Origin of the sequence: Streptomyces sp. CC208A, from assembly GCF_030010625.1 — a bacterium.
GTDB lineage: Bacteria > Actinomycetota > Actinomycetes > Streptomycetales > Streptomycetaceae > Streptomyces.
This window is the reverse complement of sequence record NZ_JASCXN010000040.1, coordinates 1-57,671: the sequence shown is the minus strand read 5'-3', so window position 1 is coordinate 57,671 and position 57,671 is coordinate 1. Positions and strand designations below refer to the sequence as shown.

Annotated in this window: 43 protein-coding genes, 1 other RNA gene and 2 pseudogenes (1 of these 46 running past the window's edge); 13 read left to right on the top strand and 33 right to left on the bottom strand. The window is 73.0% G+C overall.

Annotated features, from left to right (window positions below; translation table 11 throughout):
- The 6 genes from QK442_RS31400 to QK442_RS31375 form a co-directional block, all read right to left on the bottom strand.
- Nucleotides 1-681, bottom strand: partial view of a xanthine dehydrogenase family protein molybdopterin-binding subunit gene (locus QK442_RS31400; RefSeq protein ID WP_282697494.1) — the start only. 1,653 nt of this gene lie to the left of the window's left edge; only the first 681 of its 2,334 coding nucleotides appear in the window; the start codon lies at nt 679-681; its stop codon lies beyond the left edge, outside the window.
- A complete protein-coding gene (locus QK442_RS31395) occupies nt 678-2,093 on the bottom strand; it encodes a 2Fe-2S iron-sulfur cluster-binding protein (protein WP_282697493.1) in 1,416 nt (471 codons plus the stop codon). The genes QK442_RS31400 and QK442_RS31395 overlap by 4 nt, the downstream gene beginning before the upstream one ends.
- Complete coding sequence (locus QK442_RS31390; RefSeq protein ID WP_282697492.1) at nt 2,090-2,965, bottom strand: FAD binding domain-containing protein; 876 nt, start codon at nt 2,963-2,965, stop codon at nt 2,090-2,092. The genes QK442_RS31395 and QK442_RS31390 overlap by 4 nt, the downstream gene beginning before the upstream one ends.
- Before the next feature lie 332 nt (nt 2,966-3,297).
- Nucleotides 3,298-4,926, bottom strand: a complete 1,629-nt coding sequence (locus QK442_RS31385) for a beta-N-acetylhexosaminidase (RefSeq protein ID WP_282697491.1) — start codon at nt 4,924-4,926, stop codon at nt 3,298-3,300.
- A 209-nt stretch (nt 4,927-5,135) separates the two neighbouring features.
- On the bottom strand, nt 5,136-5,426 hold the full coding sequence (locus QK442_RS31380; RefSeq protein WP_037879418.1) for a DUF3039 domain-containing protein: 291 nt from the start codon (nt 5,424-5,426) through the stop codon (nt 5,136-5,138).
- 30 nt (nt 5,427-5,456) lie between these two features.
- A complete protein-coding gene (locus QK442_RS31375; protein WP_282697490.1) occupies nt 5,457-6,056 on the bottom strand; it encodes a YqgE/AlgH family protein in 600 nt (199 codons plus the stop codon).
- A 287-nt stretch (nt 6,057-6,343) separates the two neighbouring features.
- Here QK442_RS31375 and murA point away from each other — a divergent pair, with 287 nt between their 5' ends.
- A complete protein-coding gene (gene murA / locus QK442_RS31370; RefSeq protein WP_282697489.1) occupies nt 6,344-7,684 on the top strand; it encodes a UDP-N-acetylglucosamine 1-carboxyvinyltransferase in 1,341 nt (446 codons plus the stop codon).
- A gap of 210 nt (nt 7,685-7,894) precedes the next feature.
- On the opposite strand, the gene QK442_RS31365 is transcribed toward murA, so the two are convergent.
- The 7 genes from QK442_RS31365 to QK442_RS31335 all read right to left on the bottom strand — a co-directional run bounded on the left by QK442_RS31365 (nt 7,895) and on the right by QK442_RS31335 (nt 17,032).
- Nucleotides 7,895-8,176, bottom strand: coding sequence for an HU family DNA-binding protein (locus QK442_RS31365; RefSeq protein ID WP_017237029.1), 282 nt, complete (start codon nt 8,174-8,176; stop codon nt 7,895-7,897).
- 383 nt (nt 8,177-8,559) lie between these two features.
- Nucleotides 8,560-9,975 carry an NAD-dependent malic enzyme gene (locus QK442_RS31360; RefSeq protein WP_282697488.1) on the bottom strand — a complete coding sequence of 472 codons (1,416 nt, stop codon included), beginning with the start codon at nt 9,973-9,975 and terminating at the stop codon, nt 8,560-8,562.
- A gap of 364 nt (nt 9,976-10,339) precedes the next feature.
- Nucleotides 10,340-12,619 carry a UvrD-helicase domain-containing protein gene (locus tag QK442_RS31355; RefSeq protein WP_282697487.1) on the bottom strand — a complete coding sequence of 760 codons (2,280 nt, stop codon included), beginning with the start codon at nt 12,617-12,619 and terminating at the stop codon, nt 10,340-10,342.
- 62 nt (nt 12,620-12,681) lie between these two features.
- Nucleotides 12,682-13,200 (bottom strand): GNAT family protein, encoded by a 519-nt coding sequence (locus QK442_RS31350; RefSeq protein WP_282697486.1) that lies wholly within the window; start codon nt 13,198-13,200, stop codon nt 12,682-12,684.
- Between the two features lie 26 nt (nt 13,201-13,226).
- The gene (locus QK442_RS31345) at nt 13,227-14,363 is read right to left on the bottom strand and encodes a uroporphyrinogen-III synthase (RefSeq protein WP_282697485.1); all 1,137 of its coding nucleotides are present in this window, start codon (nt 14,361-14,363) and stop codon (nt 13,227-13,229) included.
- An 84-nt stretch (nt 14,364-14,447) separates the two neighbouring features.
- Entirely contained in the window at nt 14,448-15,803 is a 1,356-nt protein-coding gene (locus tag QK442_RS31340) for a nitrate/nitrite transporter (protein WP_282697484.1), read from the bottom strand.
- Nucleotides 15,804-16,060: 257 nt separating this feature from the next.
- Complete coding sequence (locus QK442_RS31335; protein WP_282697483.1) at nt 16,061-17,032, bottom strand: LysR family transcriptional regulator; 972 nt, start codon at nt 17,030-17,032, stop codon at nt 16,061-16,063.
- An 83-nt stretch (nt 17,033-17,115) separates the two neighbouring features.
- Here QK442_RS31335 and QK442_RS31330 point away from each other — a divergent pair, with 83 nt between their 5' ends.
- The 3 genes from QK442_RS31330 to QK442_RS31320 all read left to right on the top strand — a co-directional run bounded on the left by QK442_RS31330 (nt 17,116) and on the right by QK442_RS31320 (nt 19,087).
- The gene (locus QK442_RS31330; protein WP_282697482.1) at nt 17,116-18,459 is read left to right on the top strand and encodes an MFS transporter; all 1,344 of its coding nucleotides are present in this window, start codon (nt 17,116-17,118) and stop codon (nt 18,457-18,459) included.
- A gap of 95 nt (nt 18,460-18,554) precedes the next feature.
- On the top strand, nt 18,555-18,833 hold the full coding sequence (locus QK442_RS31325) for a type II toxin-antitoxin system Phd/YefM family antitoxin (protein WP_282697481.1): 279 nt from the start codon (nt 18,555-18,557) through the stop codon (nt 18,831-18,833).
- Nucleotides 18,830-19,087, top strand: coding sequence for a Txe/YoeB family addiction module toxin (locus QK442_RS31320; RefSeq protein WP_282697480.1), 258 nt, complete (start codon nt 18,830-18,832; stop codon nt 19,085-19,087). The genes QK442_RS31325 and QK442_RS31320 overlap by 4 nt, the downstream gene beginning before the upstream one ends.
- Nucleotides 19,088-19,151: 64 nt before the next feature.
- On the opposite strand, the gene ssrA is transcribed toward QK442_RS31320, so the two are convergent.
- The 5 genes from ssrA to ftsE all read right to left on the bottom strand — a co-directional run bounded on the left by ssrA (nt 19,152) and on the right by ftsE (nt 23,040).
- Nucleotides 19,152-19,520, bottom strand: a transfer-messenger RNA (tmRNA) gene (ssrA, locus tag QK442_RS31315).
- Nucleotides 19,521-19,600: 80 nt separating this feature from the next.
- Nucleotides 19,601-20,140, bottom strand: coding sequence for an SsrA-binding protein SmpB (gene smpB / locus QK442_RS31310; RefSeq protein WP_282697479.1), 540 nt, complete (start codon nt 20,138-20,140; stop codon nt 19,601-19,603).
- An 18-nt stretch (nt 20,141-20,158) separates the two neighbouring features.
- Nucleotides 20,159-21,334, bottom strand: coding sequence for a S41 family peptidase (locus tag QK442_RS31305; RefSeq protein ID WP_282697478.1), 1,176 nt, complete (start codon nt 21,332-21,334; stop codon nt 20,159-20,161).
- Between the two features lie 77 nt (nt 21,335-21,411).
- Entirely contained in the window at nt 21,412-22,329 is a 918-nt protein-coding gene (gene ftsX, locus QK442_RS31300; RefSeq protein WP_282697477.1) for a permease-like cell division protein FtsX, read from the bottom strand.
- 21 nt (nt 22,330-22,350) lie between these two features.
- Nucleotides 22,351-23,040, bottom strand: coding sequence for a cell division ATP-binding protein FtsE (gene ftsE / locus QK442_RS31295; RefSeq protein ID WP_282697476.1), 690 nt, complete (start codon nt 23,038-23,040; stop codon nt 22,351-22,353).
- A gap of 235 nt (nt 23,041-23,275) precedes the next feature.
- Here ftsE and QK442_RS31290 point away from each other — a divergent pair, with 235 nt between their 5' ends.
- Nucleotides 23,276-23,458 carry a hypothetical protein gene (locus tag QK442_RS31290; protein WP_282697475.1) on the top strand — a complete coding sequence of 61 codons (183 nt, stop codon included), beginning with the start codon at nt 23,276-23,278 and terminating at the stop codon, nt 23,456-23,458.
- A gap of 145 nt (nt 23,459-23,603) precedes the next feature.
- Here QK442_RS31290 and QK442_RS31285 read toward each other — a convergent pair whose 3' ends face one another.
- The 4 genes from QK442_RS31285 to QK442_RS31270 all read right to left on the bottom strand — a co-directional run bounded on the left by QK442_RS31285 (nt 23,604) and on the right by QK442_RS31270 (nt 29,321).
- Entirely contained in the window at nt 23,604-24,677 is a 1,074-nt protein-coding gene (locus QK442_RS31285; protein WP_282697474.1) for an LPXTG cell wall anchor domain-containing protein, read from the bottom strand.
- A 366-nt stretch (nt 24,678-25,043) separates the two neighbouring features.
- Nucleotides 25,044-26,156 carry a peptide chain release factor 2 gene (gene prfB, locus QK442_RS31280; protein ID WP_282697473.1) on the bottom strand — a complete coding sequence of 371 codons (1,113 nt, stop codon included), beginning with the start codon at nt 26,154-26,156 and terminating at the stop codon, nt 25,044-25,046.
- A gap of 80 nt (nt 26,157-26,236) precedes the next feature.
- Complete coding sequence (locus tag QK442_RS31275) at nt 26,237-27,493, bottom strand: serine/threonine-protein kinase (protein ID WP_282697472.1); 1,257 nt, start codon at nt 27,491-27,493, stop codon at nt 26,237-26,239.
- Between the two features lie 163 nt (nt 27,494-27,656).
- Nucleotides 27,657-29,321 carry a serine/threonine-protein kinase gene (locus QK442_RS31270; protein WP_282697471.1) on the bottom strand — a complete coding sequence of 555 codons (1,665 nt, stop codon included), beginning with the start codon at nt 29,319-29,321 and terminating at the stop codon, nt 27,657-27,659.
- Between the two features lie 569 nt (nt 29,322-29,890).
- On the opposite strand from QK442_RS31270, the gene QK442_RS31265 reads away from it, so the two are divergent.
- Both QK442_RS31265 and QK442_RS31260 read left to right on the top strand, forming a co-directional pair.
- A complete protein-coding gene (locus QK442_RS31265; protein ID WP_282697470.1) occupies nt 29,891-33,751 on the top strand; it encodes an FtsK/SpoIIIE domain-containing protein in 3,861 nt (1,286 codons plus the stop codon).
- A 267-nt stretch (nt 33,752-34,018) separates the two neighbouring features.
- Entirely contained in the window at nt 34,019-35,155 is a 1,137-nt protein-coding gene (locus tag QK442_RS31260; protein WP_282697496.1) for a glycosyltransferase 87 family protein, read from the top strand.
- A gap of 55 nt (nt 35,156-35,210) precedes the next feature.
- On the opposite strand, the gene QK442_RS31255 is transcribed toward QK442_RS31260, so the two are convergent.
- Entirely contained in the window at nt 35,211-40,169 is a 4,959-nt protein-coding gene (locus tag QK442_RS31255) for an NAD-glutamate dehydrogenase (protein ID WP_282697469.1), read from the bottom strand.
- A gap of 424 nt (nt 40,170-40,593) precedes the next feature.
- On the opposite strand from QK442_RS31255, the gene QK442_RS31250 reads away from it, so the two are divergent.
- Nucleotides 40,594-41,148, top strand: a complete 555-nt coding sequence (locus tag QK442_RS31250; RefSeq protein WP_282697468.1) for a DJ-1/PfpI family protein — start codon at nt 40,594-40,596, stop codon at nt 41,146-41,148.
- Between the two features lie 43 nt (nt 41,149-41,191).
- Here QK442_RS31250 and QK442_RS31245 read toward each other — a convergent pair whose 3' ends face one another.
- Both QK442_RS31245 and QK442_RS31240 read right to left on the bottom strand, forming a co-directional pair.
- On the bottom strand, nt 41,192-41,851 hold the full coding sequence (locus QK442_RS31245; protein WP_282697467.1) for an HAD family hydrolase: 660 nt from the start codon (nt 41,849-41,851) through the stop codon (nt 41,192-41,194).
- 21 nt (nt 41,852-41,872) lie between these two features.
- On the bottom strand, nt 41,873-42,379 hold the full coding sequence (locus QK442_RS31240; protein ID WP_282697466.1) for a hypothetical protein: 507 nt from the start codon (nt 42,377-42,379) through the stop codon (nt 41,873-41,875).
- Between the two features lie 218 nt (nt 42,380-42,597).
- On the opposite strand from QK442_RS31240, the gene QK442_RS31235 reads away from it, so the two are divergent.
- Together QK442_RS31235 and QK442_RS31230 are read left to right on the top strand one after the other, a co-directional pair.
- Nucleotides 42,598-43,056: an Rv3235 family protein gene (locus tag QK442_RS31235; protein ID WP_282697465.1), complete on the top strand. Its 459-nt coding sequence runs from the start codon at nt 42,598-42,600 to the stop codon at nt 43,054-43,056.
- A gap of 27 nt (nt 43,057-43,083) precedes the next feature.
- A complete protein-coding gene (locus QK442_RS31230; protein WP_282697464.1) occupies nt 43,084-43,446 on the top strand; it encodes a hypothetical protein in 363 nt (120 codons plus the stop codon).
- Nucleotides 43,447-43,526: 80 nt separating this feature from the next.
- On the opposite strand, the gene secA is transcribed toward QK442_RS31230, so the two are convergent.
- The gene (gene secA, locus QK442_RS31225) at nt 43,527-46,328 is read right to left on the bottom strand and encodes a preprotein translocase subunit SecA (protein ID WP_282697463.1); all 2,802 of its coding nucleotides are present in this window, start codon (nt 46,326-46,328) and stop codon (nt 43,527-43,529) included.
- Between the two features lie 239 nt (nt 46,329-46,567).
- Between secA and QK442_RS31220 the strand changes: the two genes are divergently transcribed.
- Both QK442_RS31220 and QK442_RS31215 read left to right on the top strand, forming a co-directional pair.
- Nucleotides 46,568-47,206, top strand: a complete 639-nt coding sequence (locus tag QK442_RS31220) for a GNAT family N-acetyltransferase (RefSeq protein ID WP_282697462.1) — start codon at nt 46,568-46,570, stop codon at nt 47,204-47,206.
- Between the two features lie 9 nt (nt 47,207-47,215).
- A complete protein-coding gene (locus QK442_RS31215; RefSeq protein WP_282697461.1) occupies nt 47,216-48,406 on the top strand; it encodes a crosslink repair DNA glycosylase YcaQ family protein in 1,191 nt (396 codons plus the stop codon).
- A 55-nt stretch (nt 48,407-48,461) separates the two neighbouring features.
- On the opposite strand, the pseudogene QK442_RS31210 reads toward QK442_RS31215, so the two are convergent.
- The 7 genes and pseudogenes from QK442_RS31210 to mtrA form a co-directional block, all read right to left on the bottom strand.
- Nucleotides 48,462-48,578: pseudogene (locus QK442_RS31210) on the bottom strand (LuxR C-terminal-related transcriptional regulator); the annotation flags it as partial.
- 59 nt (nt 48,579-48,637) lie between these two features.
- Nucleotides 48,638-49,315: pseudogene (locus tag QK442_RS31205) on the bottom strand (response regulator transcription factor); the annotation flags it as partial.
- A gap of 291 nt (nt 49,316-49,606) precedes the next feature.
- The gene (gene raiA / locus QK442_RS31200; protein ID WP_282697459.1) at nt 49,607-50,293 is read right to left on the bottom strand and encodes a ribosome-associated translation inhibitor RaiA; all 687 of its coding nucleotides are present in this window, start codon (nt 50,291-50,293) and stop codon (nt 49,607-49,609) included.
- 322 nt (nt 50,294-50,615) lie between these two features.
- The gene (locus QK442_RS31195) at nt 50,616-51,407 is read right to left on the bottom strand and encodes a ComF family protein (RefSeq protein ID WP_282697458.1); all 792 of its coding nucleotides are present in this window, start codon (nt 51,405-51,407) and stop codon (nt 50,616-50,618) included.
- Nucleotides 51,408-51,521: 114 nt separating this feature from the next.
- Complete coding sequence (locus QK442_RS31190; protein WP_282697495.1) at nt 51,522-53,297, bottom strand: LpqB family beta-propeller domain-containing protein; 1,776 nt, start codon at nt 53,295-53,297, stop codon at nt 51,522-51,524.
- A gap of 91 nt (nt 53,298-53,388) precedes the next feature.
- Nucleotides 53,389-55,404: an MtrAB system histidine kinase MtrB gene (gene mtrB, locus QK442_RS31185; protein ID WP_282697457.1), complete on the bottom strand. Its 2,016-nt coding sequence runs from the start codon at nt 55,402-55,404 to the stop codon at nt 53,389-53,391.
- 1 nt (nt 55,405) lies between these two features.
- Nucleotides 55,406-56,083 carry a two-component system response regulator MtrA gene (gene mtrA, locus QK442_RS31180; protein ID WP_030498730.1) on the bottom strand — a complete coding sequence of 226 codons (678 nt, stop codon included), beginning with the start codon at nt 56,081-56,083 and terminating at the stop codon, nt 55,406-55,408.
- Nucleotides 56,084-56,458: 375 nt separating this feature from the next.
- On the opposite strand from mtrA, the gene QK442_RS31175 reads away from it, so the two are divergent.
- A complete protein-coding gene (locus QK442_RS31175) occupies nt 56,459-57,610 on the top strand; it encodes a hypothetical protein (RefSeq protein WP_282697456.1) in 1,152 nt (383 codons plus the stop codon).
- Nucleotides 57,611-57,671: the final 61 nt, after the last annotated feature.

Sequence of the window (57,671 nt, the reverse complement as noted above, 5' to 3'; positions counted from 1 at the left end):
CGTGGAGGCCGTGTACAGCTCGACGCCGCCGTCCGGGCGCGGCACGGCGAGTCCGGCCTCTGCGCCGATCGGGGCCGGGTCCTGGCGGCCGACCCGGTACAGGCCCTCCACCACGACCTCGCCGGTCGCCTCCGGGTCGCCGAAGCGGAGCGGGATGTGCCGGATCAGGTTGCCGTCGGGGTGGAGCGGTTCGGCCTCGAAGGCCTTCTCCGGGTCGGTGACGGGCTCCAGGAGTTCGTACTCGACGAGGATGGCGGCCGTGGCGAGCCGGGCGGTGTCGGGGTGGTCGGCGGCGACGGCGGCGATGGCCTCGCCGTGGTGCCGGACGAGGCCGTCGGCGAAGACGGGCCGGTCGGCGACCCGCCGGCCGTAGGTGGCCGCGCCGGGCACGTCGGCGGCCGTCACCACGGCCCGTACGCCGGGCATGGCCTCGGCCGCCGAGGTGTCCACGGAGACGATCCGGGCGTGGGCGTGCGGGGAGCGCAGGATCGCGGCCCACAGCAGGCCCTCGGCCCACAGGTCGGAGGCGTACGGGAAGGTCCCCTCGGCCTTCGCCCGCGCGTCGGCCTGCGGGAGGGAGGCGCCGAGCCCGCGGGTGGGGGTCTCGGGCTGCTCCGGCGCGGCGCCGGCCGCCTCGGCGAAGGGGAGCGTGGGAATGGCGGTCGTCGCGTCGCTGCTCACGCCATGCCTCCGTCGTGCTCGTGCTGGTGCTGGTGGGGGATGCGGGCGGCGGCGGTGTCCTCGCCGGCGGCCGCGTGGTCGGCCGGGTGCTCGGCCGCGGTGGCCTCGCGCTCGGCGACGACGTCCTTGACGGCCTGGAGCACGCCCTTGTAGCCGGAGCAGCGGCAGAGGTTGCCGGCGAGGGCCTGGCGGGTCTCAAGCTCGGTGGGGGCGTGGTTGCCTTCGAGCAGGTCGTGCACGGTCATGCACATGCCCGGGATGCAGAAGCCGCACTGGACGGTGCCGCACCGCGACAACGCCCGCTGCACGTCGGACGGTTCGCCGTCCACCGCGAGCCCCTCGACGGTCCGCACCTCGCACCCGGCGGCGGTCGCGGCCGGCACCAGGCAGGAGGCCACGAGCCGCCCGTCCACCTGCACGTTGCACGCCCCGCACTCGCCCTGCGAGCAGCCGTCCTTGGCCCCCGCGAGCCCGAGGCGCTCGCGGAGCACGTACAGCAGCGACTCGCCGATCCAGGAGTCCGTGACGGGCCGGTCGGTGCCGTTGACCCGCAGGAGGTAGGAGGTGTGCGGGTGCTCGTCGCTGTCGACGGAGGTGTACGAGGGGACCGGGGCGGCCGGCGCGGCGGGCACGGCCTCGGGGGCCTCCTCGACGGCCGGTTCCGGCTCCGGCCCGGGTCCCTGGACGGGCTCGGACACGGCCTCGGGCTCCGGCTCGGACACGGCCTCCGGCTCCGGCTCCGGCTCCGGCTCCGGCTCCGGCTCGGCCACAGCCTCCGGATCCGGCTCGGGTTCCGGCGCCGGCTCCTCGGCCTGCTCCGGTACCGCCCACGGCGCCGCCGCGCCGCCCGGCAGCGTCGGCGGGGCCTGCTCGTACGAGACGGGCGCGGGCACGTCGACCGGCGCCTCGACCTGCGCCTCGGCCGGGAAGCCCGGAAACCCCGGAAACCCCGGAGACTCCGACAAGACCTCCGGCGCCTCCGGCACCGCCGGGAGCTCCCACTCCCCCGTCGCCTCGAAGCGCCACTCCGCCGTCGCGTGCGGGTCGTGCTCCACGTACGGCCGCGCCACCGGCGCACCCGCGCCCTCTTCCCCGTATCCGTGCGGCAGCGACTCGGGCCCGGCGTCCAACGCCCCCTGCCCCGGCTCCGCCGGCGGGTACGGCTGCCAGGCGCCGACCGTCTCCGGCTCCCCCGCCGCGGGCTGCGTCAGCGGCTGGAGCGGCACGATCATCGGCGGCGTGTAGCCGTGGCCGGGGGCCTCCAGGGGGACCCCGTCCAGCATGAACTCCGGCGGCAGGTGCACGAAGGCGGTCGCGCCCTCGTCGTACCCCTCGCTCTGCGGGATCGGCTGCCAGCCGCCCGGCGCGGCGGGCGCCGCGGTCTCGTTCGGCTCGTGGTTGCTGGTGCTCACGACAGGGCCCTCCCCAGTGCCCGGCGGGCGAGAGTGGCGATGGTACGCCGCAGGTGCAGAACGGCGGGCGGCAGCTGTTCGTCGCCCGGCGGATCGGGTACGCAGGCGGCGGCGACGTACTCGCCGAAGGCCGTCAGCGCCTCCGGCGCGAGCCCCCGGTCGTTGTCCCAGTCCACCAGGGAGGCGATCCAGCGCTCGGCCTCCAGCGGGCGCAGCGGCATCGGGGCGACCGCGCCGACGGCGCAGCGGACCCCGCGCCGGGCCGGGTCGAGGACGACGGCGACGGAGGCGGTGGCGCGTGCCGGGCCGGTGCGGCCTGTGGCCTTGAGGAAGACCTGGGGGGCGTGCAGCAGCGGCACGCGCACGAAGGCGACGAGCTCGCCGGGGGCGAGCAGGTCGCGGCCCGCGAGGAGGTGCGAGACGGGGATCTCGCGGTTGCCGAGCGGGCCGACGACGACGAGGTCGGCCTCCAGGGCGGCGAGCACGGGCAGCGAGTCGCCGGTGGGGGCGGCGGTGACGACGTTGCCGCCGAGGGTGCCGGCGTTGCGGATCTGGGGCGGTCCGGCCGCGCGGGAGGCGGCGGCGAGGGCCGGGATGAGGGCGGCGAAGTCGGGGCGGCCCATGCGGGCGTGGGTGAGTCCGGCGCCGAGGAGGGCGTGGCCGTCCTGGTACTGCCAGCCGCGGATCTCGTTGATGCGGCTGAGGCCGACGAGTCCGGCGGGGCGGAGCTGACCGCGGTTGACGGCGGCCATGAGGTCGGTGCCGCCGGCGACGGGCACGGCCGCCGGCATGGCGGTGAGCGCGGCCACGGCCTCGTCGAGCGAGGCGGGCAGCGTCACGGACTGCGCCGTCTGTGGTGCGTGCGTGGTCAACCCGCTGCCCCTTCCCGGTTGTCCCGGTCCGTCCCCGACTGTGCCCGGCCGCCGCGCGCCTGCGAGCGGGCGCACGGCGCGCCTGTGTGTGGGCGTACCGTACGTGCTCACAGGCCGGTCGTGGCAACTGTGGCACATCTTCCATGCCGTCCGGAGCGAGGGGCCGCGAAGGGCCCTCCGCCGGTCCCCTTCACCACTCCCTCGGCCCGGTACTCCACGGGCGCACCCGGGCGAGGGATGTCCGGAGACGGCCCGGGACGCCCGGAGACGTCCCGACAGAGAAGGTAACTCCCCTTTCGCCGCTCCCGGGTGACCCCGGGACGCGAGGTGGCTCACACGATCGGGGGCGGTCCGTCGAGCGGGCGGCCGAGGAGACCGGGGCGGCGCTGCCAGGGGGCGGGGCCGGTGGGCGGGCGGTAGGCGACGCCGAGGGCGTCGAGGCGCCGGTAGTGGGTCTCCATGCGGCGCAGGAAGCAGGCGGTGTCGCGGTCGGCGGGGGCGGGCAGGGCGGACCAGGCGACCTCGGCGAAGGCGGCGAGGCGGGGGAAGAGCTGGTAGTCGACGCGGTCCCGGTTCTCCATCACCTCGGTCCACACGTTGGCCTGGGTGCCCAGGACGTGGCGGGCCGCTGCCCCGGAGAGGCCGGGCGGGACGGGTTCGAAGCGGTACACGTCCTCCAGGGTGCGGACGAAGCCGATCGGCACGGGTTCGTCGGGGTGGCCGCTCTGCCGGTGGTCGAGGTACACGTGCTGCTCGGGGCACATGACGACGTCGTGGCCGGCCTCGGCGGCGGCGATCCCGCCCCCGTACCCCCGCCAGGAGGAGACGGCGGCGCCCTCGGCGAGGCCGCCCTCCAGGATCTCGTCCCAGCCGATGAGGCGGCGGCCGCGGGCGGCGAGCCAGCGGTCGAAGTGGCGGACGAACCAGGCCTGGAGCCCGTCCTCGTCCCCCACTCCCAGTTCGGCGATGCGGGCCTGGGCTGCCGGGGACGCCTTCCACTGGTCCTTGGGGCACTCGTCGCCGCCGATGTGCACGAAGGTCGAGGGGAAGAGCTCCAGGACCTCCTCCAGGACGCCTTCGTAGAAGCGCAGCACCTCCTCGGTCGGGGCGAGGACGTTCGGGTTGACGCCCCAGGTGTCCCAGACGGTGAGGGCGGCGGTGTCGACGGTGTCGGTGTTGCCGAGCCAGGGGTACGCGGCGATGGCGGCCTGCGAGTGGCCGGGGAGGTCGATCTCCGGGACGACGGTGATGTGCCGCTCGGCGGCGTACGCGACGATCTCCCGGATGTCGTCCTGGCGGTAGAAGCCGCCGTGCGGGGTCTCGTCCCACAGCGGCGAGGCCCGGTGGCCCCGCTTGGAGCGGGCCCGCCAGGCGCCGACCTCGGTGAGGCGGGGGTACCGCTCGATCTCGATCCGCCAGCCCTGGTCGTCGGTGAGGTGGAGGTGGAGGACGTTCAGCTTGTGCGCGGCCATCAGGTCGAGCAGCCGCAGCACGTCCTCCTTGGCGGTGAAGTGCCGGGAGACGTCGAGGAGGAGACCGCGCCAGCCGAAGCGGGGACGGTCGGCGACGGTCACGTACGGCAGGTCCCGGTCCGCGCCGGGCCGGACGGGCGCCCTCCGGTACGCGTCGGGCCCGAGGAGCTGGCGCAGGGTCTGCGCGCCCCAGAAGAGCCCGGCGGGCCCGCCGCCGTCGAGCCGGACGCCGTCCCCGCCCACCGAGAGCCGGTAGCCCTCGGAGCCGTACTCCTCCTCCACCGCCGGGGAGAGCCGCAGCCGGATGGTGCCAGGACCGGTGCCGTCAGGGAGGGGCAGACCGGTGGCGGCGCCGAGGACGGACCGCAGCCAGCGGGCGGTGAAGCCGGTGCCGGGCCCGGCGTCGAGGGCGGTACGGCCGTCGAGCGGGAGGCTGCCGCCGGGGTGGCGGGCCGTCAGGGGGGCCGGGATCAGGGCAGTACCGGTCATCGCACCCTCCACGCACGCGTTGCATCCTGCGCAACGCCCGTTTCGTTTCGCACAACAGCACAGCAGGGGTGAGGTTAGGCGCGCCCGACGGCCGCGACAAGAGGTCTCGACCACTTCCCGCCCGCGCCGGGAAACGCGGAACGGCCCCCGCCGCGCGCACCGCTGGCACGCGCGACGGGGGCCGTCCCCGACAGGACCGGCAGAGAGGGCTACTTCCCCTTGCCGCCCTTGTCCTTGTCCTTGTCTCCGCCCGAGCCCATGGACTCGTAGATCTCCTTGCACATGGGGCAGACCGGGTACTTCTTGGGGTCGCGCCCCGGCACCCAGACCTTCCCGCAGAGTGCGACGACGGGAGTGCCGTCGAGGGCACTCGCCATGATCTTGTCCTTCTGGACGTAGTGGGCGTAGCGCTCGTGGTCACCGTCACCGTGGGACACCTGCGGCGTCGGCTCCACGAGGGTTCCCGTACCTGCCCCGCGCTCGGGCTCGAGAGTGCTCATGGGACCCAAGGGTACTGGGCGTGGCGCGGCTCAGTTGAGCGAAGGGTCGTCCGGGTAGGTGGCGACCATGGCGAGGTCGCCGCGCTGGCGGCGGAGGACCTGGCGCCAGAGGGTCTCGGGGGTGGGGGACGAGATGTCGCCGGGCTCGGACTCGACGACGTACCAGGCGCCTTCGTTCAGTTCGGTCTCCAGCTGGCCGGGGCCCCAGCCCGCGTAGCCGGCGAAGATGCGGAGGGCGCCGAGGGCGGGGCCGAGGAGTTCGGGCGGGGTCTCCAGGTCGACGAGGCCGATCGCGCCGAAGACGCGGCGCCAGCCAATGGGGTCTCCCCTGCTCGAGCGGAGCCGAGAGCGTGGGGAAGGGCCCTCGTCGCCGGGGATGACGGCGAGGCCGAGGGCGGCGTCGAGGGAGACGGGGCCGCCCTGGAAGACGACGCCGGGCTCGCCGGCCAGGTCCGCCCAGGGGGCGAGGACGTCACCGACGGTGACCGGGGTCGGCCGGTTGAGGACCACGCCGAGCGAGCCCTCGTCGTCGTGGTCGAGCAGCAGCACCACCGCGCGGTCGAAGTTCGGGTCCGCGAGGGCGGGGGTGGCCACGAGCAGCCGTCCTGTGAGCGAGGACACCTCGGTCATGCGACACATGATTCCGCATCTTCGGCGAGTACGGGGGTTCTCGGGCCCGATGCCGGGAAACCCGGGGAAAGGCGCGCGAGCGCCGCAGGTCGGGAGGGGCGGGACGGAACGGTCCCGGCCGCCCGCCGACGGGAAGCGGACGGTGACCGTCCGCAAGATCGCGGGAGCGGAGGGTGTTGTGCCGAATTCATTACATCTGACAGGCCCCCCGAGGGGCCCGATCGGGGTCTCATGGGCCCTTACTCTTTTCTCTGGCCCCCGACCGACGACTCCGGAACGCGAGATTCATGACCGGCACAGACGATGTCCTGCTTGTCCACGGCGGAACCCCGCTGGAGGGCGAGATCCGCGTCCGCGGCGCGAAGAACCTCGTGCCCAAGGCGATGGTCGCCGCCCTGCTCGGCAGCGGTCCGAGCCGACTGCGCAACGTGCCCGACATCCGTGACGTCCGGGTGGTCCGCGGGCTGCTCCAGTTGCACGGCGTGACGGTCCGCCCCGGGGACGAGCCCGGCGAGCTGGTGCTCGACCCGACGCACGTCGAGTCCGCCAACGTCGCCGACATCGACGCCCACGCCGGTTCGTCGCGCATCCCGATCCTCTTCTGCGGCCCGCTGCTTCACCGCCTCGGCCACGCCTTCATCCCGGGCCTCGGCGGCTGCGACATCGGCGGCCGGCCGATCGACTTCCACTTCGACGTGCTCCGCCAGTTCGGCGCGACCATCGAGAAGCGGGCCGACGGCCAGTACCTGGAGGCCCCGCAGCGGCTTCGCGGTTGCAAGATCCGCCTTCCGTACCCCTCGGTCGGCTCGACCGAGCAGGTGCTGCTCACGGCGGTCCTCGCGGAGGGTGTCACCGAGCTGTCGAACGCGGCGGTGGAGCCGGAGATCGAGGACCTGATCTGCGTCCTGCAGAAGATGGGCGCGATCATCTCCATGGACACCGACCGGACCATCCGGATCACCGGTGTCGACAAGCTCGGCGGCTACACCCACCGCGCCCTCCCGGACCGCCTGGAGGCGGCCTCCTGGGCGTCCGCGGCGCTGGCCACCGAGGGCAACATCTACGTGCGCGGCGCCCAGCAGCGCTCGATGATGACCTTCCTCAACACCTACCGGAAGGTCGGCGGCGCCTTCGAGATCGACGACGAGGGCATCCGCTTCTGGCACCCGGGCGGCTCGCTCAACGCGATCGCGCTGGAGACCGACGTCCACCCCGGCTTCCAGACCGACTGGCAGCAGCCGCTGGTCGTCGCCCTGACGCAGGCGTCCGGCCTCTCCATCGTCCACGAGACGGTGTACGAGTCCCGGCTCGGCTTCACCTCGGCGCTCAACCAGATGGGTGCTCACATCCAGCTGTACCGCGAGTGCCTGGGCGGCTCCGACTGCCGCTTCGGCCAGCGGAACTTCCTCCACTCGGCGGTCGTCAGCGGCCCCACCCGCCTCCAGGGCGCCGACCTGGTCATCCCGGACCTGCGCGGCGGCTTCTCGTACCTGATCGCGGCCCTCGCCGCCCAGGGCACGAGCCGGGTCCACGGCATCGACCTGATCAACCGCGGCTACGAGAACTTCATGGAGAAGCTCGTGGAGCTGGGCGCGAAGGTGGAGCTGCCGGGCAGCGCGCTGGTCTGACACGTCCGCCGCCGTCGGCCCCCTGCTGGGGGGTCCGGGGGTCATCCCCCGGGCAAGCACAGCATGGAGAAGCTGGTCGAGCTCGGCGCGAAGGTGGAGCTGCCGGGCGGCGCGCTGGTGTAGGGCGTTCTGCCGGGCTCGTACGGGCACGACAAGAAGGGCGGCCACCCCGGAGGGGGTGGCCGCCCTTTTCACGCGCCTACAGGCCGCTTACTTGCCCTTGGCGGCTTCCTTGAGCTTCGAGCCCGCGGAGACCTTCACGCTGTAGCCGGCCGGGATGTTGATCGGGTCGCCGGTCTGCGGGTTACGAGCGGTGCGAGCGGCACGGTGGGTGCGCTCGAAGGTCAGGAAGCCGGGGATGGTGACCTTCTCGTCGCCCTTGGCGACGACCTCGCCGACGGTCTCGGCGAGGGCGGCCAGCACGGCGTCGGCGTCCTTGCGGGTCACCTCGGCGCGATCGGCCAGCGCGGCCACCAGCTCACTGCGGTTCATGTTGTTACTCCCGTGTTCTTCTTGCCTGTGAGGCGTGAGATCGAAGCCGATGCTGCCAGGGGCCTCGGACAGTCCCCGGACCCGGGTCTGCCTCTCGTGATCCCTCGCGCCCTGGGGGTCCCCCTGGACGAAGTCCTCGGGGGAGCATCCTGCCCCCACCAGCGGCGGGAACGCCAATCCGGCACCCCTTGGGGTCACACGAAAAGCGCCGGATCCCCCTCCTGGTGACGTAGCGTCGACTCCCCGCAAACGGTGCGGAGCCGAAAAGCCACCCTAAAGGCGGGTTTACGGCTCCGCGAATCGCGACACGCTCACGTAGGACCGCCCGGGGGCCGCGTAGGCCACCCGGGGGCCACGTAGGGCCGCGCAGGGCCGTCCGGGGCTCAGGCGCCCGCGCCCGCCGCCTTCGCCGCGTTGCGGACCGCGCCGGCGACGGCGCCCGCGACCTTGTCGTTGAAGACGGACGGGATGATGTAGTTCGGGTTCAGCTCGTCCTCGGTGACGACGTCCGCGAGGGCGGTGGCGGCGGCGAGCATCATCTCGGTGTTCACCGTGCGGGACTGCGCGTCGAGCAGGCCGCGGAAGACGCCGGGGAAGACCAGGACGTTGTTGATCTGGTTCGGGAAGTCCGAGCGGCCGGTGGCGACGACGGCGGCCGTCTGGCGGGCGGCGGCCGGGTCGACCTCCGGGTCCGGGTTCGCGAGCGCGAACACGATGGAACCCTCGGCCATCGCGGCCACGTCCTCGGCGCCCAGCAGGTTCGGGGCGGAGACGCCGATGAAGACGTCGGCGCCGACGACGGCCTCCTTGAGGGTGCCGGTGACGCCCTCGGGGTTGGTGTTGTCGGCGATCCAGCGCAGCGGCGAGTCGGCCGGGGCGGCCACCAGGTCCTCGCGGCCGGCGTGCACGACGCCGTGGATGTCGGCGACGACGGCGTGCTTGACGCCCGCGGCGAGCAGCAGCTTCAGGATGGCCGTACCGGCCGCGCCCGCACCGGACATGACGACCCGTACGTCCCCGATGCCCTTGCCGACGACCCGGAGGGCGTTGGTGAGGGCGGCGAGGACGACGATGGCGGTGCCGTGCTGGTCGTCGTGGAAGACGGGGATGTCCAGGGCCTCGCGGAGCCGGGCCTCGATCTCGAAGCAGCGGGGCGCGGAGATGTCCTCCAGGTTGATGCCCGCGAAGCCGGGGGCGATCGCCTTGACGATCTCGACGATGGCATCGGTGTCCTGGGTGTCCAGGCAGATCGGCCAGGCGTCGATGCCGGCGAAGCGCTTGAAGAGGGCGGCCTTGCCCTCCATGACGGGCAGGGCGGCCTTGGGGCCGATGTTGCCGAGGCCGAGGACGGCGGAGCCGTCGGTGACGACCGCGACCGAGTTGCGCTTGATGGTGAGGCGGCGGGCGTCCTCGGGGTTCTCGGCGATCGCCATGCACACGCGGGCCACGCCCGGGGTGTAGATCATCGAGAGGTCGTCACGGTTGCGGATGGGATGCTTGGACGCCATCTCGATCTTGCCGCCGAGGTGCATCAGGAACGTACGGTCGGAGACCTTGCCGAGGACGACGCCCTCGATGTCCCGCAGCCGCTCGACGATCTCGTCGGCGTGCGCGGTGGAGGTCGCGGCGACGGTGACGTCGATCCGGAGCTTCTCGTGGCCGGACGCGGTGACGTCGAGGCCGATGACGGAGCCTCCGTGCGACTCGACCGCCGCGGTGAGCTGCGAGACGGCGGTGCCGCTCGCGGGCACCTCCAGGCGGACCGTCATCGAGTACGAGACGCTGGGCGCCGTTGCCATGGCCGGGTTCCTCTGCTTTCCCTAGCTTCGTTGCTACGCCGACCCGGCTGGTTGCCCGTCGGCGCCCTCCGATGGTCGCACCTACCTGCCGGTAGCAGGTAATGCGGTCATTTTGTTTTCGGAAAGTAGTTTCCACCATACGAGAGAGGGCGGAGCAACAGAAGGGGCCCCGGTCGTCGGAAGACGACCGGGGCCCCAACTTCGTATGTACGTCTAAGTGACACCGACCCGCCATGCTCGCCTCGCGGCAAGTGGTCCCTCTGAGGGACGAAGGTTGGGCCCGGGGGCTTGGATCGAGCCGGTGTCACGACAAGGCTAACAAACCCTCCCCGAAGGTGATCCCCCGACGCGTGAGGACATCGGTTCAGTCCCGCAGGAGGTCCGGGACGCCCGCCTCGTCCGGCAGGTCCCGTTCCCCCGCGAGCACGGTCAGCGCCTGCGTGGAGCGGGTGAGGGCCACGTACAGGACGCGCAGGCCGGCCGGGGACTCGTCGGCGATCTCGGCCGGGGAGACGACGAGGGTGGCGTCGTACTCCAGGCCCTTCGCCTCCAGGGAGCCGAGCGCGACCACCCGGTCGCCCAGCCCGGCGAGCCAGCGGGCGGCCTCGGCGCGCCGGTCCATGGCGACGACCACGCCGACGGTGCCCTCGACCTCGGCGAGCAGCCGCTCCGCCTCGGCCCGTACGGCCCCCGCCAGGTCACCGCCGTCGGCCACGGCGACGAACCGGGGCTCGACGCCGGTCGAGCGGACCGCCCTCGGGGACTCCTTGCCCGGCATGGCGAGGGCGAGGACCCTGGCGGCGAGCTCGGCGATCTCGGCCGGGTTGCGGTAGTTCACGGTCAGCTCGAAGCGGCGGCGCGGCCGGGAGCCGAGCGCCTCGTCACGGGCGGCGGCCGCCTCGTCCGGGTCGGACCAGGAGGACTGGGCCGGGTCGCCGACGACCGTCCAGGTGGCGTGCCGGCCGCGGCGGCCGACCATCCGCCACTGCATGGGCGTGAGGTCCTGGGCCTCGTCGACGATGACGTGCGCGTACTCGGTGCGCTCGGCGGCGAGCCGCTCGGCCCGCTCCCGCTGGGTCTCCTCCCGTACCGGCATCAGCTCCTCCAGACCGGTGAGCTGGTCCAGCGGGTCGTACTCCCGCTTCTTCCGCGGCCGGGCGGGGGCGCCGAGCAGGGTGCCCAGCTCGTCGAGGAGGGCCACGTCGTGGACGGAGAGGCCGGGGCGGCGCAGCGAGCGGGCGACCCGGCGGACCTCGCCGGGGTTGAGGACCCGGCGGGCCCAGCGGCCGAGCCGCTTCTCGTCGGCCATGGCGTCGAGGACCTGACGGGGGGCCAGCTCGGGCCACCAGGCGTCGAGGAAGCCGAGGAAGGAGTCCTCGGTGGAGACGTCCTCGTCGAAGGAGGAGCGCAGCTCGGCGGCGAGCTCGGGGTCGCTGTGCCGGCCTGCGGCGCCCGACCTGGCGTAGAGGGCGTCGAGGAGGAGACGGCGGGCGCGGGGCCGGAGCAGGTTGACGGGGGTGGTGCCGGAGAGCACGTTCTGCCGGATCCGCCGCAGCTCGTCCTCCTGCAGCTCCAGGCGGCGCCCGAAGGCGACGACCCGGAGCAGCCTCGGCGCGTCGGGGCGCTCCAGGGCCCCGCGGGCGGCCTTGCGGAGCACGGCGACCATGCGGGAGGAGCCCTTGACGCGGGAGACGGCCGGCTCGTCGTACGCGTCGGCCTCGGCACCGTCGACCAGGCTGCCGAGCGCCCGGATGGCGACCTGCCCCTCCTCGCCGAGGGAGGGCAGTACGCCCTCGGTGTACGAGACGAGCAACGGGGTCGGCGAGACGATGAGGATGCCGCCCGCGTACCGCCTGCGGTCCTGGTAGAGCAGGTACGCGGCCCGGTGCAGCGCCACGGCGGTCTTCCCGGTGCCCGGCCCGCCCTCGACGTACGTGACGGAGGCGGCGGGGGCGCGGATGACGAGGTCCTGCTCGGCCTGGATCGACGAGACGATGTCCCGCATGGAGTGGGAGCGGGCCTGCCCGAGGGCGGCCATCAGGGCGCCGTCGCCGATGACGGGCAGCTCGGCGCCGCCGAGGGTGGCCTTCAGCTCGGGGCGCATCAGGTCGTCCTCGACGCCGAGGACGCGGCGCCCCTTCGACCGGATGACCCGGCGGCGTACCACCCGGCCCGGATCGACGGGCGTGGACCGGTAGAAGGGCGCGGCGGCGGGGGCGCGCCAGTCGATGACGAGCGGGGAGTAGTCGGCGTCGAGGACGCCGATGCGGCCGATGTGCAGGGTCTCGCCGATGTCGGCGGTGTTGTCGGGCCGGACGGCGTCGTCGGCGGGCTCGACGGAGGTGTAGGCCCCGTCGGGCCCCTTGACCCCGTCCTTCCCTTCCAGCAGGTCGATCCGCCCGAACAGGAAGTCCTCGAACTCGTTGTTGAGCCGGTTGAGATGGATGCCGGCCCGGAAGACCTGGGCGTCGCGCTCGGCGAGGGCGCCGGGCGTGCCGACGCGCCCCTTCTGGGCGGCGTCGTTCATCAGGAACTCCGCCTCGTGGATCTTCTCCTCCAGGCGGCGGTAGACCTGGTCCAGATGTTCCTGCTCGACGCCGATCTCACGGTCTCTGACCGTGTCGACGGCTTCCTGCGCGGCCACTAAGGCCCCCTTCTGACGTGCACTGGGCAGCCGTCAAAGGTACGCCACCGGCGGCTGCCGTGTCAGGCGAGGGGCGGCGCCTGATCGTGCAGGATCCGCTGGAAGAGGTGATGATCGCGCCAGGCGCCGTCGATGTGCAGGTACCGGGGCGCGGTCCCGATCCGCTCGAACCCTGCCCCGGCGAGCACGCGCTGCGAGGCGTGGTTGTCCAGGAGGGTGGACGCCTCGATCCGGTGCAGCCCGAGCTCGTCCCGCGAGGCCCGGATCACCTCGTCGACGAGCGCGGAGGCGATGCCGCGGCGGGTGTGCCCGCCGTCGACCCAGTAACCGAGGGAGGCGCTGCGGAAGGGACCGAGCACGATCCCCGACAGAATGGCGGCCCCGAGGATCCTGTCGCCCTTGACGGCGAACCACCGCCGTCCGCCGTCGGCCAGCAGCTCCGCCTGCGCCTCGGCCGTGTAGTACCGCTCGCTCCGGTGCGGCTCGGTGGCCCGCATGTGCGCCCGGTTCCGCGCGAGCGCCTCCGCGAGCGCCCCCGCGTCCGTCTCCCGCGCCGCCCTGATCCCCACCCCGTCGACCATGCCGGCACGTTACCGCGCGAGGGCCGTCACGGTGCCGGCGGGTCGTCGGCCAGGGGATCCACGGAGAGGCGGTAGCCGCGTTTGACGACCGTCTGGATCAGCTTGGGCACGCCCAGGGAGACCCGGAGGCGTGCCATCGCCGTCTCCACGGCGTGCTCGTCCCGCCCCGCGCCCGGCAGCGCCCGCAGCAGGTCGGCGCGGGAGACGACCCAGCCGGGGCGGTGGGCGAGGCGGTCGAGGAGGGCCATGCCGGCGGGCGGAACGGGGCGGAGTTCGCCGTCGACGAGGACCGCGTGGCCCCGGATCTCCAGGCGGTGCCCGGCGACGGGCAGGACCCGGGACCGGGCGGGCAGTTCGGTGCAGAGGAGCTGGACGAGCGGACCGAGCCGGAACCGTTCGGGCTGGTGCGTCGGGATGCCCTCGGCCTGCAACGGGAGGGCCGTCACGGGGCCCACGCACACCGCGAGCACCTCGTGCCGCAGCGCCTCGACGAGCCGGTCCCGTACCCCCCGCTCCGCCGCCCGCGCGAACAGCGAAGCCGCCGCGGGCGCGCTGGTGAAGGCGAGCGCGTCGACGGCGCCGGACAGCACCGCGTCGAGGAGCCGGTCGAGCGGTCCCAGGTCCTCCGGCGGCATCCACCGGTAGACGGGGACGCCGACGACGCTCGCCCCGGCGGCGGTGAGCGCCTCGACGAAGCCGGGGAGCGGTTCGCCGTGGAGCTGGAGGGCGATCCGCCGCCCGTCGACGCCTTCGGCGAGGAGCCGGTCGAGGACCTCGGCCATGGACTCGGAGGAGGGCGACCAGGACTCGGTGAGCCCGGCCGCCCGTACGGCCCCCTTGACCTTGGGTCCGCGGGCGAGGAGCTCGACCCCGCGCAGCGCGTCGAGGAGCTCGGAGCCGTACCCCCAGCCCTCGGCCGCCTCGACCCACCCGCGGAAGCCGATCGCGGTGGTGGCGACGACGACGTCCGGCGTGTTGCCGATGATCTCCTTGGTGGCGGCGAGGAGTTCGGTGTCGTCGGCGAGGGGGACGATCCGCAGCGCGGGGCCGTGCACGACGGCCGCGCCGCGCCGGCGCAGCAGGGCGATGAGTTCGTCCGCGCGCCGGGCCGCGGTGACGCCGACGGTGAAGCCGGCCAGAGGTCCGTGTTCGTGCTGGTCCATGGGCATCGAGAGTGGCGCGGACGCGTGACAGGAGGGGTTCACGCGTATTTCCTGGTCGTTACGGTACGCGTCCCGCACTCCGGCTCACACCTTCGCGTATCCGGGCCGGGTCTCCGGCTCCTCGGCACCCTCGGCGGTGTCGGGGACGGTGACGGGCCGCCGAAGGTATACCGCCCAGGTGACGGCGATGCAGGCGGCGTAGAAGGCGAGGAAGGCGACGAAGGCCCCGGTGCCGGTGCCGACGGTCTGGAAGGACTGGCGGAAGGCGAGGTTGATGCCGAGGCCGCCGAGGCCGCCGATCGCGCCGATGATGCCCATGGAGGCGCCGGAGAGCCGCCGCCCGTAGGACTCGGCGGCCTCGCCGGACAGGCCCTTGCGGTGGCCCTGGGCGAGGAAGATCGCCGGGATCATCTTGTAGGTGGAGCCGTTGCCGAGGCCGGTGAGGACGAACAGGGCGATGAAGCCGACGAGGAAGACGGCGAGGGACGCGATCACCGAGGCGTAGATCACCACACCGGTGGCGGCGGCCATCGCGGCGAAGGTGCCGAGGGTGATCCGGGCGCCGCCGTGCTTGTCGGCGAGGGAGCCGCCGAGGGGGCGGATGAGGGAGCCGAGCAGCGGCCCGATGAAGGTGAGCGAGGCGGCCTGGAGCGGGGTGCGGCCGAACTGCGTCTGGAGGACGAGTCCGAAGGCGAAGCTGTAGCCGATGAAGGAGCCGAAGGTGCCGATGTACAGGAAGGACATGATCCAGGTGTGGCGGGCCCGTACGGCTTCCCGGAAGGCGCCGGAGTCGTTCCGTACCGGCGCGAGGTTGTCCATGAAGAGGGCGGCGCAGACGGCGGAGACCAGGATCAGCGGCAGGTAGACACCGAGGACGATCCTCGGGTGCATGGCCCCGGCGGTGCCGATGACGAGGAGGCCGACGAGCTGGACGACGGGGACGCCGATGTTGCCGCCGCCCGCGTTGAGGCCGAGCGCCCAGCCCTTCTTCCGGAGCGGGAAGAAGGCGTTGATGTTGGTCATCGAGGAGGCGAAGTTGCCGCCGCCGACGCCGCTGAGGACGGCGACCAGGAGGAAGGTGGTGTACGAGGTGCCGGGCTCCATCACCACGTAGGCGAGGGCCGTCGGCACCAGGAGCAGCAGGGCGCTGAAGACGGTCCAGTTGCGGCCGCCGAAGCGGGCGACCACGAAGGTGTACGGGACCCGGATGAGCGAGCCGACGAGGGTGGCGGTCGCGATCAGGAAGAACTTCCCGGCGGGGTCGACGCCGTACTCGGGCCCCATGAAGAGGACCATGACGGACCACAGGCTCCAGATGGAGAAGCCGATGTGTTCGGAGAGGACGGAGAAGGCCAGGTTCCGTTTGGCGATCCGCTCGCCCTTCTCCCGCCAGAAGGTCTCGTCCTCCGGCTCCCAGACTTCGATCCAGCGCCCGCCCATCTCGCACCTCCACGGTGTCGGATCCCGTCTCGGATCCTGGTGACCCCGACGCTAGGGAGGCCGCGTTTCAAGGCCGTGCCGTGAGGTGACGCCGACGGAACCTTGCTCTCACCCGTGCGGAAGGGATGGTGTGAGCGGTACGGCCTCCGGGGCGGCGGGCGCGGGCGTCGGCGGGCGCGCTGTCCCGGCGTACGCGCTGTCCCGGCGTACGCGGACGGCCGCGGCCCCGGAGGCCGTACCGGACGGCGCCGCCCGCGCTAGCCGCCCGGCACCCCGGGCTCGCCCTCCGGCAGCCAGGAGTCGGCGGGCCGCTCCAGCCAGCCCTCCCGCCTGCCGAGTTCGGCGGCGGCGGCGCGGAGGGCGTCGAGGCCGGGGTGGCGCAGGCCCTTGCGCCACACGAGGCTGACGGGCGAGAGCGGCACGGGGTCGACGAGGGGCCGCAGGACGCAGCCGGGCATGGGCGGGAAGCCGGTGACGGCGAGCACCGGGTGCCGGTGCTTGGCCATGATCCGCTGGAACTCCTCCTTGCCGACGGCGAGCGGCGCGGGCGGCGAGAGGTGGATGCCGCGTCCGGGTCCGGCGAAGAGGCGGACGGCGAGGTCGGTCCACTCGGTGGTGCGGTCGTTGCCGGCGCCGGCGTAGAGGTGTTCGCCGGCGAGGCGGGCGAGCGGCACCTCGGGCAGTCCGGCGAGGTCGTGGTCCTCGGGCAGGAGCACCGCCATCGGCTCGTACCGCACGAACTGCGCGTCGAGCCGCGCCCGCAGCGCGGGCGCGAGCCCCCCGTACCGCCCGAAGGAGACGTCGAGCCGCCCGGCGAGGATCTCCCGTACGGCTCCGGCGAGCCCGGACTCGAAGCGGGCCATCAGCTCCTGCTCGGGGGCGCGTTCGCGGGCGCGGCGCAGGATGCGGTCCTGGACGAGGCCGGGCGTGTTGAGGTCGACGAGGAGGGGCCGGGGCTCGGCGTGGAAGGCGTCGCGGAGCGCGTCGTGGGCGTCGAGGACCCGGCGGGCGTACGGGAGGAGCCGTTCGCCGTCCGGGGTGAGCGCGACCTGCCGGGTGGTCCGTACGAAGAGCTGGACGTCCAGCTCCCGTTCCAGGCGCCGGATGTCCCGGCTGAGCGCCTGCTGGGCGACGTAGAGCCGGCCGGCGGCGCGGGTGAAGTGCAGTTCCTCGGCGACGGCGGTGAAGGCGCGCAGCAGGCGGGGGTCGGTGTCGTACGGTGTGGCCACCGCCGCATTCAACAACACAGGTGCGTGAATGGCGACCGTACAGGTGTTGGACGGTCCGGGCCCCGCGCCCCGAGCCTTGAGCCATGCCGCAGTCGCACCTCCTCGTCCCCACCCCGGCGGGCCCGGGCCTGGCCCCCCGCTTCCAGGACCCCTCCGCCGTCCACCCCGCCCCGGCGGGCCCCGGCCCGGCCCCCGGCTTCCAGGCCCCCTCCGCCGTCCACCCCGCCCCGAGGCCCCTCCCCCGCAACCCGTACCTGCGCCTCTTCGCCCTCCCCGGCACGCGCGCGTTCACCGCGGGGAACCTGGTCGCCCGGATACCGGCGGGCATGTTCGGCATCAGCGAAGTGATCATGATCGCGGCGGCGTACGACTCCTACACGCTGGCCGGCGCGGTCACCGCGACCGGCCTGGTGGCGGGCGCGCTCGCGGCCCCCTGGACCGCCCGCCTGGTGGACCGCCACGGTCAGGCGCGCATAGCCGTCCCGGCCACCGTCCTCGCCGTCCTCGGCCACCTCCTGCTCGTGCTGTGCGTCCACGAACAGGCCCCGGCCTGGGCCCTGTTCGCGGCCATCGCACCGACCGCCACGACCCCGAACACCGGCGGCATGTCCCGGGCCCGCTGGGCCCACCTCCTACGAAACGACCCGGCCGCGCTGCACACCGCGAACGCCTTCGAACAGGCCGTCGACGAACTGTGCTTCATGCTGGGCCCGGTGATCGCGGCGGTGCTCTGCTCGGCGCTCTTCCCGGAGGCGGGCGCACTGGCCGCCGCGACCCTGCTCCTGACCGGCGTACTGCTCTTCACCGCCCAGCGCTCCACCGAACCGCCGGCCGCCCCCCACCCCTCGCCGGGCTCACCCCTGCGCACGAAGGGCATGATGCCCCTGCTCGCGGTCTTCCTCTCCACCGGCGCGATCTTCGGCTCGATGGAGGTGACGGCGGTGGCGTACGTGGACGGCCCCTGGGCCGGCCCGATCCTCGCCCTCCAGGCGGCGGGCTCCTGCGTGGCGGGCCTCCTCTACGGCCGGTCCCGCCGCACCGCCGGCCTGCGCACCTGCCTGGCGGCGATGACCCTCCTGATGACGGCCCCCCTCCTCGCCGCCTCGACGGGCTCCCTCCCGGCCCTCGCGGCGGGTCTCCTGATCGCCGGCATGGCGACGGCCCCCACGATGGTCACGGGCATGGGCCTGGTCCAGCGCCTGACCCCGCCCTCCCGCCTGAACGAAGGCATGACCCTGGCCGTGACCGCCCTCCTGGCCGGCATAGCCACAGGCTCCGCCACCGCCGGCTGGACCGCCGACCACGCCCCCACCCTCACCCTGGGCTTCGTCCTCCCGGTGACGGCGGCGGCGGTGGCGCTGGCGCTGTGCGCGGCGACGGGGGTGGGCGGGGGGCGGCCCGCCCGGATCGAAGCGCCGTCACGATGAGCAGGTCGAGACACCGACAGCCGACACATGTACCGACATCCCGTACCACTCGCGCGGTACAGTGTTCCCGTACCACTCGCCGAGAGGAGCACGGGATGGCCATCACCGCCACCGAAGCCCGAGCACGCCTGTTTCCGCTCATCCAGCAGGTCAACGACGACCACGAACCCGTGGAGATCACTTCCAAGGGCGGAAACGCCGTCCTCATGTCCGCCGACGACTTCCGCTCCTGGCAGGAGACCATCTACCTCCTGCGCTCCCCCGCCAACGCCGCCCGCCTCATGGCTGCCATCGCCGCGGACAAGGCCGCCGACGCCTCCATGACCACCAAGACCGTGGAGGAGCTGGAGGCCATGGCGGAGGACGACGAGTGAGGGACGTGCGCTTCCGCCCCTCCGGCTGGGACGACTTCCTGTACTGGCAGGGTGCTGACAAGAAGCAGTTCCGCAGGCTCGTCCGCCTCATCAGCGAGATACAGCGCACCCCCTTCGAAGGGATCGGCAAGCCCGAACCCCTCAAGGGCGACCTGTCCGGCTACTGGTCCCGCCGGGTGGACGACGAACACCGTCTCGTCTATCGGGCCGACGACAAGGAGATCGTCATCATCAAGGCCCGCTACCACTACTGAGCCGCTCCGGATCGACAAAGGCCCGGCGGTCCTGGGGACCACCGGGCCTGTGCCCACATGGGATGAGTGGAGATGGCGGGAATCGAACCCGCGTCCAACGGTGCGGAACCAGGGCTTCTCCGTGTGCAGTCTGGTGCGATTTTCTCGGCCCTCCGGATCACCCAGACAAGTCCGGAACGGGCTCAGTCACTGTTTGATTTCCCTCTTCACCCCGTGACCGGGATCAAGGTTTAGTCCCCTAGCTGATGCCAGGATCCGGGTCGGGAACAGCCCCGGGCTGACACTTCGCAAGTCGCTACTTAGGCAGCGAGGGCGAAGGAATCGCGCTTGGTGTTGGCGATTATTGGTTTCGGCGCGTGGTTTACGAGATCATTGCCGCTTCCTCGACACGCTTCCCCTGCTTCGACATCCGCTGTCGAAACCGATCATCCCCATGTTGATTTTTCAATCCGTGCGCCCTCGGTGGGGTGCGTGGCCCATGGTACGTGACCCGCGGGCCCGGTTGCCAGCGGATTAACGCTCCTGAGCGCGCTGGCGGCGCTTCGCCGCCGCGATGGCGCGGGCGGTCTCGCGGGTGTCCTGCTTCTCCCGCAGGGTCTGGCGCTTGTCGTACTCCTTCTTGCCCTTGGCGAGGGCGATCTCGCACTTCACCCGGCCGCCCAGGAAGTACAGCGCGAGGGGCACGATCGTGTGACCGGTCTCGGACGCCTTCTGCTCCAGCTTGTCGATCTCCTCCCGGTGCAGCAGCAGCTTCCGCTTCCGCTTCGCCGAGTGGTTGGTCCAGCTGCCCTGCATGTACTCGGGCACGTGGATGTTGTACAGCCACGCCTCGTGGCCCTCGATCTGGACGAAGCCGTCGACCAGGGAGGCCCGGCCCATCCGGAGCGACTTCACCTCCGTGCCCATGAGCGCCACGCCCGCCTCGTACGTGTCGAGGATGAGGTAGTCGTGGCGCGCCTTCTTGTTCTGCGCGATGAGCTTGCGCTCCGGGCCCTTGTCCTGGGCCTTCTTCTTGGCAGGCTTGCCCTGCACGTTGACGAGTCCCTTTGCCATAGTGCGGTCATTTTCGCACTACGAGCCCCCTCCGAGGCCACTCAATACCGTACGGGCCCGTTCCTCGGCCCGGTCGTCGGCCGGCAGGTCGGGGGCGATGCCCCGGCCGTCGACCTCGCGGCCCGCGGGCGTGCGGTAGTGGCCGACGGTGAGTTCGGCGACCGAGCCGTCCGGGAGGGTGCTCGGCATCTGCACCGAGCCCTTGCCGAAGGTGGTGGAGCCGACGGTGACCGCCCGGCCCCGGTCCTGGAGCGCGCCGGTGAGCAGTTCGGCCGCGCTCATGGTGCCGCCGTCGATCAGCGCGACCAGCGGCCGGCCGGTGTCCCCGCCCCGCTCCGCGTACAGGGGCCGCTCCTCGCCCTCGACGTCGTACGTGGCGACCAGGCCGCCGTCGAGGAAGGCGGAGGCGGCGACGGCGGCCTCGTCGACCAGGCCGCCGGGGTTGCCGCGCAGGTCGAGCAGGACCCCGGCGCCGGCCGGGGCGGTGCGGACCGCCTCCCGCACCCGGGCGCCGACGCCCTTGCTGAAGGCGGCGACGCGGATGACGACGGTCCGCTCGTCGGGGCGGCTGACGGTGACGGGGTCGGTCGCGACCCGCTCCCGGCGCAGGGTCTGGGTCCAGGTGAGGCCGGAGCGCCGGATCCGCAGGGACACGGTGGAGCCGGGGCCGTCGTCGCCGCGCAGCAGGGAGACGACCTCGGAGACGGACAGGCCGTCGGTGGCCCGCCCGTCGACGGCGAGCAGTCGGTCGCCGACCCGCACCCCTGCCTTCGCCGCGGGCCCGCCGGCCCGTACCCGGGTGACCTCGACGCCGCCGTCCTCCGCGGACGTACGGGCCGCGGAGAGGCCGACGCCGGTGTAGGCGCCGTCGAGGGACCGCTCGAACTCGGCGTACTCCCGCCGGTCGTAGACCGCGCCCCAGCGGTCGCCGCTGCGGCTGACGAACTCCTCGGCGGCCTGCTTGCCCGACTTGCCGTCGGCGACGGCCTCGGCGGCCGCGCGGTGGAGCGCCGCCCGGTCGAAGACCGCGCGCTCCCCTGATCCCGTACGGGGCTCCCGCCCGGCGTCGTCCTCGCGGGGCAGCGCGCCGGTCGCGGCGGCGGTGGCGAGGACTCCGGCGAAGACCAACGTGAGAACGGCCCCGCGGACGACACCGCGGGACCGGAGACAGAGGAGCACGGGACCGGCCGGCATGGCGCCACTCTAGGACAAGGCGAAGGCGCCCCAGGGGCTTTGTCCCCAGGACGCCATCCACCGGCGGTGGTCTCTTCTCACACCTTCAGGTACTTGCGCAGCGCGATGAACGCGGCCACGGACGGCATCAGCAGGCCGATGACGATCACCAGCGGCAGCTGGGCGAGGACCACGTCCCAGCCGATGAAGTTCACCAGCGGCATCTGCTCGGCGAGGTTGAGGCCGTGGTCGACGAGGAAGTACCGGCCGGCCACGAGCAGCACACAGGCGAAGGCGCCGCCGATGAGGCCGGAGAAGGCGGCCTCCATGATGAACGGCATCTGGATGTAGAAGCTGGAGGCGCCGACCAGCCGCATGATGCCGGTCTCGCGGCGGCGGCTGAAGGCCGAGACGCGGACCGTGTTGATGATCAGCATCAGCGCGATGACCAGCATGAGGAGCATCAGCGCGACGGCCGCGTAGTTGACGCTGCGCATCATGTTGAACAGCGTCTCCAGGATGTTCCGCTGATCCTGGACCGACTCGATGCCATCGCGCCCTTCGAAAGCGGTGGCGATCACCTTGTACTTCTCCGGGTCCTTCAGCTTCACCCGGAACGACTCCGGCATCTGGTCCGGGGTGATGACGGAGGCGATGGCGGTGTCGCCGTACTGCTCCTTGTAGTGCTTGAAGGCTTCCTCGGCCGACTCGTAGTAGACGTTCTCGACAATGGCCATCTTCTTCAGATCGGCCTCGATCTGCTTCTTCTGCTCCGAGGTGACCGCGCCCTTGGAGCACTTGTCCCCGTTGGTCGCGTCGGTCTTGGTGCAGAGGTAGATGGAGACGTTGACCTTGTCGTACCAGTAGTCCTTCATTGTCTCGACCTGCTCGCGCATGAGCAGGGCACCGCCGAAGAGGGCCAGCGACAGGGCCACGGAGACGATGACGGCGAAGGTCATCGTCAGGTTGCGCCGGAGGCCGACGCCGATCTCGGAGAGCACGAACTGGGCGCGCATGGTGTTCTGGTTCCTTCGCCGTCAGTGCTGGTAGCCGTAGACGCCGCGTGCCTGGTCGCGGACGAGACGGCCCTTCTCCAGCTCGATGACGCGCTTGCGCATCTGGTCGACGATGTTCTGATCGTGGGTCGCCATGACGACGGTGGTCCCTGTCCTGTTGATCCGGTCGAGCAGCTTCATGATGCCGACGGAGGTCTGCGGGTCGAGGTTGCCGGTGGGCTCGTCGGCGATCAGCAGCATCGGACGGTTGACGAACGCGCGGGCGATCGCGACGCGCTGCTGCTCACCGCCGGACAGCTCGCCCGGCATGCGGTCCTCCTTGCCGCCGAGGCCGACCAGGTCGAGCACCTGGGGTACGGCCTTGCGGATCTCGCCGCGCGGCTTGCCGATGACCTCCTGGGCGAAGGCCACGTTCTGCGCGACCGTCTTGTTGGGCAGCAGGCGGAAGTCCTGGAAGACGGTGCCGAGCTGGCGCCGCATGTGCGGCACCTTCCAGTTGGAGAGCCGGGCGAGGTCCTTGCCGAGGACGTGCACCTGCCCGTGGCTGGCGCGCTCCTCCCGCAGGATCAGCCGGAGGAAGGTCGACTTTCCGGAGCCGGACGAACCGACGAGGAAGACGAACTCCCCCTTCTCGATCTCCAGGGAGACATCCCGGAGCGCGGGGCGGTTCTGCTTCGGATAGGACTTGGAGACGTTGTCGAATCGGATCACGGATGCACCACGGTCGGCCGGGAGTAGGTGTGCGTGACCTTACGCGAACCGGGAACCCCCTCGCAGTCGCGGTCCTGGCTTGCGCGCTTTATCCTTTTTCGCCCTCCGGGGCGGGGCGGGCCGTTCCCGCCGGGGCGCGCCGGAACCCCGCGGAGCTGGCAGAGTGGTAGGGGGAACGTCCGGATCGCATCGGACGTTGTCCTGGTGTGAGCCCCCTGCGGGAGGAGGAGAGCGTATGACCTACGACCGACTGGTGTGCGCCAACTGCGCGGCCCCGGTCGCCGAGGGTCGCTGCCCCGTCTGCCGGGCCAGCCGTGAGCGCCTGGCACCGCAGGGCCTGTCCCCCGCGATGGTACTGACGCTGGTGATCGCCCTGCTGGGCACGCTGGCGTTGCTGGCGGCGGTGCGCGCGGTGTAGCACGGCGCAGGACCGGCGGCCCCGGGGCCGTACACGAGCCGGAACGGTCGAAGGGCCGGGGAGGACAGCCTCCCCGGCCCTTCTTCGGTCCTGCCGCGGTCCTCTTGCCGCCCTATGGCGCGTTCGGACCGTGATCAGCGGGTGATCAGGCGGCGGCGCCGCGACCGCCCGCGACCAGGCGCGGCAGGAAGCGGAAGCCGATGCCACCGGCGATCATGGTGGCGGCGCCGATGATCAGGAACGAGGTCTCGGCCGCACCGGTCTCGGCGAGCTCCTCCTTGGCCTCACCCTGCTGGACGGGCTGCGAGCCGGCCTGCTGGGTGTCGGTGTTGTTGTTCGAGCCGGTGGAGCCGCCCGAACCGGTCGAACCGGTCGAACCGTCGGCGACGCACTCGACGCCGTCGAGCTCCACGGTGCAGGTGCCGGTGCCGCCGTCGGTGGAGGAACCACCGTCGGTCGAGGAGCCGGTCGTGCCCGTGCCGGTCGTGCCGGTGGAGCCCGTCGTGCCGGTGGAGCCGGAACCACCGCCGGAGCCGGAACCAGAACCGCTGCCGGAACCGGAACCAGAACCAGAGCCGCTGCCGGAACCGGAGCCACTACCGGAGCCGGCGTCGGAGCCGCCGTCGGCCGCGCCACCGTCGGCCGCACCGCCATCAGCGCCACCGTCCGCGGCACCACCGTCGGCCGCGCCGCCATCAGCGCCACCGTCCGCGGCGCCACCGTCGGCCGCGCCACCGTCAGCGGCACCACCGTCGGCCGCGCCACCGTCCGCGGCGCCACCGTCAGCCGCACCACCGTCAGCCGCACCACCATCGGCCGCGCCACCGTCCGCGGCGCCACCGTCCGCGGCGCCACCGTCAGCCGCACCACCGTCAGCCGCACCACCGTCAGCCGCACCACCATCGGCCGCACCACCGTCAGCGCCACCATCGGCCGCACCACCATCGGCACCGCCGTCGGCCGCACCACCGTCAGCGGCACCACCATCGGCGCCACCGTCAGCCGCACCACCGTCAGCGCCGCCGTCGCTGTTGCCGCCCGGCTCGCAGACGCCGCCCACTTCCTCGCAGGGGTCGTCGTCGTTCATGATGCCGATGCTCGGCTCGGCCTGGTTCCCGCCGACGGCCTGCGCGGCACCGGCCGCGGTCAGGGACGCACCGGCGATGATCACGGCACCGGCCGCGACTCGCGCCAGGCGGACTCGCGTCTTGTTGGTCATCTGGTTGCTACCCCCAGTAGCTTCTTCTCGTCATGGGGCAGCGCCAGGGGCCGGCGGGCACGGGAAGCGTCATGACTACTGGACCTGCCCCCGTTCACACGCGCCCCAGAAATGCGCATGCCAGTCAGCCACCCTCCCGAGTTTCCGATGCAGCGTCAAGGTCGTTGCGGGCGCAATGCCCGAAAGATCACCAGTTGACCGTCATATGACGAAGCAACTGTGACGTAAACCCTGAACTACGGGCCCCGCAAGGGCAGTTCCCTTGTCGACAAAGCACCTCGCTCACCCGCACATCGCTTGCATCGGCGAACGAACCGGGCCCCGCACCGAGAAGGTGCGGGGCCCGGAAGGGAACGCTGGGGTCCGTTACTTCGTCTGGTCCTGCTGCTTGCGCCAGCGGATGCCGGCCTCCAGGAAGCCGTCGATCTCGCCGTCCAGGACGGACTGCGGGTTGCCGACCTCGAACTCCGTCCGGAGGTCCTTGACCATCTGGTACGGGTGGAGGACGTAGGAGCGCATCTGGTTGCCCCAGGAGCTGCCGCCGTCGCCCTTGAGCGCGTCCATCTTGGCGCGCTCCTCCTGGCGCTGACGCTCAAGGAGCTTCGCCTGGAGGACGTTCATGGCGCTCGCCTTGTTCTGGATCTGCGAGCGCTCGTTCTGGCAGGAGACCACGATGCCGGTCGGGAGGTGCGTGATGCGCACCGCCGAGTCGGTGGTGTTGACGCCCTGGCCGCCGGGGCCGGAGGCGCGGTAGACGTCGACGCGCAGGTCGGACTCGTCGATCTCGACGTGGTCGGACTGCTCGACGACGGGGAGGACCTCGACGCCCGCGAAGGAGGTCTGGCGGCGGCCCTGGTTGTCGAAGGGCGAGATGCGCACCAGGCGGTGGGTGCCCTGCTCGACGGAGAGGGTGCCGTAGGCGTAGGGGGCCTTGACGACGAAGGTGGTCGACTTGATGCCGGCCTCTTCCGCGTACGAGGTCTCGTAGATCTCGGTCGAGTAGCCGTGGCGCTCGGCCCAGCGCAGGTACATGCGCTGGAGGCGCTCGGCGAAGTCGGAGGCGTCGACGCCGCCGGCCTCGGCACGGATGTTGACCAGCGCCTCGCGCTCGTCGTACTCGCCGGAGAGGAGGGTACGGACCTCCATCTCGTCGAGCGCCTTGCGCACGGCGGCCAGTTCGGTCTCCGCCTCGGCGCGGGTGTCCGCGTCGTCCATCTCCTCGGCGAGGTCGAAGAGGACGCCCAGGTCGTCGATGCGGCCGCGCAGCGCCTCCGCCTTGCGGACCTCGGCCTGGAGGTGCGAAAGCTTGCTCGTGATCTTCTGCGCCGCCTCCGGGTCGTCCCACAGGGACGGGGCCGCGGCCTGCTCTTCGAGCACGGCGATGTCTGCCCTCATCTTGTCGAGGTCCAGGACGGCCTCGATCGACCCCATGGTCGAGGAGAGGGACTTCAGCTCTTCGGATACATCGACGACTGCCACGCGTCCAGCGTAACGGCTCCGGGCCCGGAGCCGAACCCGCGCCCGCCGGACCTGTGGACAACCAGGCTGTGGACAGCCGACTACGGCTGCTGCGCGGGCTGCGAGGCCGGGCGGGAGTCCTGGGGCTCGGCGCCGCCGTCCCCGGCGAGCGCCAGATAGCCGCCGACGCCGAGCGCGGCCGCCGCCACGACGGAGGCGACGCCGAGGGCGATACGGCGCTTGCGGACGGCCCCGGCCCTGTTGCGGGCCGAGCCGGGCCGCCGGGCTCCGGCCGGGCGCGGGGCGCGGGCGGTGCCGTGCGGGCCGCCGGACAGCTCGTCGGGGCCGGGCACGCGCATGGAGGTGTGGGTGTCGCGGTGGGAGTCGGCGGAGGCGCCGGGCACCAGCGGGACGGCGGCACGGCGGCGGCCGGTCTCGGTGGCCGGGCCCGTGGAAGCGGGGTGCGCGGGCTCCTCGTACGGCTCCGGCGACGCGGGCTCGGCGCCGGGCTCGTCCACGTCGAGCGGCGGGATGCCCTTGAGCAGCGGGAGGACGTCGGCGAGGCGGGCGGCCAGCTCGGAGGCGCGCAGCCGGGAGGCGGGGGCCTTGGCGAGGCACTGGACGAGCAGCTGCCACAGCTCCTCGGGGATGCCGGGGAGCGGGACGACGGTCTCGGTGACGTGGCGGCGCAGGACGGCGCCGGGGTGGCCGCCGCCGAACGGGGTGAACCCGGCGAGCAGCTCGTACAGGACGGTGGCGAGGGCGTAGATGTCGACGGCGGCGCGGGGCGGCAGGCCCTCGACGATCTCGGGGGCGAGGTAGTCGGGGGTGCCGATGATCCGGGTGGCCTTGGTGCGGCCGGGGGTGTCGATGAGCTTGGCGACGCCGAAGTCGGTGAGGAGGGCGGGGTGGGCGCCGCCGGGGCCGAGCGGGCCCTCCATGTCGAGGAGGATGTTCTCCGGCTTCACGTCCCGGTGGACGACACCGGCGGCGTGCGCGGCGGCCAGGCCCTCGGCGACGTCGCGGATGATCGCGACGGCGGCCTCGGGGGCGAGCCGGCGCTCGCGGTCGAGGCGGGTGCGCAGGTCGGTGCCGCGGACCAGGTCCATGACGAGGGCGAGGTCGTTGCCGTCGACGACGAGGTCGCGGACCTTGACCACGCGCGGGTGGTCGAGGCCGAGCAGGGCGGTCCGCTCCCGCACGAAGCGGCCGACGAGCTCCTGGTCGGAGGCCAGGTCCTCGCGCAGCAGTTTGACGGCGACGGGGCCTTCGGGCCCCTCGCCGAGCCACACCGTTCCGGCGCTGCCCCGACCGAGGATCTGGTGGGCGGTGTAGCGGCTGCCGATGTTCCGTGCCAAGACTGCTCCCTCAGCGGCTGCGGTTCGCGTCAAAGTTACGCGTCCCCGGCCGCCGGACGTCACTTCCGGAGGGAAATCACCCTCCGGAAGTCGATAAATCGGCGGTACGACCGTCTTCCGGCGGTCGTACCGCCCTCGGGACGGCCCTCGTGAGGGCCGTTTCCTACTGGCCCGAGCCGCCGGATCCGGTGGCGTCCCCGATGGTGGAGATCCAGTCGGTCACGGTGGCGATGCCGTCGCCGATGGCCTCCCAGTAGCCCTTGCCCTGGGCGATCCAGTCCTGGAGCGGGGTGAGCTCCCAGATCAGCCAGCCGGCCACCACGAAGAGGACGATCATGATCAGGCAGCCCTTGAGGCAGCCGAGACCGGGGATCTTCACGGGGTTGGCGCTGCGCCGGCGCGGCTCGCGCGGGGCCGGGGCGGGCGGCTGCGGCTGCTGGGGCTGCGGCGGCGCGTACTGCTGCGGCGGCGGGCTCGGGGCGGGCCGCTGGGGTGCCGGGCGCTGCTGCTGGTACGGCGGCGGCTGCTGGGGCTGCTGGTAGCCCTGGGGCTGCTGCTGGTACTGCTGCGGCGGGGGGCCCTGCTGGTACGGCGGGGGCTGCGGCGGCCGCTGCTGCGGCTGGCGCGTGGGGCGGCGGCGCAGGGGATCCTCGCTGGGGTCCAGGTACTGGACCTGGGTCTGCTCGTTGCGGTCGCGGGCCGCGCGGAGCTGGGTCTGCCAGGGGTGCGGGTCCTCCGCCGGGGGGTTCTGCGGCATGGCGGGCATGACGGCGGTCGGGTCCGCCGCGTCGGCGGGGCCGCTCGTCGGCAGGACGCTGGTGGCGGCGGCCGGGTCGAACTGCGCCGCGCCGGCGGAGCCGGTGGGCAACACCTGGGTGGGGTCCGCGGCGCCGGGGGCCTGCGGGACCTGGGCCGGTGCGGGGTCCGGGGCGAGGAGGGCGGCGACGCCCTCGGCGGCCTCGATCTGGGCGGGCGAGGCGTGGACGCCGATGCCCGCGGCGACCGCGCGCAGGCCGCGCGCCAGGTTGACGGCGCTGGGGCGGTGGTCCGGGTTCTTGCTGAGGCAGCGCTCGATGACCGTCCACAGGGGGGCGGGCACGGTGGAGGGGCGGCGGGGCTCCTCGCTGAGGTGCATGTGGAGCACTTCGAGGGCGGTGCCGCCGGCGAACGGCGGGCGGCCGGTGACCAGCTCGTACAGGAGGATGCCGGCGCCGTAGATGTCGACGGCGGAGGTCTGCGGGCGGCCCTCGGCGGACTCCGGCGCCACGTAGGCGGGCGTGCCGACGAACTCGTGGGTGCGGGTGAGGCCCGGGGAGTCGGCGAGGCGCGCGATGCCGAAGTCGGTCAGCATCGGGTGCATCTGGCCGTCCCGCTCGGCGAGCAGCACGTTGGCCGGCTTGAGGTCGCGGTGGACGACGCCGTCGGCGTGGCTGGCGGCGAGCGCGTCGGCGATCTGCGCGGTGAGCAGGGCGGCGGCGACCGGGGTCAGGGGGCCGCTCTCCCGCAGGTAGCGGTGGAGGTCGGGGCCCTCGACGAGGTCCATGACCAGGGCCAGGACGTCGCCCTCGACGACCAGGTCGCGGGTGCGCACGATGTTCGGGTGCGTGAGCCGGAGGAGGACGGACCGCTCGCGCAGGAAGCGCATCACGATGTCCGCGTCGTTGGCCAGCTCCTCCTTGAGGACCTTGATCGCGACGGTCTCGCCGGGCTGGCCGGGCACGGCCGCCTCGGCACCCGCCGTCTCCCTCTGGCGGGCTCGCCAGACGGTGCCCGTGGCGCCGCGGCCGAGCGGCTCCTCGAGCAGGTACTTGCTGCCGATTGGCCGCACGTCACGCGCTCCCTGCTGATCGTGGTCCTGGTGGCCGGTACCGCTCGGTGTGCCGAGCCGGGGCCCCGGAGGTCCTCTTCGTTCTCTGTTGTGACCCGTTGTGACCCGTCCGGGTGTCCGACCCACTCTAATGCCGCCGAACGGACCGCAGCCCGGTCGTCCACAGGCGGATTCCCGCGGACGGCTCCGCCCGGGATCAGGGTCGAGATCACGGCCGGGACCATGGCGGAATCACTGCCGGGGCCCCTTCCGGATTTCGTCCGAACTTGTCCGGAAGAAGACGCTCCTCCGGCCGGGAAGGTTGCCGCACCGGCCCCGCGGCCCTGCCCGACCTGGCGTTTTCGCGTCACTCCCGGAAGCTCCGGGCGGCCGTTCAAGATCACTTCGGGGTGACCCGGCGGCGGGTTGTCGGCGGCAGGTGCGAGGATGCCTCCAGCACGTCGCATCGGTGGGGTCGGGAGCCCCCGCGCCGTGCCGACCTGTACCGGGCGACGCGTCCGTGCCGGGTGGGGGAGACACGGGGCGGTCCCTCTGCCGGGCATCTCGCGCAGAAGGGACCGCTGACGGCGATGCAGATCCGGCTGACCGTCCTCGCGCCGCACGCCGGCCACGGCGCCGGGCGCGCCCGCGACGTGCTCGTCACGGCCCCCCCGGGCACGGCGCTGTCCGCCGTGGCCTCGAACCTCGCCGCCGCCGTCATGGGCCCCGACACGGCCGGCAGCGGCGCACCCGTGCTGTACGCGGGCGCGGAGCGGCTGGACGCCCGCCGCTGCGTCCTCGGTGAACCGCCACTGGTCGACGGGGCGGTGCTCGCGCTCCAGGCCCCCGACCCGGACGACCGGGCCGATCTCGCCGCCTCCTCCTCCGCCGCCCGGCTGCACGTGGTCGCGGGCCCGGACGCGGGCGGGGTGCACCTGCTGCACGGCGGGGCGATCCGGATCGGCCGCTCCGTCGAGGCGGACGTGCCGCTGGACGACCCGGACGTCTCCCGCGCCCACTGCACGGTGACCGTCGCCGAGGACGGCCGGATCACCGTCGCCGACCTCGGCTCGACCAACGGCACGACGCTCGACGGCGCCCCCGTCGGCGACCGCCCGGTGCGGCTGCGCCCCGGCGCCCTCCTCCGCCTCGGCGAGTCCTCCCTCCGCCTCACCGCCCCCGCCGGCGACCCGGCGGACTCCGGGACGCTGCCCACGGCCCCCGACGGCGAGGGCCACCTCCGCGTCCCCCTCCCGGACGGCGCCACGGGCGCGTGGCCGGCCTCCCGTCCCCCCGAGCCGGACACGGCCGCCCAGGGCGGCTCCACGCGCGCGTGGCCCGGACACGTCGAGGGCCCCGGCCCCGAGGCCGGCCGGACCGGGCAGGGCCCGGAGACGCACGGCGGCGCCCGGGGGGTGCCGCTCGCCGAGGCGCGGCCGGACGCCGGGCACGCGCGGGCGCGGGAGCCCGAGGGCGGCGGCGGGGGCGAGACCCACGGCCGCGTCCGTACGACCCCTGAGGGCGCCGAGGCGGCCACCCGCAGGGCCGGCCGTCGCGGGCTCGGCGCCTGGGCGCGGCGGCTCGCGGGCGGCCGCGAGGCGGAGCCCGTACCCGGCACTCACCCCGCCCCGGCCGCCGGCCCGTCCGGTGCCGCCGCGCCCAAGGAGCTCGCGGCGCCCGACACCTGGCCCGACCCGTCGGCCGTCCTGCTCACCGCGCTCGGCCCCGGCCCCCGGTTGTGGGAGCGGGGTCCGCGCCACCCGGAGGCCCTGACCGTACGGCTCGGCACCGCCGACCGCGCGGAGCTGTCCGGGGTGCCGGTCACCGTCGGCCTGCGCGAGGCCGGCTCCTTGGGCCTGGCGGGCCCCGCGGACCGGCTGGCCGGCCTGGCCCGTTCCGTGGTGGCCCAGCTGGCCGCCCTGCACTCCCCCGCCGACCTGGAGATCGTCCTGGTCAGCGCCGACCGCAACCGTCCTCTGGAGGAGCGGCGGCGCGCCTGGGGCTGGCTCGGCTGGCTCCCGCACGTGCGGCCCGCGCACGGCCAGGACTGCCGGCTGCTCCTCGCGTACGACCGCGAGCAGGTCCAGGCCCGTACGGCGGAGCTGACCCGGCGCCTGGACGACGGTCCGCTCGGGCCCGGCTGGGCCAGCGCGGACCGGGCGGCGGTCGCGGAGGCGGCCGCGCGGTACGAGGGTCCCGCAACGGTCGTCGTGGTGGACGGCGATCCCGGCACGGCGGCGCTCCGCGAGACGGTGGCCCGGCTCGCCGGGGCCGGCGCGGCGGCCGGCATCCACCTGATCTGTCTGGCCGAGGCGCCCTCGGCCTCCCCCGCCTCCCCGGTCGCGGCCACCTACGAGGCGGCCTGTGCGGCCTCCCTCGCCTTCCGCGAGTGCGGGGCGGCCGCCCTGCTCAGCGGGGACGTGGCGACGGCGCTGCGGCTCCTGCGGACGGCCGGCGGCCGGGTCGCGGGCCACGGCACCGTCGGGGTCGTGGACGCGGTCTCCGTCGCCTGGGCGGAGCGCTTCGGGCGGGCCCTCGCCCCCCTGCGTACGGACGCGGCGTCGGCCGCCCCCGGGCGGGCCGCCGCGCTGCCGCCGTCGGCCCGGCTCCTGGACGAGCTGGGCCTGGCCCGGGCCACGCCCGCGTCCCTGATGGCCCGCTGGGCGTCCGCCGGGGAAGGCACCGCCGTCCTCGGCGCGGGCCCGCGCGGCCCTCTCTCCGTCGACCTCACGGCGGAGGGCCCGCACCTGCTGATCGAGGGCCCGGCGGGCAGCGGCCGTACGGAGCTGCTGCGCGCCGTCGCCGCCTCCCTCGCGGCCGGCGCCCGGCCCGACCGGCTCGGCCTGCTCCTGGTGGACGGCGCGGGCGGCGAGCGCGGCGAGGGCCTGGCGGCCTGTACGGAGCTGCCGCACGTCACCGAGCATCTGGTGGCCTCCGACCCGGTCCGGATGCGGGAGTTCGCCCAGGCGCTCGGCGCGGAGCTGAAGCGCCGCGCGGAGTTGCTCGGGGACGCGGACTTCACCGACCGGCGGAGCACGCGCGCGGTGATCGGCCAGCGGACGCCGAGCGCCGCGGAGGCGGTGCCGCAGGGCGCCCGGGCGACCGTCCGGCTCCCCGACGCGGCGGACCTCGGCGACCGCCCGAGCAGCCGGACCCTGCGCACGGGCGCGGGCGCGGTGGGCGACAGTCCACCGGGGGTCCGGACGCCGTACCAGGGCGCGAGCGAGCTCGCCGACCGTCCCTCGGGCCGTATCCCCCGTCCCGCCGACGGCGAGCGCCGGGGCGCGGACGAGCTGCCGTCCACTCCCGGCGACCGGCTGGGCGGCCGCGCCTCCGTGGGCGACCTCCCCGCCACCTTCGGCGGCCGTCTCGGCGGCCGCACGGCAGCCGCCGACCTCTCCCCCCGCCCCAGCGGCCGCACCCTCCGCACCGACGACCCGTCCCCGGACGACCTCCCGCCCACGGCAAGCGCCCGCACCCCGCACCCGCACACCGGCGACCTCACCGGCACCACGAGCGGCCGGACGCCGTACCCGAACACGACCGACCTCCCGGGCACCAGCAGCAGCCGGACGGCGCACCCGCGCGCGGGAGACGTCACGGCCCCCGCGAGCGGCCGGACCGCCCACCCCGGCACCACCGGCGACCTCACCGGCACCACGAGCGGCCGGACGCCGTACCCGAACACGACCGATCTCCCCGGCACCACGAGCAGCCGGACCGCCCACCCCAGCACCACCGGCGACCTCACCGGCACCACGAGCGGCCGGACGCCGTACCCGAACACGACCGATCTCCCCGGCACCACGAGCAGCCGAACCGCCCACCCCGGCACCACAGGCGACCTCCCCAGAACCCCGAGCGCGCGGGTGCCGAGACCGGGGAGCGAGGAGGACCACCTTCCGCGGGCCGCCTCCGGGCGGGTCCCGCTGCCCCGGCTCGTCGTGCTCGTCGACGACTTCGACGCGCTCGTCGCCCCCGCCCTCGGCGCGCCGGGCCGGCCCGCCGCCGGGTCCGTCGTCCGGGCCCTGGAGGCGGTCGCGCGGCACGGCGAGCGGCTGGGGGTGCACCTGGTCGCGGCCTCCGCCCGGCCGGACCGGACCGCCGACACCGATCTGGCGCACGGCGCCCGGCTCCGCGTGGTGCTCGACGCGCCGCCGAGCGCGCCCGGGCCCGAAGCGCCGGCGCCCGGCCGGGGCCGGCTCGGGCACCCGGACGGGCGCGTGACGCCGTTCCAGGCGGGCCGGGTCACGGGCAGGATCCCCCGGACGGCGACGCTGCGGCCGACGGTCGTCCCGCTGGAGTGGGAGCGGATGGGCGATCCGCCCGCCCGCCGCCCGGTCCGCGAGCTGGGCAACGGCCCGACGGACCTGGCGCTGCTCGCGAGCGCGCTCGACCGGGCGGCCCGCTCGGTCGAGGCGGCCCCGGTCCCCCCGCTCACCCACGCCTGAGTCCGGCGGACACGGGGTTCACCAGGACGGCCGCCCCCAAGCCGGACAAACAGCGCATATGCCCCACGGCGGACCTAAGGTCGGAGCGTGACGACGCCCGACCGCCCCCGCCCGCGCTCCCGTTCCTCCGGCCCCACGGCCCCCTCACCCCCCTCCCTCACCCGCTCGCCCTTCGAGTCGGACACCTTCACGTCCGCCACCTTCGTCACCGTCGGGCACGGCCCCCTCCTCGCGCTCGCCGCCGTCTGGCTGGTCACCCGCGTGGGCATGCTGGTGCTGCTCGCCGGCGACAGCCTCGGCATCGGTGGGGTCGGCCACGAGGTGCAGCTCCTCTACCGCCACTGGTACGGGGAGTTCGCCCACGGCGCCTTCCCGCTCGCCGACCCGGCCTGGCAGTACCCGCCCGGCGCCGGGCTCGTGATCATGGCGCCGGGGCTGCTGATGCCCTGGCTCGGCTACACCCAGGCGTTCGTCGCCCTGACCCTGCTCGCCGACGCCGCCATCACCCTCGGCCTGGCCGTCGCCGACCGCTCCCGGCTCACCCACGGCGCCTGGTACTGGGTGTGCGCCCTGCCGCTCCTCCTCCACCTGCCGCTCGCCCGGTACGACGTCCAGGCCACCGCCCTCGCCGTCCTCGCCCTGCTGGTGCTCAAGGGCCGCTCCCCCGCCGCCCACCGGCTGGGCGGCGCGCTCGCCGGGCTCGGCGCGATGGTCAAGGTGTGGCCGGCGCTCGCCCTGATCGGCACGCCCCGGGGCCGTACCACCCGCGAGGCGTGGACGGCCGCCGCCGTCACCGCCGCCACCCTCCTCGCCGTGCTCGCGCTCTTCTTCTCCGGCCCGCTCGGCTTCCTGCGGCAGCAGGGCGCGCGGGGCGTCCAGATCGAGTCCCCCGGCGGCACCGTGCTCGCCCTCGCCCGCTCGGCCGGGCTGTGGCCGGGCACGGTGGAGGTCCGCTACGGGGCGTACGAGTACGTCGGCCCGTACGTCTCCACCCTCGGCCACCTCTCCCTGCTGCTGACCGTCGTCGCGCTCCTCTGGCTGGTGCTGTGGCGGCTGCGGTCCCGCCGCTGGACCGGGGCCACCCCGCTCGACGCGGCCCTCGCCGCCGTCCTGCTCTTCACCGTCACCAGCCGGGTGGTCAGCCCCCAGTACCTGGTCTGGCTGCTCGGTCTCGCCGCCGTCTGCCTGACCTCCCGGAGGACGGTGATGCGCCCGGTGGCGCTGCTCCTGCTCCCCGCGGCGGCCCTCAGCTCCCTCGCGTACCCCGTCCTCTACGCCGACGTCGTCGTGGGCACCCCCGTCGGCCTGGCCGTGATGGCGCTGCGCAACGGCCTCCTCCTCGCCGCCGCGGCCGTCGCCGCCCGCCGTCTGTGGACGTCCACGGTCGCTCCCGTACCGGAATAGGCCGAGGCCCCGCCGGACAAGACGTCCGGCGGGGCCTCCGCGCCGCGCCACAGGACTAGCTGTGCGTGCGCAGCAGCGTCCGCATCGTCCGCATGGCGACCGACAGGTTCGCCAGGTCGAAGGTGTCCGAGCCCTGGATCTCCTCCAGGGTCGTCCGGGCCCGGCCGAGGATCGCCGCGTTGTCCTCTTCCCACGCCTTGAAGCGCTCCTCGGGCGTCGAGGTGCCGTTGCCGGCGGCCAGGACGTCGGCGGTGAGCGCCGCGTGGGCGGCGAAGAGGTCCTCGCGGATGGAGGCGCGGGCCATGGACTGCCAGCGGTCGGACCGCGGCAGGTCGAGGATCCGGTCCATCAGGTCGGTGATCCGCAGCCGGTCGGCCAGGTCGTAGTAGACCTCGGCGACCTCCAGCGGGTCCTTCCCGGTGCGGTCGGCGGTCGCGACGACGTCGAGGATCGGGAAGGCGGACGAGAAGCCGGCGACGCGCAGCGCCAGCTCGTCCGGGACGCCGAAGCCGGTCAGCTCGTCGAGGATCGAGCGGTACCACTCCAGGTCCGAGCCGCGCAGCAGCCGCGGCAGCTGCCCCCAGACCTGCTCGACCCGCTCGGCGAAGAAGTCGATGGTCTCGCCGATCGCGAGCGGCTGCGGCCGGTTGTTGAGCAGCCAGCGGGTGCCGCGCTCGACGAGCCGGCGGGAGTGCAGCCGCATCCGGGTCTGGACCTCGGCCGGGACCTGGTTGTCGAGGGCCTCGACGGCGTCCCAGACCTCGGCGAGCCGGAAGATGGTCCGGGCCGCGGTGTGGGCCCGCACGATCTCCTCCATGGACGCGCCGGTCTCCTCGCGGAGGCGGTGCAGGAAGGTCGAGCCGCCGCTGTTGACGGTGTCGTTGACCAGGACGGTGGTGATGATCTCGCGGCGCAGCGCGTGGTGGTCGACGGCCTCGCCGAACTTCTCGCGCAGCAGCGTCGGGAAGTAGGCGTGGAGCAGCCCGGCCAGGTACGGGTCGTCGGGGAGCTCCGTACGGATCAGCTCCTCGGCCACCGTGATCTTGGTGTACGCGAGGAGGACCGCGATCTCGGGCTGGCTGAGGCCCCTCTCGTTGCTGAGCAGTTCACGGATCTGCCGGTCGTTGGGCAGGAACTCCAGCTGGCGGTCGAGCGCGCCCTCGCGGCCCAGGCGGCGCATGAAGCGCTGGTGGGCGTGGAGCAGGGAGGGCGACTGGGCGACGGCGTTGGCGAGGGCGACGTTCTGCGCGTAGTTGTTGCGCAGGACGAGCCGGCCGACCTCGTCGGTCATCTCGGCGAGGATCTTGTTGCGCTGCTTGACGGTCATGTCGCCCTCGGCGACGAGCCCGTTGAGCAGGATCTTGATGTTGACCTCGTGGTCGGAGGTGTCGACGCCGGCGCTGTTGTCGATGGCGTCGGTGTTGATCTTGCCGCCGGTGCGCTCGGGGCCGCCGGCGCGGGCGAACTCGATCCGGCCGAGCTGGGTGGCGCCGAGGTTGCCGCCCTCGCCGACGACCTTGGCGCGGACGTCCTGGCCGTCGACGCGGATGGCGTCGTTGGCCTTGTCGCCGACGTCGGCGTTGGACTCGGCGGAGGACTTCACGTAGGTGCCGATGCCGCCGTTCCACAGCAGGTCCACGGGGGCCTGGAGGATCGCCTTCATCAGTTCGGCCGGGGTCAGCTTGGTGACGCCGTCCTCGATGCCGAGCGCGGCCCGCATGTGGGCGTTGACCGGGATGGACTTGGCGGTACGGGGGTGGATGCCGCCGCCCGCGGACAGCAGCTCCGACTTGTAGTCGGCCCAGGAGCTGCGGGGCAGCTCGAAGAGGCGGCGGCGCTCGGCGTACGAGGTGGCCGCGTCCGGGGTCGGGTCGATGAAGATGTGGCGGTGGTCGAAGGCGGCCACGAGGCGGATGTGCTCGGAGAGCAGCATGCCGTTGCCGAAGACGTCGCCGGACATGTCGCCGACGCCGACGACGGTGAAGTCCTCGGTCTGGGTGTCGTGGCCCAGCTCGCGGAAGTGCCGCTTGACGGACTCCCAGGCGCCGCGGGCGGTGATGCCCATGCCCTTGTGGTCGTAGCCGGCGGAGCCGCCGGAGGCGAAGGCGTCGCCGAGCCAGAAGCCGTAGTCCTCCGCGACGCCGTTGGCGATGTCGGAGAAGGTGGCGGTGCCCTTGTCGGCGGCGACGACGAGGTAGGTGTCGTCCTCGTCGTGGCGGACCACGTCGACCGGGGGCACGACCTCGCCGGCGACCATGTTGTCGGTGATGTCGAGCAGGGCCGAGATGAAGGTCCGGTACGAGGCGATGCCCTCGGCCATCCAGGCGTCCCGGTCCACAGCGGGGTCCGGGAGCTGCTTGGCGACGAAGCCGCCCTTGGCGCCGACGGGCACGATGACGGTGTTCTTCACCATCTGCGCCTTGACCAGGCCGAGGATCTCGGTACGGAAGTCCTCGCGCCGGTCGGACCAGCGCAGGCCGCCTCGGGCGACCTTGCCGAAGCGCAGGTGGACGCCCTCGACGCGCGGCGAGTACACCCAGATCTCGAAGGCGGGGCGCGGCGCCGGCAGGTCGGGGATGGCCTGCGGGTCGAACTTCATGGAGACGTACGCGTGCGGCTCGCCGTCCTTCTTCTGGAAGAAGTTGGTCCGCAGGGTCGCCTTGATGACGGTGAGGAAGGACCGCAGGATCCGGTCCTCGTCGAGGCTGGCGACCTGGTCGAGGGCGCCGTCCAGCTCCTCCAGGATGCCGTCGATGAGCTCGGTGCCGGCGCGCTGCCGCTCCGGCGCCATCCGGGCCTCGAAGAGGGAGACGAGCAGCCGGGTGGTGTGGACGTTGTTGCGGAGGGTGTCCTCCATGTAGTCCTGGCTGAAGGGCGAGCCGGCCTGGCGCAGGTACTTGGCGTAGGCGCGCAGCACCATCGCCTCGCGCCAGGTGAGCCCGGCGGAGAGGACGAGGGAGTTGAAGTTGTCGTTCTCGGCCGCGCCGGTCCAGGTGGCGGCGAAGGCCTCCTGGAAGCGCTCGCGGGCGTCGTCGCCGGCGTAGTCGCCGCCGTTGCCGGTGGAGGCGGGCATCCGCAGGCCGAAGTCGTAGATCCAGGCGTGGGTGCGGTCGGCGCAGCGGAGCTCGTACGGGCGCTCGTCGGTGACCTCGACGCCGAGGCGGTTGAGGACCGGCAGGACGGCGGAGAGGGAGATCTGGTCGCCGACCTTGTAGATCTTGAAGCGGCGCTCGCCGGGTCCTGCGGCGACGGGCTCGTAGAGGGAGAGCGCGAAGTCCTTGCCGCTGGCGGTGAGGGCCTCCAGGTGGACCAGGTCGGCCACGGCGGCGCGCGGCGAGTGGTCGGCCTTGTAGCCCTCGGGGAAGGCGTTGCCGTAGCGGCGCAGCAGCTCGGCGGCGCGCTCCTCGCCCAGCTCGGCGTTGAGCGCCTCGCCGAAGCCGTCGGCCCAGGAGCGGGCGGCCTCGACGAGCCGGCCCTCGATGCGCTCGACGTCGGCGTCGGTGAGCTTGGCGAGCACGGTGCCGGGCTCGACGCGGACGACGAAGTGCAGGCGGGAGAGGATCGACTCGGTGTTCCAGGCGGTGAAGTCGACGCTGGTGCCGCCGAGCTCCTCCTTCAGGATCTCGATGATCCGCAGCCGGACGCGGGTGGTGTAGCGGTCGCGCGGCAGGTAGACGAGGGCCGAGTAGTAGCGGCCGTACTCGTCCTGGCGCAGGTAGAGCCGCAGCCGGCGCCGCTCCTGGAGGTAGAGGACGCTGGTGGCGATGGACTGGAGCTGGTCGACCGGGGTCTGGAACAGCTCGTCGCGCGGGTAGGTCTCCAGGATCTGGAGCAGGTCGCGGCCGTCGTGGCTGTTGGGGGAGAAGCCGGCGCCGGCCAGCACCTCCTGGACCTTGCGCTTGACGACGGGGACTCGGCGCACGGACTCGGTGTACGCGGCGGAGGAGAACAGGCCGAGGAAGCGGCGCTCGCCGATGACGTTGCCGTCGGCGTCGAACTTCTTCACGCCGACGTAGTCGAGGTACGAGGGGCGGTGGACGGTCGCGCGGCTGTTGGCCTTCGTCAGGATGAGCAGCTTGTGCTCGCGGGCCTTGGCGCGGGCGTCGGCGGGGAGCCGGCTGAAGGACGGGGAGACCGGGTGGGCGTGGTGGCCGGACTCGTTGTCGGTGTGGTGCGGGTCGGAGCGCAGGATGCCGAGGCCGGTGCCGGGGAGGGCGGCGAGCGCGTCGCCGTCCACGAGCTCGTACTCGCGGTAGCCGAGGAAGGTGAAGTGGTCGTCGGCGAGCCAGCGCAGCAGCTCCTGGGCCTCCTCGACCTCGGTGGGCCGCAGGTCGGAGGCGGTGGGCTCGGCGGGGAGGCCGTCGGCGATGCGCAGGGCGGCGTCGCGCATCTTCTCCCAGTCCTCGACGGCCTCGCGGACGTCGGAGAGGACGCGGAGCAGGTCGGAGGTGATCTGCTTGAGGTCGGCCTTGTCGGTCTCGCGGTCGATCTCGACGTGGATCCAGGACTCGGCGAGCGCGTCGTGCGGCAGCTCGCCGTGGATCTGGGTGGACAGGACCTCGATGAGCCTGCCGGTGATGTCACGGCGGACGAGGACCTGCGGGTGGATCACGACGTGGATGCCGCGGCCCTGGCGGGACAGCTCGTTGGTGACGGAGTCGACGAGGAACGGCATGTCGTCGGTGACGACCTCGACGACGGAGTGGCTGCTGGTCCAGCCGTTCTCCTCGACCGTCGGGGTCTGCACGCGGACGTTCGCGGTGCCCTGGGGACGGTTCTCCGCGAGCCGGTAGTGGGAGAGCGCGGCGCCGAAGACGTCCTCCGGGTCACGGTCGGCGAGGTCCTCGGGGGCGGTGTGCAGGTAGTAGCGCTGGAGGTAGTCGAGCACGGTGTCCCCGTCAGGGCGCTCGCCCTCCGGACCCGTCGGAAGTCGCCCCCCGACCGGGCTGTGCTCAGCTACGCGGGCGGCCCTCTCGAGCAGCTCGGCCTTTGCTTCGTCCAGCTTGGTCTGCATGTCCTCTGACTCCTGTCGCGCGCCGTTGCGTGACGTCGGTGGAAGAAAGGGCACAACGCCACGACGCGGTGATTCCGGTCGAAGGAGACGTTATGCCCGGATGAGAGATGCCCGGTGCGATATCGGCCACGGTGGGCGCCGCTTCCGGACGGAGAGGATCGGCGAACGCACCGTCGGCCCGGCCGCGTGAGCGGACCGGGCGGCAGCCGGGGGCCGCACTGCCCCCGCGGCGTATCGCGCTGATCACGGGAAAAGCCTATCGCTCAAGCCCCCTGCCCCGTCATGAGCCGTATGTGTACAAAAGCGAGGGGGGAAGTTTGACGTTCTGGACAGCGACACATGTCCCCTTGGCGGATCGCGCGGAACGGTGCAGCGTGGACCGCGGGCACGACGAAGGACCGACCAGCTCTGAATCGGGAGAGTCATGGCGAAGATCTTGATCGTGACAGGGGACGCGGCGGAGTCCCTGGAGGTGTTGTACCCGTACCAGCGTCTGCTCGAAGAGGGGTACGAGGTCGACATCGCGGCTCCGGCGCGCAAGCAGCTCCGGTTCGTGGTCCACGACTTCGAACCCGGTTACGACACGTACACGGAGAAGCCCGGCTACACCTGGCCCGCCGACCTCGCCTTCTCGGAGGTCGACCCGGGCGCCTACGCGGCGGTGGTGCTCCCCGGCGGCCGCGCCCCGGAGTACCTCCGCAACGACCCGGAGCTCCGGAAGATCCTCAAGGCGTTCTTCGACGCGGACAAGCCGGTGGCGCAGATCTGCCACGGCCCGCTGCTCACGGCGTCGGTCGGCGGCCTGGAAGGCCGCCGGGTGACGGCGTACCCGGCCCTCGAACCGGACATGCAGGCGGCGGGCGCGGACTTCCAGGACTCGGCGGCGGTCGTGGACGGCCTCCTCGTCTCCTCCCGCGCCTGGCCGGACCACCCGACGTGGATGCGCGAGTTCCTGAAGGTGCTGCGCGCGAAGGGCTGAGGAGGAACCGGAGGGGCGGTCCGCACGGACCACCCCGTACGGCTCAGGTCAGCTCCTCCGCGACGGCGACGGCCTCCTCCAGGGAGTCGACCACCGGCACGCCGACCCGCTCCAGGGAGCGCCTGCTGTGCGAGCCGCCGGTGAAGAGCACGGCCTTCGCGCCGACGTGCGACGCCGCCACCGCTTCGTCGGCGGCGTCGCCGATGACGACGACCCGCTCGGCGGAGACGGCCAGCGCCGCGAGGTGGCGCACCATGTGCGCGGACTTGCCGTCCGTGGACCGGTCGGTCCTGCCGTCGACCCGGACGAACCGCTCGGCGATCCCGTGCCGCCGCACCAGCGGCAGCAGATCGGCGTGGGGAGCCAGCGAGAGCAGCGACTGGGTGGCCCCGGCGGCCTGCCGGGCTGCCAGCAGCTCGGCGGCGCCCGCGGTCAGCCCGCAGTTCTCCGCCCGCGCCCCGTAGTGCCGGTGGAAGACCCCGTCCATCAGGGTCCACTCGGCGTCAGTGGGCAGCCGGCCCATCAGCCGCTCGTAGAACTTCGGCACCGGGACGGTGTACAGCTCGCGGTACCGCTCGAGCGTGAGCGGTTCGAGGCCGAGCTCCGCGAAGGCGGCGTTGGTGGCGCCGATGACGGCGGCGATGTCGTCGAGCAGGGTTCCGTTCCAGTCCCAGACCAGATGCTTCCCTTTGCGCTTCCCCATGGGACGACGGTACCGGCCGCCTCAGCCGAGCAGGGAGGGGATCTCCTGCACTCCGAACCAGAGCAGCTCGTGGTCCTCGGCGCCGTCCACGACGAACTGGGCGTCGTCGTCGCCCTGGTCGGCGGCGCCGAGCGCGGCGGCGGCCGCGGCGACGTCCGTCTCGGCGTCGTCCGCGTCGGCGTGCACGGCGGCGGCCTTGGCCAGGGGTACGGCCCCGGCGATCCGCACCTCGCCGATCGCGCCGGCGTCGAGCCCGCGGTCCGGGTCCGCGACGGCGTCCCTGTCGGCGACGTCGACCGCGACGACCACCCGGCGCCGCGGCGCCTCGGGGTCGCCCGCGACGAGCCGCAGCGAGGCGGCGGCGGCCCGGCTGAGCGCCGCGTACTCGAGCTCCTCGATGTCGTCGGAGACGTACCACTCGCGCAGCGCGGGCGTGACGGCGTAGGCGGTCAGCGGCCCGGGCCCCAGCTCCCCCGCCTTGTGCGCCTGTGCGAGACCGGGAAGGGTCAGAGGGACGTACACGCGCATGGCTGGCCGCTTTCGTAGTCGGAGACGCCCTCAGGATACGTCCGCCCCCGGGGCCCGGGGAGGCCCGCCCGTACCCCCGCGTCCCCCTGATAGGTGAATCACCCAGCGTGTCCACCCGGCCTTCCGGCCCCTTGCGTCCACCTCCGCCGACCCCGTACAAGATCCCCCACGGAAAGTTACCGACTGGTACCGCACGGTCACCCTCCGAAGGGATCCCCATGCCCCACCACGCCCCCGCCGCCCGCCTCGGACGCCGCATCCCCCACCCCCGGCCGGCCGCGGCCGCCGGCCGGGCCGCCGCCCCCTCCCGCCGGATCCTCCCCGTGCACACCGCCTTCGCCGAGCTGCTGCTCGCGGTGCTCAGCGGGGAGCGGCCGGTGCACTCGATGCTGGGCCTGGCCTCCGGGGAGGCGTACGAACAGCTGGTCAGGCTCGCGCCGAACGCCCCCCGGCACCGGTCCTTCGGCCCGCGCCCCGCCCTGCGGCGCTGTGCCGCCCAGCCGGGCGGCACCGACGGCACCGCCCTGGAGGTCTTCGCGTCCCTCGCCGCCGGACCCCGCGTCCGCGCCCTCGCGTTCCGCCTGGAACGCGGCCCCGACGACCGCTGGCGCTGCGCGGCCGTGGAGCTGGACGGCCTGGGGCCCCTCACCTCCGCTCACTCGTACGATGGCCCGTGACCGACCGACAAGATCGAAGGGGGGCGGATGGTGTCACTGGACACGTTCGCGAACATGTTTGTGGTGGTGGTCGTGGGCCCGGCGTGCCTGTGGCTCGGGGCGACGCGCATGCTCCGGTCGCCCGGGCCTCCGGCACCGGTGCACGGCCCCGTGTGGGTGGTCCGCCTCTGGGGTGTCGACTACGCGCTGGCCGGCCTGTTCCTCGCCGCCGAGGCGATGGGCCGGATGGCCGGCGAGGGGTGGGAGTGGCCCTCGGCCGCGATGCTCTGGATCTCCACACCGCTCCTGCTCGCCTCGGTCCTGATCTCGGGGGCGTTCTGGTGGAAGGAGCGCCGCGGCGGACGGACGGCGGGACGGGGCGCGAGCCACGAGGAGCCGCTGCGACCGTAGGCCGCTCCTCCGACCGACCGCACACGACACGAAGGGCCCGCCGGATCGTCTCCGGCGGGCCCTTCGTCACACGGCCGAGGTCACTTCTTGCGGCGGCGTCCGCCCGCGTTCTTCTGCGCCTTGCGGCGCTCCGCGCGGGTCATGCCGGCGCCGGACTCGTCGCCGTTCGCGAAGTCGCCCTCGACGACACCGCCGTCGCCGTCCACGGTCGGCGCGGAGAAGTGCAGCCGGTCCGGGCGCTGCGGCGCGTCGAGGCCCTTGGCGCGGATCTCCGGGCGGCCGCCGACCGCCGCCGGCTCGCCCTTGTCCAGGGACGGGGCGCCGGCCTGCACCGGGACCTCCTCGACCTGCTGCTCGACCTGGACCTCCAGGTTGAACAGGTAGCCGACGGACTCCTCCTTGATGCCCTCCATCATCGCGGTGAACATGTCGAAGCCCTCGCGCTGGTACTCGACCAGCGGGTCCTTCTGCGCCATGGCGCGCAGGCCGATGCCCTCCTGGAGGTAGTCCATCTCGTAGAGGTGCTCGCGCCACTTGCGGTCGAGGACCGAGAGTACGACCCGGCGCTCCAGCTCGCGCATGACCTCCGAGCCGAGCTGCGCCTCGCGCGCCTCGTACTGGGCGTGGATGTCGTCCTTGATGGACTCGGCGATGAACTCGGCGGTGATGCCCGCGCGGTCGCCCGCCGCCTCCTCCAGCTCCTCGACGGTGACCTTCACCGGGTAGAGCTGCTTGAAGGCGCCCCACAGCCGGTCGAGGTCCCACTCCTCCGCGAAGCCCTCGGCGGTCTCCTGGCGGATGTAGTCGTCGATGGTGTCGTCCATGAAGTGGCGGATCTGCTCGTGCAGGTCCTCGCCCTCCAGGACGCGGCGGCGCTCGCCGTAGATGACCTCGCGCTGCCGGTTGAGCACCTCGTCGTACTTCAGGACGTTCTTGCGCGTCTCGAAGTTCTGCGTCTCGACCTGCGACTGGGCGGAGGCGATGGCCCGGGTGACCATCTTGTTCTCGATCGGCACGTCGTCCGGCACGTTGGCCATGGCCATGACGCGCTCGACCATCTGCGCCTTGAAGAGGCGCATCAGGTCGTCGCCGAGCGACAGGTAGAAGCGGGACTCGCCGGGGTCGCCCTGACGGCCGGAACGACCGCGCAGCTGGTTGTCGATGCGGCGCGACTCGTGGCGCTCGGTGCCGAGCACGTAAAGCCCGCCGAGCTCCTTGACCTCCTCGAACTCCGCCTTCACGGCCTTCTCGGCGCGCTCCAGGGCGGCGGGGAGGGCCGCGGCCCACTCCTCGACGTGCTCGACCGGGTCCAGGCCCGCCTGGCGCAGCTCGGCCTCGGCGAGGTCGTCCGGGTTGCCGCCGAGCTTGATGTCGGTACCGCGGCCGGCCATGTTGGTGGCGACGGTGACGGCGCCGCGGCGGCCGGCCTGGGCGACGATGCTGGCCTCGCGCTCGTGGTGCTTGGCGTTCAGCACCTCGTGCGGGACGCCGCGCTTGGAGAGCTGCTGCGAGAGGTACTCGGACTTCTCGACGGAGGTGGTGCCGACGAGGACCGGCTGGCCCTTCTCGTGCTTCTCGACGATGTCGTCGACGACGGCGGCGAACTTGGCGACCTCGGTCCGGTAGATGAGGTCGGACTGGTCCTTGCGCTGCATCGGCTTGTTCGTCGGGATCGGGACGACGCCGAGCTTGTAGATCTGGTGGAACTCGGCCGCCTCGGTCATGGCCGTACCGGTCATGCCGGAGAGCTTGTCGTAGAGGCGGAAGAAGTTCTGGAGGGTGATCGTGGCGAGGGTCTGGTTCTCGTCCTTGATCGGCACGCCCTCCTTGGCCTCGATGGCCTGGTGCATGCCCTCGTTGTAGCGGCGGCCGGCGAGGATACGGCCGGTGTGCTCGTCGACGATCATGACCTCGCCGTCGATGACGACGTAGTCCTTGTCCTTCTTGAACAGTTCCTTCGCCTTGATGGCGTTGTTCAGGTAGCCGACGAGCGGGGTGTTGACCGACTCGTAGAGGTTGTCGATGCCGAGCCAGTCCTCGACCTTGGCGACGCCGGACTCGTGGATGCCGACCGTGCGCTTCTTCTCGTCGACCTCGTAGTCGCCGGTCTCCTCGATGCCCTTCAGCTGGTTGCCGGGCTCGCCCCTGGTGAGGCGGGTGACGAGCTTGGCGAAGTCGCCGTACCACTTGGTGGCCTGGTCGGCGGGGCCGGAGATGATCAGCGGCGTACGGGCCTCGTCGACGAGGATGGAGTCGACCTCGTCGACGCACGCGTAGTTGTGGCCGCGCTGGACGAGCTCGTCCTTCGACCAGGCCATGTTGTCGCGCAGGTAGTCGAAGCCGAACTCGTTGTTCGTGCCGTAGGTGATGTCGCAGTTGTACTGCTCGCGGCGCTGCGCCGGGGTCATGTTGGCGAGGATGCAGCCGACGGTCAGACCCAGGAACTTGTGGACCCGGCCCATGAGCTCGGAGTCGCGCTCGGCCAGGTAGTCGTTGACCGTGATCAGGTGCACGCCCTTGCCGGAGAGCGCGTTCAGGTACGCCGGGAGGGTGCCGACGAGGGTCTTGCCCTCACCGGTCTTCATCTCGGCGACGTAGCCGAGGTGCAGCGCGGCGCCGCCCATGATCTGAACGTCGTAGTGGCGCTGGCCGAGGACGCGCTTGGCGGCCTCGCGGACGGTCGCGAAGGCCTCCGGGAGCAGGTCGTCGAGGCTCTCGCCGTCGGCGTACCGCTGCTTGTACTCGTCCGTGAGCGCCCGCAGGTCGGCGTCGGAGAGGCTGACGAAGTCCTCTTCGATGGAGTTGACCTGGTCCGCGATGCGGTGCAGTTTGCGCAGGATCTTGCCTTCGCCTGCACGCATGAGCTTGTTGAAGACGGACACTGAGGCTGGTCTCCTTGCCGGTCGGGCCTGCACTGGGTCTTGTTCAGGGACACGAGCGCGGGCACGGCAGGTGGTCCCCACCGCAACGGCCATCGTAAGCGAGACCACCCTCGGGGAGGGAGGCCCGCAGGGCCGCCACCGCACGTACGCCCGGAAAGAGAACGTCCGAGACGGTCGGAAGGTGCCGCGGCTTCCGAAAAGTGTTCGCGTCCGTCCCGCGCCGTCCTCACAATCCGGGCATGGATCCCATCACCCTCACCACCGAGCGCCTCCGGCTCCGCGCCTTCGTCCCCGAGGACGAGGACATCGTGTACGCGCACTGCCAGGACCCCGCCATCCGCCGCTGGACGACCATGCCGGATCCGTACCCGCGCGAGGCCGCCGCCCTCTTCGTGAACCAGCTCGTCCCGCAGGGCTGGCGGGACGACTCCGACTACGCCTTCGCCGTCGAACCGCTGGACGGCGGCCCCCTGTTCGCCGCCACCGGCCTGCACAACCGGGGCCCCGGCGTCTGGGAGGTCGGCTTCTGGCTGGCCCCCGAGAAGCGGGGCCGGGGCTATATGACGGAGGTGGTACGGGCGGTCGCCCACTGGGCCTTCACCGGCCTCGGCTGCGTACGGCTGACCTGGCGGGCCGAGATCGGCAACACCGGCTCCCGCGCGGTCGCCGAGCGGGTCGGCTTCACCGTGGAGGGCGTCCAGCGGGCGGGCCTGGTCCACAGCGGCACGCTCCGGGACGCCTGGGTCGGCTCGCTGCTCCCCTCCGACTTCGGCCTGCCGAGCCCCGTGCCGTACCTGCCGCCCCGGGAGGCGCCGGCGCCGGTCGACCCCCGGGCGGCCTCCCCGGAGGACCCCGGCACTGTCAGTCCCGGGGCCTAGGGTTTCCGCATGACGACCGTGCCGATGCCCGCCCAGAAATCCGTCCCCAAGACCGTCGCCGCGCTCTCCGCCGCCGAGGCCCGCCGGATCGCCCTGCGCGCCCAGGGCTTCCTCGGGGCCCCGGACCGGCGGGCCGGGGTGCGGGGCGTACTCCGTCACCTCGGCCAGGTGCAGCTGGACACCATCTCGGTCCTGGCCCGCTCGCACGAGCTCATCCCGTACGCGCGCCTGGGCGCGGTCGGCCGCTCCGCGGTGGAGGAGGCGTACTGGTCCGACGGTCACGCCTTCGAGTACTGGTCGCACGCCGCCTGCATCCTGCCGGTCGAGGAGTGGCCGCTCTTCGCCTTCCGCCGCCGCGCCTACCGCGCCCGCCCGCACTGGTACCACGAGCTGTCGGACGGCTCCTACGCCAAGGTGATCGACCAGCTGCGGGCCGAGGGCCCGCGCACGGCGACGGAGCTCGGCGGCGCCAAGAACAAGGGCGAGTGGTGGGACTGGTCCGACACGAAGATCGCGGTCGAGCGGGCGCTGATGTACGGCGAGGTCGTGGTCACCGAGCGGCGCGGCTGGAAGCGGGTGTACGACCTGGCGGAGCGCGCGATCCCCGAGGCGCTGCTCCACGACGACCTGGACGACGCCGAGTGCGTGCGGCGCCTGGTCCGGCAGGCGGGCGAGGCGCTGGGCGTCGGCACCCGCGCGGACATCGCCGACTACCACCGGCTGAAGGGCGAGCAGTTCGACGCGGTGGTGGCGGACTCGGGGCTCGTGCCGGTGACGGTGGAGGGCTGGGGGAAGCCGGCCTGGGCGGACCCGGCCGCGCTGGCCTCGGAGCCGCGCGGCCGGCACCGCACGACGCTTCTCTCCCCCTTCGACTCGCTGATCTGGGAGCGGGCGCGGACGGAGCGGATCTTCGGCTTCACCCACCGTCTGGAGGCGTACGTGCCGAAGCCGAAGCGGGTGCACGGCTACTTCGCGATGCCGGTCCTCGCCGGCGGCCGCCTGGTCGGCCGGGTGGATCCGGCCCGTGAGGGCCGCACCCTGGTCGCCAAGCAGATCTCCCTCGACGGCCCGAAGGCCGTCCCGGCCGTCGCCCAGGCCCTCCGCGAGGCCGCCGAGTGGGTCGGCTGCGAGTCGGTGCGCGTCGAGCGCGTCACCACTCCGGAACTGGCCCCGCTCCTGACCAGGGCCCTGGACGCATAGGCCCCCGTACGGGCCCTGGACGCGTAGACCCCGTCAGGGCCCTGGGCCCGGGGGCCTAACGGATCTCCAGGATCTTCTCCCGCATCGCGTACACCACGGCCTCCATCCGGGAGTGCAGCTGCAGCTTCTCCAGGATGTTCCGCACGTGGTTCTTCACGGTGTTCTCGGAGATACTGCATCTCCCGGGGGGCGACCCCCGGACCCCCAGCAGCCAGGCCCGGCTGCCGAGCCTCAGCGGATCTCCAGGATCTTCTCCCGCATCGCGTACACCACGGCCTCCATCCGGGAGTGCAGCTGCAGCTTCTCCAGGATGTTCCGCACGTGGTTCTTCACGGTGTTCTCGGAGATGAAGAGCTCCTTGGCGATGTCGCGGTTGTTCATGCCGGTGGCGACGAGCTTGAGGACCTCCAGTTCGCGGTCGGTGAGCCGGGGCGCGGGGACGAGGCGGCGCTCGTCGGTGCGCTGGATCATCGACTTGAACTCGGTGAGGAGCTTGGAGGCCATGGAGGGGCTGATCTGGGACTGGCCGTCGGCGACGGCGCGGATCGCGGTCGCCACCTCGTCGGTGGAGATCTCCTTGAGGAGGTAGCCGGTCGCCCCCGCCTTGATGGCGTCGTAGAGGTCCGCCTCCTCGTCGCTGATCGTCAGCATGATGATCTTCGCGCTGGGGGCGACCTCCTTGATGGAGGTGCACGCCTCGATGCCGCCGCGCCGGGGCATCCGCACGTCCATCAGGACGATGTCGGGCAGCAGGTCCGCCGCCTTGTCGACCGCCTCCGCCCCGTCCCCGGCCTCGCCGACGACCTGGATGTCCTCCTCCTGGGCGAGGACGATCTCGAGGCCGCGGCGGAAGAGGGCGTGGTCGTCCACCACCAGGACCCGGATCGGCTCCTTGCGAGAGGCCCCGCTGGCCGATTCCGTTTCTTCCGGAGCACCCTCATGCGCGAGCGCACCGCGCTCGTGCCCGCTGAGTACCGGGCCGAAGCTGTCTGCCATCGTTCCTCCCCCTGAAGGCCGTGGCCTGAATTCGTTTCCGGTCCTCCAACCACTGCCCGGGAAGCACCGGTTGGCGTGCACGCCATGATTTCATGCCCCGGCACCGGCGGGGTGGCCGCAGGGGCGCACAGGGGTGCCCCTGGGGGGCGCGGGGAGCGCTCCAGGGGCACCGGAGGCGGGTCGACCGATCGGCCGTTCGACGGGTCAGCCGCCGAGCGCGCCGCCCGCTCCGCCGCTGTTCTCGGCGAGCGGGTCGTTCTCCAGGTGGATGACGCCGTAGTCGTAGGCGTGGCGCCGGTAGACGACGCTCGGCTGCTTGGTCTCGGCGTCGACGAAGAGATAGAAGTCGTGGCCGACCAGTTCCATCTCGTAGAGGGCCTGATCGAGCCCCATGGGGGCGGCCCGGTGCGTCTTCTCGCGGACCACCAGCGGGCCTTCGCCCTGTACCTCGATCGACCCCATCATCGTGGTGGTCACCTCGCCGCCGGTCTCGTCGGCGACGAGCTTGCCCTGGCCGTTCAGCTGGGCGACACCGGGCACGACGTCGGCGACCTCCGCCGCGGAGAGCCGTCCCGTGCCCCGTCGGGTGAAACGCTTGTCGTGCTGCTTGCGGAGCCGCGCCTCCAGCTTGTCACTGGCCAGGTCGAGGGCCGCGTACGGGTCGCCGGCCGACGCTTCCGCCCGGATGACCGGGCCTCGGGAGTGGAGGGTGATCTCCACGCGGTCGGACCGGTCGGCCTGCCGCGGGTTGTGCTCCTTGGACACCTCGACGTCGAGGCTGATCACCTTGCCGTCGAGCTTCTGGATCTTCTCCAGCTTCAGCTTCTCGGCCACGTGCTTGCGGAACCGCTCGGGCACCTCGGTCTTGCGGCCCTTGACGACGATGTCCACGCAGAACTCCGTTCCCGGATCGCCCGACGGCTCCTAGGCCGGCGGGCATTCCCTTTGCACCAGCCCCGGCGGTCTCACCGGAGCTCGGACTTGGCGACTTCGACCTCCTCCTCCCCAGTCGACAAGATCGCCACCCCGTCGACGGGAGGTTAATTCGCCCTGAACTCCTGTCCTGTAGGCGCAACCATGTATGCGGTCGAGGGCGGGCATTCACCGTTCCTCACAACCGAACATAGCCCCTTCGGACGGGTGTCGGCACCCGCTACCGCGACTTACCTCCATTCGGATGCTTTCACCTCTCACCACCTGCAACGATGCAAGTTCATGGCGAGTTCCGGTTTATTTCGAACGAGGCGGGAGAGGATGCGATTACAGCCGCCACCCGCTGTTCGAATTCATGCTGCGCGGAATCGCCTCCGGGCCTCCCCGCCGCCCCGGAGGTGAACGGAGGGTGTACGGCTCCGAGGGCGCGCGCCGCCTCCGCGAGCGTCGCCCCGGTGGTCATCAGGTCGTCCACGAGGACCACCCGTCCGGCCGCCAGGAGACGCCCGCCACCCGGCACCACCTCCAGCGCCCCGGCCAGGTTGGCCCGCCGCCCGCGCGCCCCGAGACCCGCCTGGTCCGCCACGGCCCGCCGCTGCCGCAGCACCGGCACCACCCGGGCCGGCCTCCCCGCCCGCCGCAGCCGCGCCGCCGCGGCCAGCGCCACCCGCCGCATCGGATCGTGCCCCCGTGCCCGCACCGAGCGCCGCGAGGACGGCACCGGCACCAGGAGCAGCGGGCGCCCCGCACCGGCGCCCGCACCCGCACCCGCACCCGCCCCTGCGGCCTCCACGACCCCCGCGAGCGCCCCGCCGAACGCCCCCGCGAGCCCCAGCGCCCCGCGCTCCTTGTGCGCGATCAGCAGCGCCCGTACCGCCCCTTCGTACGGCACGGCCGCCCGCACCACCGGCAGCCCCGGCGGCTCCGGCACGGGCCGCACCCGCACGCCCCCCGCCGCACCACCGGCCAGCGCACCCGCGCACCGCGCGCACAGCCCCGTCCGAGGCTCCCCGCAGCCCTCACAGGCGGCGGGCAGCACCAGCCCGGACATCTCCCGCCACCAGCCCCGCACACCTCCACTGTGGCCGCCGCCGAGAGCCCCCGCCACCCCTGTGGACAACACCCTGTGGACAACGCGTAAGGGCCTCCCCGGCCAGGGGGAGGCCCTTACGCGCGGAAAGCCGCCTTACCCGGGATAGACCGGCGCGGTCCCGGCCTTCACCAGCGGCTGCCAGTTCGCCCCCGGCAACAGCCGCACGATGCCGTCGTTGCCGGAGGCCGCGATCAGCGGCTCGGTCTCCTTGTGCGGCGCGGCCACCGCGTTGACCTCGTTCAGGCCCGGCAGGACCGAGCTCGCGGAGGTGGAGCCGTCGGTCTGGAGGTAGCGGATCTGCTGCACGCCGCCGGCTTCCCGGCCGACCACGACCAGCCGGCTCGGCCCCGCCCAGGAGACGGCCAGGACCGACTCCATGCGCGGCGCGGCCGCCTGGAGGCCCTCCACGGACACGACCTGTGCGTCGGCACCGTCCTGCCGCTCGATCCGCCCGATCTGGAGGGTGGTCCGCCCGTCCCGGGTGATCAGGAGCGCGATCCGCACCCCGTCCGCCGAGACCCGCAGCGACTCGACCCGGGTGCCCTCCGTCAGCCACGGCGTGCGGACCTCGATCCACTCGCCGGTGCCGTCGGGGACCACCACGAGGCGCTGGTGCCCCGGAGCCCGGTCGGCGACCCACAGGTCGCCCCGCCCGTCCCAGCTGGGCTGCGAGAGCCGGTTCTCCGGCGCCACCGTGGGCCCCGCCTTGCTCTTGAGCACCGCCGGCAGATCCTCCTGCTCGGTGGTGATCGAGGAGACGTACAGGGTGCTGCCGTCCTTGGAGACGGCGGCCGCCCGGGTCCCGCCCCTGGCCACGGCGACCGAACCCAGCGGCACCGTGCCCTTGCCCAGCGGTCCCGGCACCTCCTTCGTCGGCTGGACGCCGTCCTTCCCGCCGGGGACGAGCGCCGTCATCCGGCCCTGGCCGTCGACGAAGTACGGGGTCTCCTCCTGCCCCGTCTCCCGGACCGCCCGGAACTCCGCCGCCTGCCCGGCCCCGAGCCGGCACACCGCCTTGTTGTCGACGTCCTGGAGCTCCACCTGGTCGATCTGGACCGAGGGCAGGTCGCCGAGGGTGACGAGCATCTGCGCCGCCATCCGCCGGCACACCTCGCCGCCGAACCGGTCGCCCTTCACGTCCAGCGGTACCCGCAGCGTGGACTGGTCGTCCGTGGGCAGCGAGGTGACGTCCTTCTTCAGCCCCACACCGGTCGGGAAGGGCGAGTCGACGGCCGGCCGCAGCCAGTTCGTCGGCCCCTCCAGGAGCGCCTTGACGGTCTGGGTCACCGGGTCCATGCGGGTGACCGGGTCCTGTCGCTGCCGGATGTAGACCGGGTCGGCGACCAGCCAGTTCTCACCGGAGGCGAAGTAGTACGTGTTCACCGACCGGTAGTTCCGCAGGAAGTCGGCCTCGCCCAGCACCAGACCGGGCGGCAGGGCGTCGATCCGCCACTCCTTGTCCTTGCCGTCGGCGACCGTCTCCTCCACGACGTGGATCGTCTGCGCGTACTTCGCCGGGCTGCTCGGCCGGTACGCGTGCCGGGCGTCCACGGTCGCGATCTTCCGGCCGGTGATCGGGATGGAACGGCCCTGGTTCTCGGGGTCCGCGTCGCGGTCGGCCTGCTCGCGGTCGGGCGCGGTGGCGAGCACGGTGATGCTCTGCTCCGGCTTCCAGTTCTTGGCGGCCTGCCGGGTCAGGTACTTGCGGGCGGTCGCGAAACCGGGGTCGTCACTGGTCATGGCCTCCAGGAAGCCGTCGACGATCTCGTGCGGGTTCGCGTTCTCCCGGGGGGCGACCGCGTAGACCCGCACCTGCGCGTCGCCGGGGTTGGCCCCGCGTACCGCCTGCACGTCGCCGCTGTCGGGCATCGTGGCGCAGCCCGTCGCCAGGAGTCCACCGCAGGCGGCGAGCACCAGCGCCCGTCCGCCGTGTCCCCGCCCCGCCCGTGCCCGCCGCACGTCAGCGCTCACCTGTGCCGTCCTCCCGCTCCGTGTTCCCCACCGCGTCCGTGCCCTGCCCGGCCTCCGTCTCCGACGCCGTACGGGCCACCACCCGGGCGCCGTTGCCGGGCAGCGCCGCCGGGTCGACGTCGACGGCCGTACGCGGCGGCCCCGGTATCCGCAGCCCCACGGGGGGCAGCGGAGGCCGCTCCCCCGCCGGCTGGACCGGCACCCCCGCAGTGGTCCGGCCGGTGTCCTGCGCCCGCCCCACGGCGGCCTGCTCCCGGTTGCGCCGGGAGTCCTCGGGCTCCAACGGTATCGGCGAGCCCCGCAGCGGCTCGTCGGCCGTGCGCGGCAGCGTGAGCCGGAACTGCGAACCGCCACCGGGCTCGCCCCAGGCCTGGAGCCAGCCGCCGTGCAGCCGCGCGTCCTCCACCGCGATCGACAGGCCGAGGCCCGTTCCTCCGGTGGTACGCGCGCGTGCCGGGTCGGCCCGCCAGAACCGGTTGAAGACCCGGGTCGCCTCGCCCGGCTTCAGACCGACGCCGTAGTCGCGTACGGCGACGGCGACGGCCCCGCCGGCCGCGGCCAGCTTCACCACGACGTCCCGGCCCTCGCCGTGCTCGACCGCGTTGACCACCAGGTTCCGCAGCACGCGCTCGACCCGGCGGGCGTCCGCCTCGGCCACCACGGGCTGCTCGTCGCCGACGACGACGATGCGGGTGCCCTTCCGTTCGGCCAGCGGCTCGGCGCCGCCTATGACCCGGCGCACCACCTGCCGCAGGTCGATCGGCTCGGCCTCCAGGGCGGCGGCGCCCGCGTCGAAGCGGCTGATCTCCAGGAGGTCGGAGAGCAGCGACTCGAAGCGGTCGAGCTGGTCGCCGAGGAGTTCCGCGGAGCGCGCGGTGACGGGATCGAAGTCGACGCGGGCCTCGTGGATGACGTCGGCCGCCATCCGGACGGTGGTCAGCGGCGTCCGCAGCTCGTGCGAGACGTCCGAGACGAACCGCCGCTGCATCCGCGACAGCTCCTCCAACTGCTGGATCTTGAGCTGGAGGTTCTGCGCCATCTTGTTGAAGGCCTCGCCGAGGCGCGCGATGTCGTCCTCGCCGGTGACCTTCATCCGCTCCTGGAGCCCGCTGGCCGCCAGCCGCTCGGCCACCCCCGCGGCCATCCGCACCGGCGTGACGACCTGCCGCACCACGAACCAGGAGATCGCCCCGAGCAGCACCACCAGGAACAGCCCGGCGGTCGCCAGGGTGCCCTTGACCAGGGCGAGCGAGTCCGCCTCCTGGCTCAGCGGGAAGAGGTAGTACAGCTCGTACTGCTTGCCCTCGGTGTCGTTGAGCCGCTTGCCGATGACGAGCCCCGGCTCGGACGGCTTGTCGCTGGTGTAGTGGATGCGCCCGAACTTCTGGAAGGTGCCGTTGCCGTACGCGACCGAGTGCCGCAGGGCGACGGGCACGGACCGCACGGGGTCGACCTCGCCGGAGGCGCGGGCGCCCCGGCTCGCGGTGTCGCCGGCGTCCAGGGAGAGCGCCACCACGTTGAAGGCGTTCTGTCCGCCGCTGGCCAGCTGCTCGACGAGCGTGGAGCGCCAGTTCACCGAGGAACCGGCACGCCCGCCGTCCTGCCCGGGCCCGGACGGCGTGGTCGCCGCCCGGTCCTGCGCGGCGGAGAAACCGCCCGCGGCCTGGATCTGGGCGGCCTTCTCCTTGGTGTCGAGCAGACCGTTGCGGACCTGCCCGATGACGACCAGGCCGAGGAGCAGGACGACGCCGAGGGACATCAGGAGGGTGCCCGCGACGACCCGCAGCTGGATGTTGCGCCGCCACAGCCGTACGGCGGGCAGCAGCGGCCGTCGCACCAGTCGGGCGACGATCCGGAAGATCCGCCCGCCCGGCGCCCGGTCCTGGAGGAGCCGTCCGCCACGCGTCAGGCGGCCGGAACGCGAGCCCCCCCGCCCCGGTCCGGCAGCCCGCCCCGTACGGCCCCCGGGGTCCCGGGACTCCGGAGCAGCACTGCCCATGCTCATATCAGCTCGGTCCCGCCTTGTAACCGACGCCGCGGACGGTCACCACGATCTCCGGCCGCTCCGGGTCCTTCTCGACCTTCGAGCGCAGCCGCTGGACGTGCACGTTCACCAGCCGGGTGTCGGCCGCGTGCCGGTAGCCCCAGACCTGCTCCAGGAGCACCTCACGGGTGAACACCTGCCACGGCTTGCGTGCGAGCGCGACCAGCAGGTCGAACTCGAGCGGCGTCAGGGCGATGGACTGCCCGTCCCGCTTCACGGAGTGCCCGGCCACGTCGATGACCAGGTCACCGATGGTGAGCTGCTCCGGCGCGGGCTCCTCGGAGCGCCGCAGCCGCGCCCGGATGCGGGCGACGAGCTCCTTCGGCTTGAACGGCTTGACGATGTAGTCGTCGGCCCCGGACTCCAGGCCCACGACGACGTCGACGGTGTCGCTCTTGGCCGTCAGCATCACGATGGGCACACCAGACTCGGCCCTGATGAGCCGGCACACCTCGATGCCGTCCCGTCCGGGCAGCATCAGGTCGAGCAGCACCAGGTCCGGCTTGGCCTCCCGGAATGCGGCGAGAGCCTTGTCGCCGTCCGCGACGAACGACGGCTCGAACCCTTCACCCTTGAGCACGATCCCGAGCATCTCGGCCAGTGCGGTGTCGTCGTCGACGACGAGAACGCGTCCCTTCATATCGACATCATCCCATTTCCGTATCGGTCCCAAGGCGGCTGGTGAGATACCTCACCGATCTGCGGCGACGCCCTGTCGCCCGCCGTGAACAGCTGGTTTCTGTGGGTGCCGATGCCAGACATGGATGCCACCCCCGGCCCCCCGCGGTCGCCCTGCACCGTACCCCGTCCCGGCCCGAACGCCCATGCCCGGAGACATACCGCGCCCCCGGTACGCGTCCCCTGCCGCCCCCTCCGTCGGCGCCGTTCCGCCCGGTCCGCCGCGAGGCCCCCATGACACGATGGCAGCCGGCTCGCCGCCCGCTCCTGGACGGCCGCCGTGACCGAGCCGGTTCGCCGACCGGCACCGCGACCCGAACCTCCGAGGTGGACGACCGTGAACGACACTCCGGGCTGGAACTCGCCCGGATCCGCCCCTTCCGACGGCCAGGACGGCTCCGCTCCCCAGTGGGCGAAGGACCAGCCGCCCGCCGGACAGTGGTCCCCGCCCCCGGGCGGCCCGACCCCGCCTCCCCCGCCCCCCGGCCACGGCTGGGGAAACCTTCCCCCTCAGCGGGGCTGGGGCGGCTACGGCCCCCCGCAGGCCCCGAAGCCGGGTGTGATCCCCCTCCGCCCCCTGGGCGTCGGTGAGATCCTCGGCGCCTCCCTGGCGACCCTCGGACGGCACTGGCGGACGGTTCTGGCCGTCACGGTCCCCGTGGCCGTCGTGACCCAGGCCGCCCTCGTCCTCGTCCAGCGCCACCTCTCCGTGGCATCACCGCCCCTGCACGCGGACGCACCCCCGGCCGAACAGCTGGAGGCCCTCTCCTCGTACCTCCGGGCCTCCCTCACCGAGCAGGCGGCGAGCATGCTGCTCTCCGTGGCCGCCTCGGTCTTCGTCAGCGCCCTGCTGACGATCGTGGTCGGCCGGGCCGTCCTCGGCCGCTCGGTCACTCTCTCCGAGGCATGGCGGGAGGCGGCCCCCCGGCTGCCCCAGCTCCTCGTCCTCTCCCTGGCCCTGCCGCTGGGCGCCGGACTCCTCGCCTTCGTGGCCATGCTCCCGGGCCTGCTCCTCGGCGGCGCCGGAGGCGCGGCCCTCGCCGTCCTCGGCGGAACGACCGCCGTCCTCGTCATCATCTGGCTGCTGATCCGCTTCAGCCTGGCCTCCCCGGCCCTCATGCTGGAACGCCAGGGCATCATCCCCGCGCTGAAGCGCTCGGCGAAGCTGGTCGACGGCTCCTGGTGGCGGATCTTCGGCATCACCATGCTGACCCAGCTCCTCGTCATGCTCTTCATGGTGCTCCTGGCGATCCCGTTCACCCCGATCGCCGCCGGCGTCGGCGGCATCGACCTCGGTGAACTGACCACCTCCGGCTTCGAGTTCAGCTGGACCTATCTGATCGTCATGGGCATCAGCGGAGTCATCGGCAGCGCCCTCGCCTACCCGGTCACGGCCGGTGTCGCGGTCCTCCTGTACGTGGACCAGCGCATCCGCCGGGAAGCCCTGGACCTGGAACTCATCAAGGCCGCCGGCTCCATCGACAACTGAAGCGGTACACCCCGGGGTTCCAGCGGAACCCCGGGGCCACCCGTAAGCAAAAACGGGCCCA

Bases quoted from the DNA above. Each gene is read 5' to 3' on its own strand.
- QK442_RS31330 (WP_282697482.1), top strand. From the start codon at position 17,116: ATGCCGCAGTCGCACCTCCTCGTCCCCACCCCGGCGGGCCCGGGCCTG.
- QK442_RS31215 (WP_282697461.1), top strand. From the start codon at position 47,216: ATGACGACCGTGCCGATGCCCGCCCAGAAATCCGTCCCCAAGACCGTC.
- QK442_RS31375 (WP_282697490.1), bottom strand. From the start codon at position 6,056: ATGACCGAGGTGTCCTCGCTCACAGGACGGCTGCTCGTGGCCACCCCC.
- QK442_RS31290 (WP_282697475.1), top strand. From the start codon at position 23,276: ATGACCTACGACCGACTGGTGTGCGCCAACTGCGCGGCCCCGGTCGCC.
- QK442_RS31245 (WP_282697467.1), bottom strand. From the start codon at position 41,851: ATGGGGAAGCGCAAAGGGAAGCATCTGGTCTGGGACTGGAACGGAACC.
- QK442_RS31340 (WP_282697484.1), bottom strand. From the start codon at position 15,803: ATGGGCGGGCGCTGGATCGAAGTCTGGGAGCCGGAGGACGAGACCTTC.
- QK442_RS31220 (WP_282697462.1), top strand. From the start codon at position 46,568: ATGGATCCCATCACCCTCACCACCGAGCGCCTCCGGCTCCGCGCCTTC.
- QK442_RS31380 (WP_037879418.1), bottom strand. From the start codon at position 5,426: ATGAGCACTCTCGAGCCCGAGCGCGGGGCAGGTACGGGAACCCTCGTG.
- QK442_RS31350 (WP_282697486.1), bottom strand. From the start codon at position 13,200: ATGGTCGACGGGGTGGGGATCAGGGCGGCGCGGGAGACGGACGCGGGG.
- QK442_RS31190 (WP_282697495.1), bottom strand. From the start codon at position 53,297: ATGCCCGACAGCGGCGACGTGCAGGCGGTACGCGGGGCCAACCCCGGC.
- QK442_RS31365 (WP_017237029.1), bottom strand. From the start codon at position 8,176: ATGAACCGCAGTGAGCTGGTGGCCGCGCTGGCCGATCGCGCCGAGGTG.
- murA (WP_282697489.1), top strand. From the start codon at position 6,344: ATGACCGGCACAGACGATGTCCTGCTTGTCCACGGCGGAACCCCGCTG.
- QK442_RS31250 (WP_282697468.1), top strand. From the start codon at position 40,594: ATGGCGAAGATCTTGATCGTGACAGGGGACGCGGCGGAGTCCCTGGAG.
- QK442_RS31255 (WP_282697469.1), bottom strand. From the start codon at position 40,169: ATGCAGACCAAGCTGGACGAAGCAAAGGCCGAGCTGCTCGAGAGGGCC.
- QK442_RS31285 (WP_282697474.1), bottom strand. From the start codon at position 24,677: ATGACCAACAAGACGCGAGTCCGCCTGGCGCGAGTCGCGGCCGGTGCC.
- QK442_RS31240 (WP_282697466.1), bottom strand. From the start codon at position 42,379: ATGCGCGTGTACGTCCCTCTGACCCTTCCCGGTCTCGCACAGGCGCAC.
- mtrB (WP_282697457.1), bottom strand. From the start codon at position 55,404: ATGAGCATGGGCAGTGCTGCTCCGGAGTCCCGGGACCCCGGGGGCCGT.
- QK442_RS31325 (WP_282697481.1), top strand. From the start codon at position 18,555: ATGGCCATCACCGCCACCGAAGCCCGAGCACGCCTGTTTCCGCTCATC.
- QK442_RS31345 (WP_282697485.1), bottom strand. From the start codon at position 14,363: ATGGACCAGCACGAACACGGACCTCTGGCCGGCTTCACCGTCGGCGTC.
- QK442_RS31230 (WP_282697464.1), top strand. From the start codon at position 43,084: ATGGTGTCACTGGACACGTTCGCGAACATGTTTGTGGTGGTGGTCGTG.
- QK442_RS31235 (WP_282697465.1), top strand. From the start codon at position 42,598: ATGCCCCACCACGCCCCCGCCGCCCGCCTCGGACGCCGCATCCCCCAC.
- QK442_RS31305 (WP_282697478.1), bottom strand. From the start codon at position 21,334: ATGCCGGCCGGTCCCGTGCTCCTCTGTCTCCGGTCCCGCGGTGTCGTC.
- ftsX (WP_282697477.1), bottom strand. From the start codon at position 22,329: ATGCGCGCCCAGTTCGTGCTCTCCGAGATCGGCGTCGGCCTCCGGCGC.
- smpB (WP_282697479.1), bottom strand. From the start codon at position 20,140: ATGGCAAAGGGACTCGTCAACGTGCAGGGCAAGCCTGCCAAGAAGAAG.
- QK442_RS31265 (WP_282697470.1), top strand. From the start codon at position 29,891: ATGCAGATCCGGCTGACCGTCCTCGCGCCGCACGCCGGCCACGGCGCC.
- QK442_RS31385 (WP_282697491.1), bottom strand. From the start codon at position 4,926: ATGACCGGTACTGCCCTGATCCCGGCCCCCCTGACGGCCCGCCACCCC.
- QK442_RS31260 (WP_282697496.1), top strand. From the start codon at position 34,019: ATGCTGGTGCTGCTCGCCGGCGACAGCCTCGGCATCGGTGGGGTCGGC.
- mtrA (WP_030498730.1), bottom strand. From the start codon at position 56,083: ATGAAGGGACGCGTTCTCGTCGTCGACGACGACACCGCACTGGCCGAG.
- QK442_RS31360 (WP_282697488.1), bottom strand. From the start codon at position 9,975: ATGGCAACGGCGCCCAGCGTCTCGTACTCGATGACGGTCCGCCTGGAG.